The 57,671-nt window shown below is 43.8% G+C and carries 45 protein-coding genes, 2 tRNA genes and 1 other annotated feature (2 of these 48 only partly in view); of the genes, 31 read left to right on the forward strand and 16 right to left on the reverse strand.

Translation table 11 applies throughout. The features are described 5' to 3' along the window. The 7 genes from rseP to V6C21_RS08620 all read left to right on the forward strand — a co-directional run. Position 1 carries a 1-nt sliver of an RIP metalloprotease RseP gene (rseP, locus tag V6C21_RS08590; RefSeq protein ID WP_479268864.1) on the forward strand. 1,007 nt of this gene lie to the left of the window's left edge, so just 1 of its 1,008 coding nucleotides falls inside the window; the start codon falls outside the window, past its left edge; only part of the stop codon is in view: it crosses the left edge, with 1 base visible at position 1. 6 nt (positions 2-7) lie between these two features. Further along, entirely contained in the window at positions 8-1,054 is a 1,047-nt protein-coding gene (ispG, locus tag V6C21_RS08595) for a flavodoxin-dependent (E)-4-hydroxy-3-methylbut-2-enyl-diphosphate synthase (protein WP_479268807.1), read from the forward strand. A gap of 31 nt (positions 1,055-1,085) precedes the next feature. Next, positions 1,086-1,616 carry a DJ-1 family glyoxalase III gene (locus V6C21_RS08600; RefSeq protein ID WP_479268808.1) on the forward strand — a complete coding sequence of 177 codons (531 nt, stop codon included), beginning with the start codon at positions 1,086-1,088 and terminating at the stop codon, positions 1,614-1,616. A gap of 43 nt (positions 1,617-1,659) precedes the next feature. Then, positions 1,660-2,238: a 5-formyltetrahydrofolate cyclo-ligase gene (locus V6C21_RS08605; protein ID WP_034837729.1), complete on the forward strand. Its 579-nt coding sequence runs from the start codon at positions 1,660-1,662 to the stop codon at positions 2,236-2,238. Positions 2,239-2,647: 409 nt separating this feature from the next. Then, positions 2,648-3,961, forward strand: a complete 1,314-nt coding sequence (gene mltG, locus V6C21_RS08610; protein ID WP_479268809.1) for an endolytic transglycosylase MltG — start codon at positions 2,648-2,650, stop codon at positions 3,959-3,961. A gap of 42 nt (positions 3,962-4,003) precedes the next feature. Next, a complete protein-coding gene (locus V6C21_RS08615) occupies positions 4,004-5,227 on the forward strand; it encodes a peptidase U32 family protein (protein WP_034837726.1) in 1,224 nt (407 codons plus the stop codon). Between the two features lie 27 nt (positions 5,228-5,254). Next, positions 5,255-5,710 carry a nucleoside-diphosphate kinase gene (locus tag V6C21_RS08620; RefSeq protein WP_034837723.1) on the forward strand — a complete coding sequence of 152 codons (456 nt, stop codon included), beginning with the start codon at positions 5,255-5,257 and terminating at the stop codon, positions 5,708-5,710. Between the two features lie 81 nt (positions 5,711-5,791). On the opposite strand, the gene cimA is transcribed toward V6C21_RS08620, so the two are convergent. Next, on the reverse strand, positions 5,792-7,390 hold the full coding sequence (gene cimA, locus V6C21_RS08625) for a citramalate synthase (RefSeq protein ID WP_045085716.1): 1,599 nt from the start codon (positions 7,388-7,390) through the stop codon (positions 5,792-5,794). 96 nt (positions 7,391-7,486) lie between these two features. Next, positions 7,487-7,744: a binding site (T-box leader), on the reverse strand. Positions 7,745-8,163: 419 nt separating this feature from the next. Here cimA and hrcA point away from each other — a divergent pair. From hrcA to V6C21_RS08650, 5 genes are all read left to right on the forward strand, one after another. After that, a complete protein-coding gene (gene hrcA / locus V6C21_RS08630) occupies positions 8,164-9,189 on the forward strand; it encodes a heat-inducible transcriptional repressor HrcA (RefSeq protein WP_034837718.1) in 1,026 nt (341 codons plus the stop codon). Between the two features lie 11 nt (positions 9,190-9,200). After that, complete coding sequence (gene grpE, locus V6C21_RS08635; protein ID WP_479268810.1) at positions 9,201-9,983, forward strand: nucleotide exchange factor GrpE; 783 nt, start codon at positions 9,201-9,203, stop codon at positions 9,981-9,983. 58 nt (positions 9,984-10,041) lie between these two features. Next, positions 10,042-11,898 (forward strand): molecular chaperone DnaK, encoded by a 1,857-nt coding sequence (gene dnaK / locus V6C21_RS08640; RefSeq protein ID WP_034837716.1) that lies wholly within the window; start codon positions 10,042-10,044, stop codon positions 11,896-11,898. 152 nt (positions 11,899-12,050) lie between these two features. Beyond that, a complete protein-coding gene (gene dnaJ / locus V6C21_RS08645) occupies positions 12,051-13,202 on the forward strand; it encodes a molecular chaperone DnaJ (RefSeq protein WP_034837713.1) in 1,152 nt (383 codons plus the stop codon). Between the two features lie 269 nt (positions 13,203-13,471). Further along, positions 13,472-14,491 carry a LacI family DNA-binding transcriptional regulator gene (locus V6C21_RS08650; RefSeq protein ID WP_045085713.1) on the forward strand — a complete coding sequence of 340 codons (1,020 nt, stop codon included), beginning with the start codon at positions 13,472-13,474 and terminating at the stop codon, positions 14,489-14,491. Positions 14,492-14,878: 387 nt separating this feature from the next. On the opposite strand, the gene V6C21_RS08655 is transcribed toward V6C21_RS08650, so the two are convergent. Beyond that, positions 14,879-15,289, reverse strand: a complete 411-nt coding sequence (locus tag V6C21_RS08655; protein ID WP_034837708.1) for a CBS domain-containing protein — start codon at positions 15,287-15,289, stop codon at positions 14,879-14,881. A gap of 5 nt (positions 15,290-15,294) precedes the next feature. Continuing rightward, positions 15,295-16,155, reverse strand: a complete 861-nt coding sequence (locus V6C21_RS08660; RefSeq protein ID WP_479268811.1) for an epoxyqueuosine reductase — start codon at positions 16,153-16,155, stop codon at positions 15,295-15,297. Positions 16,156-16,506: 351 nt separating this feature from the next. On the opposite strand from V6C21_RS08660, the gene V6C21_RS08665 reads away from it, so the two are divergent. Together V6C21_RS08665 and V6C21_RS08670 are read left to right on the forward strand one after the other, a co-directional pair. After that, positions 16,507-16,875: an ArsR/SmtB family transcription factor gene (locus V6C21_RS08665; protein WP_034837705.1), complete on the forward strand. Its 369-nt coding sequence runs from the start codon at positions 16,507-16,509 to the stop codon at positions 16,873-16,875. A gap of 140 nt (positions 16,876-17,015) precedes the next feature. Next, entirely contained in the window at positions 17,016-19,406 is a 2,391-nt protein-coding gene (locus tag V6C21_RS08670; protein ID WP_479268812.1) for a heavy metal translocating P-type ATPase, read from the forward strand. An 83-nt stretch (positions 19,407-19,489) separates the two neighbouring features. Here V6C21_RS08670 and V6C21_RS08675 read toward each other — a convergent pair whose 3' ends face one another. The 5 genes from V6C21_RS08675 to V6C21_RS08695 form a co-directional block, all read right to left on the reverse strand. Then, positions 19,490-19,963 carry a DUF3862 domain-containing protein gene (locus tag V6C21_RS08675; RefSeq protein ID WP_479268813.1) on the reverse strand — a complete coding sequence of 158 codons (474 nt, stop codon included), beginning with the start codon at positions 19,961-19,963 and terminating at the stop codon, positions 19,490-19,492. A 47-nt stretch (positions 19,964-20,010) separates the two neighbouring features. Then, a complete protein-coding gene (locus tag V6C21_RS08680; RefSeq protein WP_052659883.1) occupies positions 20,011-20,760 on the reverse strand; it encodes a prolipoprotein diacylglyceryl transferase in 750 nt (249 codons plus the stop codon). An 18-nt stretch (positions 20,761-20,778) separates the two neighbouring features. Continuing rightward, the gene (locus tag V6C21_RS08685) at positions 20,779-21,156 is read right to left on the reverse strand and encodes a DUF4064 domain-containing protein (RefSeq protein WP_034837703.1); all 378 of its coding nucleotides are present in this window, start codon (positions 21,154-21,156) and stop codon (positions 20,779-20,781) included. Positions 21,157-21,250: 94 nt separating this feature from the next. Beyond that, positions 21,251-22,450, reverse strand: a complete 1,200-nt coding sequence (locus V6C21_RS08690; RefSeq protein ID WP_479268814.1) for a serine/threonine-protein kinase — start codon at positions 22,448-22,450, stop codon at positions 21,251-21,253. Between the two features lie 5 nt (positions 22,451-22,455). After that, positions 22,456-22,878 (reverse strand): transcriptional regulator, encoded by a 423-nt coding sequence (locus V6C21_RS08695; protein WP_034837700.1) that lies wholly within the window; start codon positions 22,876-22,878, stop codon positions 22,456-22,458. A 410-nt stretch (positions 22,879-23,288) separates the two neighbouring features. Between V6C21_RS08695 and V6C21_RS08700 the strand changes: the two genes are divergently transcribed. Continuing rightward, positions 23,289-24,923 carry a class I adenylate-forming enzyme family protein gene (locus tag V6C21_RS08700; protein ID WP_479268815.1) on the forward strand — a complete coding sequence of 545 codons (1,635 nt, stop codon included), beginning with the start codon at positions 23,289-23,291 and terminating at the stop codon, positions 24,921-24,923. Positions 24,924-25,051: 128 nt separating this feature from the next. On the opposite strand, the gene V6C21_RS08705 is transcribed toward V6C21_RS08700, so the two are convergent. From V6C21_RS08705 to V6C21_RS08725, 5 genes are all read right to left on the reverse strand, one after another. Beyond that, positions 25,052-26,878, reverse strand: a complete 1,827-nt coding sequence (locus V6C21_RS08705) for a family 43 glycosylhydrolase (RefSeq protein WP_479268816.1) — start codon at positions 26,876-26,878, stop codon at positions 25,052-25,054. 33 nt (positions 26,879-26,911) lie between these two features. Next, entirely contained in the window at positions 26,912-28,387 is a 1,476-nt protein-coding gene (locus tag V6C21_RS08710; protein ID WP_034837695.1) for a GH39 family glycosyl hydrolase, read from the reverse strand. Positions 28,388-28,400: 13 nt separating this feature from the next. After that, positions 28,401-29,255, reverse strand: coding sequence for a carbohydrate ABC transporter permease (locus tag V6C21_RS08715; RefSeq protein ID WP_479268817.1), 855 nt, complete (start codon positions 29,253-29,255; stop codon positions 28,401-28,403). A 24-nt stretch (positions 29,256-29,279) separates the two neighbouring features. After that, complete coding sequence (locus tag V6C21_RS08720; protein WP_034837691.1) at positions 29,280-30,176, reverse strand: carbohydrate ABC transporter permease; 897 nt, start codon at positions 30,174-30,176, stop codon at positions 29,280-29,282. A gap of 82 nt (positions 30,177-30,258) precedes the next feature. Further along, complete coding sequence (locus tag V6C21_RS08725; protein WP_479268818.1) at positions 30,259-31,590, reverse strand: extracellular solute-binding protein; 1,332 nt, start codon at positions 31,588-31,590, stop codon at positions 30,259-30,261. A gap of 549 nt (positions 31,591-32,139) precedes the next feature. On the opposite strand from V6C21_RS08725, the gene V6C21_RS08730 reads away from it, so the two are divergent. The 5 genes from V6C21_RS08730 (at position 32,140) to adhE (ending at position 40,015) form a co-directional block, all read left to right on the forward strand. Beyond that, a complete protein-coding gene (locus tag V6C21_RS08730; protein WP_034837687.1) occupies positions 32,140-32,817 on the forward strand; it encodes a hypothetical protein in 678 nt (225 codons plus the stop codon). A 444-nt stretch (positions 32,818-33,261) separates the two neighbouring features. After that, positions 33,262-35,196, forward strand: coding sequence for an aconitate hydratase (locus V6C21_RS08735; RefSeq protein WP_034837684.1), 1,935 nt, complete (start codon positions 33,262-33,264; stop codon positions 35,194-35,196). Between the two features lie 31 nt (positions 35,197-35,227). After that, positions 35,228-36,391: an isocitrate/isopropylmalate family dehydrogenase gene (locus tag V6C21_RS08740; protein WP_034837682.1), complete on the forward strand. Its 1,164-nt coding sequence runs from the start codon at positions 35,228-35,230 to the stop codon at positions 36,389-36,391. A 120-nt stretch (positions 36,392-36,511) separates the two neighbouring features. After that, positions 36,512-37,162, forward strand: a complete 651-nt coding sequence (locus tag V6C21_RS08745; RefSeq protein ID WP_045085705.1) for a redox-sensing transcriptional repressor Rex — start codon at positions 36,512-36,514, stop codon at positions 37,160-37,162. Positions 37,163-37,402: 240 nt separating this feature from the next. Beyond that, the gene (gene adhE / locus V6C21_RS08750; RefSeq protein ID WP_034837677.1) at positions 37,403-40,015 is read left to right on the forward strand and encodes a bifunctional acetaldehyde-CoA/alcohol dehydrogenase; all 2,613 of its coding nucleotides are present in this window, start codon (positions 37,403-37,405) and stop codon (positions 40,013-40,015) included. A 307-nt stretch (positions 40,016-40,322) separates the two neighbouring features. Here the strand turns inward: adhE and V6C21_RS08755 are convergent, their stop codons facing one another. Then, positions 40,323-41,927, reverse strand: coding sequence for a CTP synthase (locus V6C21_RS08755; protein WP_034837672.1), 1,605 nt, complete (start codon positions 41,925-41,927; stop codon positions 40,323-40,325). Positions 41,928-42,183: 256 nt separating this feature from the next. On the opposite strand from V6C21_RS08755, the gene V6C21_RS08760 reads away from it, so the two are divergent. After that, positions 42,184-42,260, forward strand: a tRNA-Arg gene (locus tag V6C21_RS08760). Positions 42,261-42,606: 346 nt separating this feature from the next. On the opposite strand, the gene V6C21_RS08765 is transcribed toward V6C21_RS08760, so the two are convergent. After that, the gene (locus tag V6C21_RS08765; protein ID WP_479268819.1) at positions 42,607-43,503 is read right to left on the reverse strand and encodes a helix-turn-helix domain-containing protein; all 897 of its coding nucleotides are present in this window, start codon (positions 43,501-43,503) and stop codon (positions 42,607-42,609) included. Between the two features lie 481 nt (positions 43,504-43,984). Between V6C21_RS08765 and V6C21_RS08770 the strand changes: the two genes are divergently transcribed. From V6C21_RS08770 to V6C21_RS08800, 7 genes are all read left to right on the forward strand, one after another. Beyond that, positions 43,985-44,953, forward strand: coding sequence for an alpha/beta hydrolase (locus tag V6C21_RS08770; RefSeq protein ID WP_034839741.1), 969 nt, complete (start codon positions 43,985-43,987; stop codon positions 44,951-44,953). Between the two features lie 208 nt (positions 44,954-45,161). Further along, the gene (locus tag V6C21_RS08775; protein ID WP_034839738.1) at positions 45,162-46,994 is read left to right on the forward strand and encodes a sensor histidine kinase; all 1,833 of its coding nucleotides are present in this window, start codon (positions 45,162-45,164) and stop codon (positions 46,992-46,994) included. Then, positions 46,981-48,564, forward strand: a complete 1,584-nt coding sequence (locus V6C21_RS08780; RefSeq protein WP_479268820.1) for a response regulator — start codon at positions 46,981-46,983, stop codon at positions 48,562-48,564. Before V6C21_RS08775 ends, V6C21_RS08780 begins: the two co-directional genes overlap by 14 nt. A gap of 97 nt (positions 48,565-48,661) precedes the next feature. After that, positions 48,662-49,978, forward strand: a complete 1,317-nt coding sequence (locus tag V6C21_RS08785) for an extracellular solute-binding protein (RefSeq protein ID WP_479268821.1) — start codon at positions 48,662-48,664, stop codon at positions 49,976-49,978. A gap of 95 nt (positions 49,979-50,073) precedes the next feature. After that, positions 50,074-50,946, forward strand: a complete 873-nt coding sequence (locus V6C21_RS08790) for a carbohydrate ABC transporter permease (protein ID WP_045085700.1) — start codon at positions 50,074-50,076, stop codon at positions 50,944-50,946. Positions 50,947-50,958: 12 nt separating this feature from the next. Continuing rightward, on the forward strand, positions 50,959-51,816 hold the full coding sequence (locus V6C21_RS08795; protein WP_034839728.1) for a carbohydrate ABC transporter permease: 858 nt from the start codon (positions 50,959-50,961) through the stop codon (positions 51,814-51,816). Between the two features lie 42 nt (positions 51,817-51,858). Next, positions 51,859-53,334 (forward strand): alpha-N-arabinofuranosidase, encoded by a 1,476-nt coding sequence (locus V6C21_RS08800; protein WP_479268822.1) that lies wholly within the window; start codon positions 51,859-51,861, stop codon positions 53,332-53,334. A gap of 557 nt (positions 53,335-53,891) precedes the next feature. Here V6C21_RS08800 and V6C21_RS08805 read toward each other — a convergent pair. Continuing rightward, positions 53,892-53,967 (reverse strand) — tRNA-Val (locus V6C21_RS08805). Between the two features lie 364 nt (positions 53,968-54,331). Here V6C21_RS08805 and miaB point away from each other — a divergent pair. The 3 genes from miaB to mutS form a co-directional block, all read left to right on the forward strand. After that, positions 54,332-55,717, forward strand: a complete 1,386-nt coding sequence (gene miaB / locus V6C21_RS08810; protein WP_479268823.1) for a tRNA (N6-isopentenyl adenosine(37)-C2)-methylthiotransferase MiaB — start codon at positions 54,332-54,334, stop codon at positions 55,715-55,717. An 82-nt stretch (positions 55,718-55,799) separates the two neighbouring features. Continuing rightward, the gene (locus V6C21_RS08815) at positions 55,800-56,195 is read left to right on the forward strand and encodes a YlbF/YmcA family competence regulator (RefSeq protein WP_045085697.1); all 396 of its coding nucleotides are present in this window, start codon (positions 55,800-55,802) and stop codon (positions 56,193-56,195) included. A 52-nt stretch (positions 56,196-56,247) separates the two neighbouring features. Beyond that, on the forward strand, positions 56,248-57,671 hold the 5' portion of the coding sequence (gene mutS, locus V6C21_RS08820) for a DNA mismatch repair protein MutS (protein ID WP_479268824.1). It continues 1,189 nt past the right edge of the window; the window shows 1,424 of its 2,613 coding nt (coding positions 1-1,424); its start codon is at positions 56,248-56,250; its stop codon lies beyond the right edge, outside the window.

Consider the following 57,671-nt stretch of genomic DNA (forward strand, 5'->3'; position numbering starts at 1 on the left):
AGATAAGATGCAGCGAAGAAAAACGAAAATGGTTATGGCAGGCGGTGTCCTCATAGGCGGCGGGAGCCCTGTTACTGTGCAGTCTATGCTGTGTGCCCCTGCCCATGACTTTGAGGCCAATCTTGCGCAGGCAAAACGCCTGCGTGACGCCGGCTGCTCTATTATCCGCGTCGCAATACCGGATAAGGAAACTGTGCCGCTTATCCCAAAGCTCAAGGAACTCGGCATGCCAGTTGTCGCGGATATACATTTTGACTACCGCTTAGCGATAGAATCTGTGGCGGCAGGCGCAGACAAGATACGTATTAACCCCGGCAATATCGGAGGCGAGGATAGGGTAAAAGCCGTCGCCGACGCATGTAAGTTGAAGGGCGTGCCGATACGCGTTGGGGTCAATTCCGGCTCAATTGAACGCGATATCCTCGCAAAATACGGAAAGCCGACACCTCAGGCAATGTGCGAAAGCGCAATGCGGCATGTCAAACTGCTTAATAAATACGACTTTGACGACATTGTCATTTCGCTGAAATCCTCAGATGTTCAGACGATGGTTGAAGCATATGAACTGTTAAGCGAAATGTGTGATTATCCCCTCCACCTCGGCGTCACAGAAGCCGGCACCGGCACTGCGGCATTGATTAAGTCGGCGGTGGGTATAGGCTCGCTGCTTATGCGCGGTATCGGCGACACAATCCGCGTTTCGCTGACCGATGATCCGGCAGAAGAGGTTAAGGCGGGCATTGAGATACTGCGCGCGGCTGGGCTTTACAACAGGGGCGTGCAGATTATTAGCTGCCCTACCTGCGGACGCACAAAGGTGGATATTATAAAACTTGCCAAGGAAGCTTCAAAACGCCTTGCAGCGGTCGACAAGCCGCTGAAGGTGGCAATTATGGGCTGCGCTGTCAACGGCCCCGGTGAAGCCCGCGAGGCGGATATCGGTTTGGCCGGAGGAGACGGTCAGTGCCTTATTTTCAAAAACGGCAAGATATTGCGCAAGGTTCCCGAAGCAGTTGCTTTGGATGAACTTATGGCTGAAATAGAAAAGATGTGATTTGATTTACATTAAAGGGAGGTTATGCAAAATGGTATATGTTTTTCTGGCCGATGGTTTTGAGGAAGTTGAAGCAATAGCGCCGGTTGATATACTGCGCCGCAGCGGGGCAGAGGTGAAAACAGTCGGCGTCAGCGGCAAGCAGGTAAAGGGCGCCCACGGAATCATCGTCACAGCCGATATAGAGCTTAGCGAAATCTCCGACAACGCCGAAATGATAGTGCTGCCGGGCGGACCGGGGACATCAAATCTGGAGAAAAGCGAAGGTGTCCAGAAGGCGATAGACCACGCGGTAAAGAGCGGTGCCACTATCGGGGCTATTTGTGCGGCGCCGTCCATTTTGGGCCATAAGGGATTGCTGAAGGGCAAAAAGGCCGTTTGCTATCCCGGCTTTGAAGCGGAGCTCTACGGAGCAGAAGTTATGGATACCCAAGTCTGTGAGGACGGGCAGTTTATCACAGCCAACGGTCCCGGGGCCGCTTTTGCTTTTGGGCTGAAACTCGCCGAGCGTCTTAACAAAAATGCTGAAAAGGTAAAATCAGGGATGAAGATTTTACTCTGACAATCAATAAATAAATTATCAGAATTGTTTTAGGATGAAATAGATGAACACATATTATCGGAAAAAAGCGCTTCGTGAGCGGATGAAAAAGATCCGTGCAGCTCTTTCCGATGAGGAAAGAGCTGAAAAAAGCGCTAAAATTTTAAGTAACTTAACAAAACTCGAAGAATATAAAAACGCGGAACTTGTACTGACATATGTTTCACTGAAATTTGAAGTCGATACATTTGCTTTCATTGAGACGGCACATAATGACGGCAAAAGGATTGCCGTTCCTCGCTGCGTTGAGGGCAAACCAAACATAGACTTTTATTATATAAATAGCATTGAAGAACTTGAAAAGGGCAGCTACGGCATACTTGAACCGCGTATAAACCCCAAAAAGCTTTGCACGAGCAGAAAAGGGTTCTGTGTCTTGCCCGGGCTCGCGTTTGACCGATACGGGACAAGACTCGGATACGGAAAAGGCTATTACGACAGGTTTTTGCAGACTTTTAAAGGAACAACAGTCGGCGTCTGCTTCTCAGATGTTCTGTCCAGAACTCCGCTGCCAAGGGGAAGATTTGATGTCCCCGCAAAGATTATTGTTACTGAAAAAGAGATTATAAGAATAAGAAAATAAAAGCCCGATATGCTGTAATTGCTGCCAGAAGGCTGACAAATTCAGTTTGTTGATGTATAATGATATCATTAGGACTTTTATGCTTTAAGCATTTTGGCGTAAATTAAAGAAAGCCCCGCGTGGGGGCTTTTCTGCGAAGCATGTAAGTCAGGTCAGCAGCAGTTGCACGGGCTCTTGCAGCAAAAATTATTGTTGCAGCAGCATAATATTATCACTAAAAGGACAAGTATCCAGAGGCTGCTGCGAAATCCGCCATAACAACACATCTTGTTCACCTCAACTACAGTATCAGCTGTTTAACCGGGCTCCTTACATCTTATGACAAGCTGTATAGCTTCGTTACTAAACTCTTGGCGACTGCCGAGGGCATGGTTAGCCCGGCCAGATTATTTTTAAGCGGAGGAACTATATGGAGCAAGACGAAAAAAAGATTAAGGCCGACAGCAGCCCTGAAGAAAAGGAACAAGCCTCAGCTTCAGCCCATGGCTTGGAAGAGGAAAAAAACGCGGCTGCAAAACCGGAAAATGAGAAACCAAAGTCTCATTACAGCGAAAAAATCTTTAATATAACGCTTCCGGCTGATAAAACCAATCAGGAAGAAGAGCAAGAAGACAGCGGATATGAAGAGACTGATGAAGAACCAAGAAAGCACCCGCTGTTAAAATCATTTATATATACTCTAAGTATTATTCTTGTGTCAATATTACTCGCAGTAGGAATATTATATGCTGCCACCGATTATTTAGGCATGTTCAGGCCGGAAAAGACCACTGAAATAACGTTAACGAAGAATGATACATCTATTGATAAGGTTGCTGATATTCTAAAAAAGAACGGCATCATACGCAGTGCGTTTATATTCAAGTTGTATGCGAAGATAAGCAACAAACAGGGCCTGCACGAAGGACAGTTTTCATTGAGCTCGTCCATGAGTTATGACGCTATAATACGGAAATTGAAGTCAACGACTCGGGCCACTGTCAAGGTCACGATTCCGGAGGGCTTTACGCTTCAGCAGATAGGTGAGCGGCTGGAGCAAAAGAAGGTTTGCACGAAACAACAGTTTTTGAGTGCGGTCGAGAAAGAGGACATTAAATTCGAATTCAGTTCGCAGATTCCTAACAATTCAGACCGCTTCTATCGGCTTGAGGGGTATCTTTTCCCTGATACTTATGAATTTTATGTCGACCAGGCACCGGACGCTGTTGTCAAAAAGATGCTGAAAAACTTTGAAACGCGCTTTGATGAATCCTTCAGAAAAGCCACTCAGGCGTCGGGCATGACAGTCGATGAAGTAATAACACTCGCGTCAATTATTCAGGCCGAGTCGAGCAATAAGGACCAGATGGCGAAGGTATCTTCCGTTTTCCACAACCGTCTTAAAAACGGTGTCAACGGGAAAAAGCTCCTTCAGTCAGACGCTACAATCTTCTATGCGACCAGAGACATTGAACCAATACTGCCGGTCAACAGCACGAATATAGCGTCTGCTTACAACACATATAAGCATGAAGGGCTGCCGCCTGGGCCTATCTGCAATCCGGGACTTGCCGCAATTGACGCCGCGTTGTCTCCCGCAGATACAAAATACTATTATTTTGTCACCGATAAAAACGGCAATTACTATTATGCCGAGACATTTGCGAAACACCTTGTCAACGTCAGAAAGGCTGAAAACACAGGCAAGGCCGGAGGCACAAATGTTACAAAAAGCGACGATTGATAAGTGGCAAAATAATATTTGTTTTTGAGGTCAGTTAAATTGATGAAAAAACCTGAACTTTTGTCCCCTGCCGGTGATTTCGAGAGCCTTGAGGCGGCGGTCGCCTTTGGCGCCGACGCGGTATATCTCGGAGGCAGGATGTTCTCAATGCGCACATCTCCACGGAATTTTGGTGAAGAAGAGCTTTGCCGCGCCGTAGAGTTTGCTCATAAAAACGGCGTGAAGATATATCTTACCTGCAATACCCTCCCCAGAAACGACGAGATAGACAAGCTCCCGCGCTTTTTTGAAGTAGCGAAAGACGCCGGTGTAGACGCTCTTATTGTCACTGACCTTGGAGTTATAGAGCTTGCCAAAAAATATGCCAAAGGTATTGAGCTCCATGCGTCGACTCAGACCGGCGTAGTAAACTATGCCTCAGCGAACGTTCTTTATTCAATGGGGGTCAAAAGGGTTGTCTTGGCGAGGGAAATGAGCCTTCGCGAAATCTCTGTATTAAGAGAACACACACCGCGCCTGCTTGAAATAGAGGCATTTGTCCACGGCGCCATGTGCGTTTCCTTTTCTGGAAGGTGTCTGCTTTCCAATTATCTTACGGGCCGTGACTCCAACAGAGGAGAGTGCGCGCAGCCCTGCCGCTGGAGCTATGCGCTCTGTGAAAGCACAAGGCCCGGCGAATATATGCCGATTTATGAGGACGATCAAGGAACTTATATACTTAATTCGCGGGATTTGTGCATGATAGAGCATATTCCGGAGCTTGTTCGCGCCGGAATAACAAGCTTTAAAATTGAAGGGCGCGCAAAATCGGCTTATTATGTCGCTGTTATTACAAACGCCTACCGCATGGCAATAGACAGGTTTATGTCAGAAGGAGAGCAATATAAATTTGACAAAAGCCTATTGGATGAAGTCAACAAGGTGAGCCACAGGGATTATTGCACTGGATTTTATTTTGGCCCGATAGAAAAGGGGCAGATATACAAGGGCGCCGCATATATAAGGAATTGGGATATAGCGGCTAAGATAATAGGCGAAAAGAATGGCCTTGCGGAGTGCCTTGAGAGGAATCCGTTCTCGCCGCTGGACACTTTTGAACTTCTCGAGCCGGGAAAGACGGGCAGACCGGTAAAGGTTAGACAGATTTATGATGAGAACGGAGAAAAAATCTCCCGCGCAGTCCATCCGGGAATGAGAGTATTCCTGGATTTAAGCGAAGCACCGTGCAAAAATGGAATATTGCGAAAAATCCCCAGTAACTTATAAAGACTTGATTAAAGGGAGGAAAAGTTAATGGGTATTACTTTTGTCATGTTAAAACCTGATGCGGTACAAAGAGGGCTTGGGTATGACATCATGCAATACTTCAAAAAAAACGGTATTTCCATCGAGTGCTTTGACGTTCAGATTGCGACGGAAGATAAGATTAGAAGGCACTATGAAGAAGTAATTGCAAAATACGGCGAAGAATTTGCTCAGCATATGCTCGACATGTTCCTTAACAAAACAGTTGTGCCGATAATCCTTTCTGGTGGCGACGATATCATAGCGCAGGTGCGCCGCATAGTTGGCGCTACAGAACCCGCAAAAGCAGAAAAAGGCACAATACGCGGTGATTTGGGCCTTGGCGACAGTTATGCCCGTTCAGTTGCCGAAGGCAGGGTAGTCAGAAATTTGATACATGCTTCCGACAGCCCCGAGGCTGTTAAACGCGAAATTTCAATTTGGCTTCCGAAATATAAAATCTAATAGAATATAAATCAAGGGCTGCATCAAAGTGCTGTGACTACACAGGACTTTGATACAGCCCTTTTTAGTTTTGACCGCAGATTACTTCACTGTATCTTTTTTGGCGGCTTTTTCATAATCCATCGTAAGTTTATATTCTATTGAATCGACGAGAGCTATCCAGGAAGCCTTTATGACGTCGCTTGAAACGCCCACACAGCTCCAATTGTTTTTGCCGTCGGTTGTCTCAATAAGAACCCTTACCTTTGAGGCGGTCGCGTCGCGCGGTTCCATTACACGAACCTTGTAATCTATAAGCCTGACATCGCTGAGTGACGGATAAAATACCGACAGAGCTTTTCGAAGGGCATTGTCAAGGGCGTGAACCGGGCCGTCTCCCTGCGCTGCTGTGATTTCACTTTTTCCGCCCACTTTTATTTTTATAACGGCAGTTGACGACATGTTATCGTCTTTCGCTGGCTGTTCGCCTATAATCTTGTAATGTTCAAGTTCAAAGAAGGGTTTGTAAAGCCCCAACACCTTCCTGATAAGAAGCTCAACGGCGGCAGGCGCACCCTCGAACTGGTAGCCGTAATGCTCGAGTTCCTTGATACGCTGCATAACCTTCCTTGTCTGCGGGGAATCCTTGCTTATCGTCGGGTCAATCTTTCTTATCTCAGAAAGGACTGTTGACCTGCCGCTGAATTCTGAGAACAAAAACTTGCGCTCATTGCCGACGGTATCAGGCGAAATGTGCTCAAAGGACTGCGGGATTTTCCTGACCCCGTCGATATGCATGCCTCCCTTGTGGGCAAAAGCACAAGAGCCGACATAAGGATGGTCGTGGGGCAGCTTTATATTGGCAATCTCTGCAATGCCGCGGGAAACCGTTGTCAGCAGTTGCATATTTTCCTCTGGAATACAGTTAATGCCCCGTTTAAGCTGCAAATTCGCAAGCAGTGTTGAAAGGTCCGCGTTACCGCACCTCTCACCGAAACCTAAAAATGTTCCCTGAACCTGTACTGCGCCGGCATCAACGGCAATCATTGAGTTGGCCACTGCAAGCCCCATATCATTGTGGCAGTGTATAGCCGTCCGTTTGCCGAATCTGTTTATCACCTTGCAGGTCAATTCAAATATCTCATTCATATATGAGGCGCCGTTGGTATCACAGAGGCAGAGGACATCCGCCCCGCCCTCGCAGGCGGCTTTAAGTGTCTCCATGGCATAGCGGCTGTTTTGCCTGTACCCGTCAAAAAAGTGCTCCGCGTCAAAAATCACCTCTTTGCCGGCGGCCTTAAAAAACGCAACCGTTTCCCTGATCATGTTCAGGTTCTCATGCAGGGTGGTGCGCAGCACCTTCGTGACGTGAAGGTCCCATGATTTCCCAAATATTGCGACTGTGTCGGTTCCAGCCATAAGCAGGGCTTTTACGCCGATGTCGTCAGATATTGATACGCCGCGGTGCCGCGTGCTGCCAAAAGCGCAGATTTTAGATTTTGATAGATGGATGTTTTTAACCCGTTTGAAATACTCAATGTCTTTTGGGTTAGAGGCCGGATTTCCCGCCTCTATGTATGTGATACCGAGACGGTCAAGCATCTTTGTAATATTTAATTTATCCTCCACAGAAAAGGCAATTCCTTCGGCCTGCGCCCCGTCGCGCAGTGTTGAATCATAAAGTTCAACCGTTTTATCCACAAAACCGCCCTCCTTTGGCAAATTAAAATAATACTGAACCCAAGCTGATTAAAATACATACAAACGGTTAACATAAAAAACAGCTTCGTCTCTTGCTTAAGAGACGAAGCTGTAATGATTCTGTTCCAATTAGCTCCGCGTTACCACTCTTATTGACGGAATATCCGCCCTCTCAACCACTGTCTTACAACAGTGTTCCCCTTAACGCGGGAAGCACGTACTGTTCTACTCGGCCCGCAGCCTTTCGGCAGTCAGCTCAAGGGTGATTTTCACAATCGTGCGCGGCTGCCTTTCACCAACCGGCAGCTCTCTGAACGCGTTTACGAATGCTGCTGTCCCTGTCATCGCTTTTTTTATTGTATTCTATCATATTACGCTTTAATTTCTTTGTCAACAAATAAATATACGTTTATTAGAAAATTTTTTAAAAAGCGACAACTTGGTAATGCCGTGAAATAATTTTATACTGATTTTAATGTGAATTTTTGAGAATTCTGCTTTGCCTAAAGAGCGCCAATTTTACTCAATAAATAAGCTGAGCCTTTTTCAATAAAAGTATTGACATTTGGATAAATTAGTGATAAATTCATTATTAGGTTTTTAGCACTCTCGATTACAGAGTGCTAACAAAGGAAAGATTATTAAAGGCGCAAGTGTCGAATTCGCACGCAGCCGCTGGTTTGTTTTGGCTGGTGCAGTTGAAAGGAGAAGCCTTTGTAGATTATTAAGATTATCGGAAGGCAGCACGGTTTGGTTTAAGGTCGGTGATTTTCATGGAGCTGTCAGAAAGGAAAAAACGCATACTAAGCGCTATCGTTGAGGAATACATTATAACCGGAGAACCGGTTGGCTCGAAATTTCTTGCAAAAGAAACGGGAATTAATTTATCTCCTGCTACGATACGCAACGAGATGGCAGAGCTGACCGACATGGGGTTTATTAGCCAGCCACATACCTCGGCCGGAAGGGTGCCGACAATTCTCGGATACCGTATGTATGTTGACCATTTGATGGGTGAATATGAACTTTCTGACTCGGAACGTGCCGCTTACGACGAGCTTTTTAATTTACAAGTCGGGGATATTGAGAGCACGCTTGAAAAAGCCTGTGATATTCTCGCAGACATAACTGGGTGTGCATCTGTATCAACTGCCCCGAATGACAAAGCGGCGACGATAAAGCGGATTGAGATATTCCCCTCAGGGCTAAGGTCCATTCTAATGGTGATACTTACATCCTCAGGGATAATAAAGAGCAGGATATGCAAAACCCTTGAGAATTTGACACCTGATATGATGAATTTCTTTTATCAGCTTGTAAACGACCGTTTCTGCGGCCTGAAGCTTGAGGATATGACCGAGGAATTTCTCGATAAAGTCAAGCATGAACTTTATGAGTATACATTTGCCCTTTCGCCGGTTGTCGATGCAATAGCGGAGGAACTTAGGTCGATAAGCAACGAGGTTTTTATTGGCGGAGCTTCCAATTTGCTTGCATACCGCGATATCGACGGAGATAAACTTATAAAGATGATGAAGCTGCTGGAGCACCGGGATGAACTTATGCGCATTATCGGCGATATGGAAAGCGGTGTCAAGGTTAAAATAGGCTGTGAAAACGGTATGCCGTTTATGGATAATTCCGCGATTATCGCTGCGCCGTATGCACTTAACGGCAGGGTATGCGGAACAGTGGGCATAATAGGGCCGGCAAGGATTAATTACCCGAAGATGGTTTCAAGTATAGAATATTTTTCTAACATGCTGAGCAAGTTTATTGAAGACAGTTTTGGCGACTGACGCGTATAAAAATGAAAACGGAAAGGGGCATGACAGTGAAGAAAAACCAGAATAAAGACAACATGGAACAGACTGCGGGAAACAGCAAGAAAACTGCTAAAGCCGAAGAAAAGGAAAAAATCGACAGCAACAAGTCCGAAGCAGAAGCTAAAGCAGAGAAGGAAAAGGCTGAAACCCAAGAAAAGCAAGAAACCAAAGAAAAGTCAGAGGCCCAAGAAAAGCCAGAAGAAAAAGATAAGAAGAATGATGGCGATGATAAAGATAAGCCATCTGATATTGATCTTTTAAAGGCCTATCTCGGTCAGACATTGGAGGAATTACAGAGGCTAAAGGAAGAGAATAATAAGCTCAAAGAAGAGAATGAAAATCTGAATGAACGGATTTCATTGTGCAAGGACAAGTTTGAGAGGCTGGTAGCGGAATATGAGAATTTCCGCCGGCGCACGGCTGTTGAGAAAGAGAACATAAGCCTTGATGTCAAATCAAAGGTTGTTCTCGCACTGCTGCCGGTGCTTGATAATCTTGAAAGGGCAATGCCATTTGCAGGTACCAATTCTGAAAGCTTTGAAAAAGGCGTTGAAATGACTCTTCGGCAGTTCTACGACGCATTTAAGTCCCTTGGCGTCGAAGAAATTGAAGCGCAGAATGCTGTTTTTAACCCTGAATACCATGAAGCTGTTATGCACGTCGAAGATGAGAATCTTGGCGAAGGTATAATTACAGAGGTATTCCAGAAAGGCTATAAAATAGGAGACAAAGTAGTCAGACATAGTGTTGTCAAAGTAGCCAACTGATATTAGCCAAAAACACTTTCAATATTGTATAAGAAATCCTTTAGGAGGTATTTAACTTATGGGCAAAATAATAGGTATAGACCTTGGTACGACTAACTCCTGCGTAGCTGTTATAGAAGGCGGCGAGCCGGTAGTTATCCCAAACTCAGACGGTGCACGTACTACTCCGTCGGTTGTCGCGTTTTCAAAAACAGGCGAGAGGATGGTAGGCCAGCTCGCAAAGCGTCAGGCGATAAAAGACCCTGAGCGTACTGTAATTTCAATAAAGAGGAAAATGGGTAGTGACTATAGAGTCAATATAGACGGCAAAAGCTTCACACCTCAGGAAATCTCTGCGATGATATTGATGAAGCTGAAAGCTGACGCAGAGAGCTACCTCGGTGCACCTGTAACCGAAGCCGTCATAACCGTTCCTGCATACTTTACCGATTCCCAGCGCCAGGCAACAAAAGACGCGGGCCGCATTGCAGGCCTTGAAGTAAAGCGTATTATCAACGAGCCGACAGCCGCGGCGCTTGCTTATGGTATAGATAAGGAAAAAGACCAGAAGATAATGGTATTTGACCTCGGCGGCGGTACATTTGATGTCTCCATCATTGAGATGGGCGACGGCGTTCAGGAAGTTCTCGCAACCGCTGGTAACAACCACCTCGGCGGTGACGATTTCGACCAGCGCATCATTGACTGGATGGTCGATAACTTTAAGAAAGAAACCGGTATTGATCTCAGGACAGATAAAGTTGCCATGCAGCGCCTTAAGGATGAGGCTGAAAAGGCTAAGATTGCGCTTTCAGGCGTAACCACTACTAATATCAATCTTCCGTTCATTACGGCGGACGCCTCTGGTCCGAAGCACCTTGACATGACACTTACCAGAGCTAAGTTCAACGAGCTGACTGCTGACCTCGTTGAAGCGACAATGGGCCCGGTACGTCAGGCTCTGTCCGATGCAAAGCTGAGTCCTTCAGACCTTGACAAGGTACTTTTGGTCGGCGGTTCAACACGTATTCCTGCTGTTCAGGAAGCTGTAAAGAATTTCACAGGCAAAGAGCCGTTCAAAGGCATCAACCCGGACGAGTGTGTCGCAATCGGCGCTGCTATCCAGGGCGGTGTTCTCGGCGGCGACGTTAAAGGCATGGTTCTTCTTGATGTCACCCCGCTGTCCCTCGGTATCGAAACACTGGGTGGTGTCTTCACAAAGATTATCGAACGCAATACTACAATTCCGACCAAGAAGAGCCAGGTATTCTCCACTGCGGCTGACGGTCAGACTTCAGTTGAGGTCCATGTCCTTCAGGGTGAGCGCCCGATGGCTAAGGATAACAAGACCCTCGGAGTCTTCCATCTTGACGGAATCCCGCCGGCACCCCGCGGCGTACCGCAGATTGAAGTTACGTTTGATATCGACGCCAACGGTATAGTCCATGTTTCCGCAAAAGACCGCGGTACTGGCAAAGAGCAGCACATTACTATCACTTCTTCCACCAACATGAGCAAGGAAGAGATAGAGAGAGCTGTAAAAGAAGCTGAAAAGTACAAGGAAGAAGATGAGAAGCGCCGTAAAGAGGTTGATACCCGCAACGCCGCTGATCAGATGATCTTCCAGACTGAAAAGACTTTGAAAGACCTTGGCGACAAGATAACAGAAGACGAGAAGAAAGCCATTGACGAAAAGCTTAATGCGGTCAGGGAAGCCCTTAAGGGTACAGATGTTGACAAGATAAAGACCGCACAGGAAGAGCTGTCCAAGCAGCTTTATGAGGTAACTTCCCGCATTTATTCACAGAACGCGCAGCAGGGAGGCCCGACAGGTGGCCCTGGTGCCGGAGCGACGGGAGGATACACAGGAGCTGCCGGAGGCCCTGATATTCACGAGGCAAATTATCGTGAGGTAAATGACGACGACAAGAAATAATTAATGCTGTGCCGCTCCCCACTATTTGGGGAGCGGCTCAAGCGTGTTTTCACAGGAAGCGCCAAAAGGGGTTGAATGCAGGTTTTAACCCTGCTGACTAAATCTAAATTGTCAAAGCGGCGGCTTCCTAATATTATGAGTGGTGATAGTGATTGGCCGAAAAACGCGACTATTACGAGGTACTTGGGGTTTCAAGAGACGCAACTGATGAAGATATAAAGAAAGCCTACCGAAAACTTGCAAAAAAATATCACCCTGACTTAAACCCCGGTGACAAAGAAGCTGAGGCCAAGTTTAAGGAGATAAATGAGGCTTACGAAACGCTCTCGGATAAAAACAAGAGGGCAAGATATGATCAATTCGGCCATGCCGGCGTAGACCCGAATTTCGGTGCCGGCGGCGGAGGCGCAGGCTTCGGTGGATTCGGCGGGGCAGGCTTTGATTTTGGCGACATCGGGGATATATTTTCAGACATATTCGGTTTTGGCAGCACAGTCCGCAGAAACGGGCCGGTACGCGGCAGCGATATACATTTACATCTTTCAATTTCCTTTGAAGAAGCAGCAATGGGCTGCAAAAAGATAATTGAATGTTCAAGGGTTCAGAAGTGCACAGCCTGTGACGGGACTGGTGCGAAAAAGGGTACTAAGCCTGAAGAATGTTCTTATTGTCACGGAACCGGCACAATCAAAATCAGTCAGCGGACCCCTATCGGTATGATTTCTACTACACGTACATGTGACCACTGCGGCGGAACCGGCAAGATTATAAAAACTCCGTGCCCAGAATGTCATGGAGTGGGGCTTGTACGCCGCCCGAGAAAGCTTGAAGTTGATATTCCTGCCGGCATTAATGACGGTCAGGTTATTACTTTGCGCGGCCAAGGCGACTATGGCAGAAACGGTGGCCCCGCAGGCGACCTTGACATATCGATATCGGTAAAGCCACACCCGATTTTTACGCGCGTGAACAATGATGTCTGGTGTGAAGTTCCTCTGACCTTTACCCAGGCCGCGTTAGGGTGTGAAATAACCGTGCCGACGCTTTACGGAAAGGTCAGCTACACAGTTCCGCCCGGAACACAGCCCGGAGAATCCTTCAGGCTCCGCGGAAAAGGCATACCGCACCTTAACCGGTACGGCAGGGGCGACCAATACGTAAAGATTAATATTGAAGTTCCGAGAAATTTAACTGAGAAGCAAAAGGAACTTTTAAGACAGTTTGATGAAACCACAAGCGACAATAAGAATTATGAAAAGCGTAAAAACTTTTTCCAAAAGCTGAAAGATGTAATGGGATTTTAAGAAAATTAATTACGCCAATAGATTGCAAAAGCATTTTTCCTCATGGAAAGGTGCTTTTTGCATTTATATAGAGAAAATTGTGCAAAAAAGGACACGAATCGCGCCGTAATTATGAAAAATTAAATAAAATGTGTAATATATTAGAAAAATTGATATTGACTCACGCCGATATTTGGTATAAACTAATGATAAAATTCATGGACTTTGTATAATAATACATTTTCCAACTCAATAAACTTCAACTCTTGTTGTTTGAATGGAGAACTACAATGGCAGTGACAATATATGATGTGGCAAAACTTGCACAGGTATCGGTGACGACGATATCAAAAATCTTAAACCATAAGGATTATGACATCAGTGATGAGACAAGACAGCGGGTGTTGGACGCCATAAAAGAAACGAAATTCACACCTAATGGTCTTGCGCGGAGCCTCGTGACTAAGAGGACCAATGTGCTGGGCCTTCTCATACCGGATATATCAAATCAGTATTTTGCCGATATGGCAAGAGGCGTTGAGGATGGTGCTAATCGCCTCGGTTATAACGTAATGCTGTGCAATACGGATGAAAACAGTAAAAAACAGCAGGAGTATCTCAACATTTTAAAAGGGCGGTGCACCGACGGGGTTATAATTGTGCCGATTGCAGGGTCCGATACAGTATTTTCTTCAGATTTCGACATGGAGAAGCCTTTTGTCGTGCTTGACAGGGTGTATAAATCGAAAAAAGGTGTATATCAGGTTAAGTTTGATAATGTCAGAGGCGGTTACCTTGCAACAAAGTACCTGCTTGAAAAGGGACATACCAGAATTGGCCTTATTTCTGGGCCGCCGGAAGAAAGAACAGTAAAAGACAGGTTAAAAGGATATAAAAAAGCACTTAAAGAATTTGGCCTGAAGTTTGACAAATCGATTGTTTTCAATGGAAATTACAAGTTTGACTCCGGTGTCGCCGGTGCGAAATTTTTGCTCAAGACGGATATCACAGCTATTTTTGCGTTTAATGATTTAATGGCATGCGGTGCTTACAAGGCCATTAGTTCAATTGGGCTAAAAATACCTGAGGATATTTCAATACTCGGCTATGACGATGTTATGCTGTCGGATGTCCTTGACCCGCCGCTGACAACAATCTCACAGCCAAAGTATGAGATGGGAAAGGTGGCGGCGACAATGCTGATAAACCAGCTTAACAATGTCGAACAGGATTACGAGCGGACATTTGAGCCGGAACTTATTGAACGGAAAAGTGTAAGATGCTTGTTCCCAAAAACACCAAAAGCATAAAATCAAAGCCTGCCCAAAATAAATTTATTCAAATGGGCAGGCTTTTTCATGCACAGATTGCTATTTGTGGGGCGGTTCTGGCAGTCATAAACGCAGAACCACCCGGCTATAAAAAAGCATAGATAATGATAAAAAAATTCCTCTTTGGTAAGTCAAAGAGGAGGTAATTTAAAATATATTTTTGAGGAGGAGTAATGAAAAGATTCTATATATATGATATAAAAGAAATATTAATAGAAAATGAATTCGCTGTAAATGAACTGTAATTAATTTAAAACTTAATAGCAAAAGCCTTCGCTTTCCATTGAACGGCGAAGGCTTTTATTGACGAATTTAATTTGCAGATTTTTTGTACTTTTAGAGGTCAAGCTGCAGCCTTTGAATTGATTATGGCATTGAGATGTCAGAGATGGCCTCTGCGATCTCCATACCGGCCTTTTCGCGGGCAATATCAGCAAAACTAAGCATGCCGACGATACGCCCGTTGTCGACGACGGGAAGCCGCCTGACCTGTTCGGTGGCCATGAGGTTGATAGCCTCTGAGACATTCTGTGACGGGCTTACAGTAACCGCACCGTGTGAACATATATCAGATACTTTCAGCGTTGAAGCGTCACGATTTTCGGCAACGCAGCGCAATACAATATCCCTGTCCGTCAGCATTCCCCGCACAGAGCCGCCGTCCACGACAGGGACAGCACCGATATTATGGCGGTTCATAAGGAGCGCGGCGTCCTTGACAGTAGATGACGGTTCGACACTGACAACACGGGTTGTCATTATTTCGCGCACCAGCATTAATATCACTCCTTTAATGTAGTACAAGTGATATTATTCGCTTTGCCGCTATGCAATATACTTACGTTGCGCTTCAAAACATTTTTGCCGCGCCACATAAACGCATAACCTTTATATTTCTTTTTAAAACCGGCATCTTCAATTTCTTTAGCGTCTAATGAGTCGACAAAATCGGTTTTGAATTCATCTATATAGGTCTCTTTGAGATTTTTATTATGGGGACATACATTTTGACAGATATCACAGCCCCAGATTGTAGAGGCCTTTTTTAGAAGTTCCTGTTCTTCTGCGGTCAATTCGCCTTTTTTCTGGCTTATATGGGATACACAGCGGCTGCAGTCGACTTTGTTATCCGCAATGCACCCTGAGGGGCACGCGTCGGCACAAAGCCCGCAGGACATGCAGCGGCCGGCAGGCTTATTGTTGGGCGGCAGGGAAAGGTCAGTCACAATCTCGCCGATAAAAACAAAGGAGCCATAGTCAGGTGTAATCAACAGCCCATTTTTGCCGAGAACGCCAAGACCCGCGAGGCAGGCGGTTTTAACCTCCGGTATCGGTGATGAATCGCAGAAAGGTTCAAAACTATTGTATTCGTAGGCGCGGCGCAGTTTTTCACATGCGTCGTTCAGCCTGCGCAACGCTACGATATGATAATCAGCCGACGCGGCATAACGTGATATTTCACCGGCGGCATGATGGGTGTAGTAGGGGAAAATGGCTGAAATAATTGATTGTGCTCCCTCGGGAAGCCGCTTTTTTGCATTACATTCCAAAAGCGCTGTTTTGACATTGTCAAAGGAGGCTATACCCCAATGGGGCATGCCGCACGACGTCATTATTTCATTTATAGTTACCAAATCATTCATATAAACCCCGATAAAAACTTGATTACATTATATTATACAACAAAGCAGCGGATTTAAATAGGTTAAAGAATTGTCATAACAGAAAGTAATAAAGTTTGAGAAGGTATACATTATGTATAACATTAGTTTGAGCATTTCATTGAGCATTAATCTATATTAGGTTATGAGTGGCTCACTCTAAATTTTACAAACAGTAATATAATAATGCAATATTACAAGTTAATAAAATGCAGTGAAAAAATCTCGAGTCATGTCAATTATTTTAATATTCCTATTGACTTCCGCAGAAAACAGTCATACAATATAGTTGAACGAATAATCAACTGTTAAACCGTTAAAGGAGGCATCTTCATGAATTCATATTTTCCTGACGATGATAGATGTGACTGCACGATAATCCATGAGGATGTCGTCAACGATGTCCGCAAGCATATGCCCTGTGAGGAAGAATTGATGGATTTGGCTGATTTCTTCAAGGTTTTTGGGGACAGCACGAGGGTCAGCATTATCTGCGCGCTTTTTAAAGCAGAAATGTGCGTTTGCGATATCGCCGCCCTGCTGGGCATGACCAAGTCGGCCATATCGCACCAACTGAGGGTGCTGAAGCAATCCAAGCTTGTCAAGTACCGCAGGGAGGGCAAAGTTGTCTATTATTCTCTCGATGATGACCATGTAAAGAATATTTTCGACCAGGGATTGTCGCATATTGAGGAAAAATAATTTTTTTGCACTAATACTTGAATAGATGTTCAACTGTTCATTGCATACAATAATAGCGTCAGGAAAGTATGATTGATTGCAGTTTTTGAATAAACAGCTAGGCATGATGAAAATATTAAAATCAGAAAAGGGGTAAAAAGATGAAGCCGGAAATCCGCAAGGAATACATCCTTGAAAACCTATGTTGTGGGAACTGTGCCGCGAAAATCGAACGTGAAGCAGGCACAATCAGCGGCGTTGTTTCTTCTAACGTCGATTTTGTGTCAAAAACGCTTACCTTAGAGCTTGAACGTCAGATAAATTCCGGCACCCTTTTCGATGAGATAGATTCCATAGTGAAAAGGCATGATTCCGCCATAGTTGTCAAAGAAAAGGAGCAGTCAGAACCGGGGAAAAAAGTCATCTACCTGTCGGGGATTGACTGTAATAGCTGCGCTGAAAAAATTGAGGAAGAAGTCAAAAAAATCAGCGGAGTTAAGTCCGCAAACCTTGATATTGCCACGCAAAGGCTGACAGTTGAAGCTGATGACAAAGGAAAGCTCCCCGTTGTTCTGCGGGCAGTTTATCAAAAAATACGTGAAATGGAGCCGAATGTGGAGATTTCGTATACACAGGATTCAAAGAAAACCGAGTCTGCCGACTTAAAAAAGCAGTTTAAGATAATTAGTTTGATTTTTGGTACTGCGTTATTCGTTATCGGGATGGTATTTACCCTCCCGGCGGCGGTTGAGTTTGTGCTGTACCTTATAGCCTATCTTGCGGTCGGCGGAGAAATCCTCTTCAAAGCATTGCGCAATATTGCAAAGGGTCAGGTATTCGATGAAAATTTCTTGATGAGCGTTGCGACCATTGGGGCGTTTGCAATCGGCGAATATCCGGAAGGCGTTGCGGTAATGCTGTTTTACCAGATAGGCGAGCTGTTACAGGACGCCGCCGTAGACCGTTCCCGCAAATCCATATCTGCGCTGATGGATATCCGTCCCGACTATGCAAATCTCAAAATCGGTGATGAGATTCGCAGAGTAGCTCCAGAAGAAGCAGCAGTGGGGGATCTTATCGTAGTGCGCCCCGGCGAACGAATCCCTCTTGACGGCAGGGTAGTGGAAGGTAAGTCATCGCTCGATATGTCCGCGCTGACAGGCGAATCCCTACCACGTGACGTTGAAGCGGGCAGCAGCGTCCTTTCCGGCTCGGTTAACAAGACAGGCCTAATCACTGTCGAAGTTACGAGCGAATACGGAGAGTCCACCGTTTCAAAGATTTTGAACCTTGTTCAGAATGCAAGCAGCAAAAAAGCGCCGACAGAGAATTTCATAACAAAATTCGCCCGTATCTATACCCCTGTTGTTGTATGCACCGCCCTTGCCCTCGCATTGATACCGCCGCTTGTAATACCCGGCGTGCACTTTGCAGAATGGATAAAACGGGGATTGATATTCCTCGTCATATCGTGCCCCTGCGCCATTGTAGTTTCAATCCCGCTGTGCTTTTTCGGAGGAATAGGCGGCGCTTCGAAAAACGGCATACTTGTCAAAGGTTCTAACTTCTTGGAAGCGCTCAATAATGTGGATACGGTTGTATTTGATAAAACCGGCACGCTTACAAAGGGTAATTTTAAGGTCGCGGAAATTAAGACTGCGAACGGGTTTACAGAAGATGAGGTTCTCAGCCTTGCCGCATATGCCGAAAACTACTCAAATCACCCGATTGCGGTTTCAATCCGGGAATCCTACGGCAAAGAGATAGACAGCAGGCGCATATCCGATTATGAGGAGCTTTCCGGCAAGGGCATACGCGTCAAGATAGACGGCAAAACGGTGCTGGCCGGAAACAGTAGCCTGATGAAAGCAGAGAATATCGCCTGCGAGAAAATTATGTCTCCCGGAACCGTCGTATATATTGCGACAGACGGGAAATTCGCCGGATATCTTGTCATTGCCGATGAAATAAGGCCGGACAGCGAAAAGGCCATACAAGAGCTGAAAGCGGCTGGAGTCAAAACAGCAATGCTGACCGGTGACAGCAAGGCTGCCGGAGAACTGGTCGGAAAGGAGTTGGGCCTCGACCAGATTTATACGGAGCTGTTGCCCCACCAAAAGGTTGAACAGTTGGAAAGGCTCTCAAAAGCGATTGACGGCAGCGGCAAGCTCGTATTTATCGGCGACGGAATCAACGATGCCCCCGTTTTAGCACAGGCTGATGTCGGCATCGCGATGGGCGGTACAGGTTCGGATGCGGCAATTGAAGCCGCCGACGTGGTATTCATGACCGACGAGCCCAAAAAGATTGTTACCGCCATAAATATTGCAAGGCGCACACACAAAATCGTTTGGCAGAATATCATCTTCGCCCTTGTCGTAAAAGCAGCATTGCTGATTTTGGGCGCGCTCGGCGTTGCAAATATGTGGGAAGCCGTTTTTGGCGACGTGGGCGTTACTTTAATAGCGGTCCTCAATGCTACAAGGACAATGCGCACCGAAAATAGAAGCGGTTTTAGTTATGTGCCCCGCAGCCACTTCGTAACAAAATAGCGAAATAAAAAGGAATCACCCCGTAATTTTACGGGGTGATTTTCTTTTTACTGGGGACTAACGTATTCAAAAGGAGCTTTGTTTTACCTAAGTCCCACCTGAGATTTGAAAATTAATTTATTATCCTGAAATTCGAGAACAGCATTGGAAATGCCGTCTTTGCCTTTCCAGTCGTAAACAGCTGTGTAATACTTTTGGCCCTTGGAGCCCACTTCGGACATTAATTCTCCGTCGCACCCGATTATCTTTTTAACTTCTTCATAGGTCATGCCATTTGAAATTTTGTCAAAATCAGCTTTTGTAATATAGTTTTTTTTCGAGGATGCTGTATTGTTTGATTGCTTTTTGTTAGACCCTGTCTTTGATGAAGTAGCATTTGATGAAGATTCTGTGGCTGATGATGTGACAGATTCTGCCGAAGATGTGATACTTGATGATTCTCCAATTGCAGAGTCGGCAGAACTCGTCCCTGCGAAGTTGCAACCGCTAATTGTCCCAGCCAAAGCAACTGTAAGGGCAGCGCTGACGATCAAAGAAAGAATTTTATGTGTTTTCATAAATCTGTCCTCCGTGACTATTTTATTTGGCAGGTACGATCCATGTCTTAGCAATGTACGGTTTTCCGACGCTTTTCAGTAATTTCCGCCTTTAAAACAAAGATTCCCGCTGTTATCAGCATTAATGAAATCCATTGAGAAGGTGAAAGAAGAATCTCGATTCCCCGGTCATCGCCGCGGAGGAACTCGATAAAGAAGCGAAAAGTTCCGTAAAAAATTAGGTATCGTCCAAAGGAATTTGCTAAGTGCCTATATGAATACAGAAATAGCAGGAACAAAAACAGGCTTTCATAGAGCTGAGTCGGATAGACGCGAACCCAAGCGCCGTTTATAGGATATGGAACGGTGAAAATAGTATTTGCTGCCTTTCCGTAACAACAGCCACCCAGAAAGCATCCGATCCTGCCGATTGCATGTCCTATCATCAGGCAGACTGACAGTATATCGAGCATAAAATAAAGCGGAAATTTTCTTTTGCAGATAACGGCGGAGCCGACAATTGCTGTCAGACCTCCGCCGAGTAATCCGCCATAGAATGTAAAACCTGAAACAAAAGCTTTCAGGCTGCTAAAATTCCAGCTGTTGTGTTCAAAGTTATTTAAAAAAATTGATGAAACAGCGGCTGAAATAATAATCAATACAAACAGCACTGGCATATTGTCTACGATTTTTGTAGGAACATTTTTCTCTTTTGAAATTCTGTAGAAGACCAGAATTCCTGCAATAAGTCCAAGTCCTGCCATAAGATTGTATGATGAAATTACTTCACCGCCGATAAAGTGGATATAGGGGTACATGACTTTTTTTGTAGAGAATTATTCAATGGTTTCTTTCTTCTGTGTGAAGGAGATAATTGCACCGATAAGGAATAGAATTACAACTGCAAGGTTCAAGAAACTGAAAGTTACAAGCGTAATACCAACAAGGACAGTTGCAACCAACATCAAAATACCAGCAGGAATAGGCATTTTCTTGGCCAGTATGCCAAATACCAAACCGAGGATACTGCCAATCAGTCCGATAATCATAAATGTGTTGCCGGCAGCATTAGTAACTTCGGTAGTGGCTCCTTCTGAAAGACTGGTAAGTCCCGCAGCGCAGGCACCAGAGCAGATTGAACCCGGGATACCGAGTACACCGCCGATGATCCCCAAAATCATTGGAGCATTTGAGGTTCCCCTTACTTTTGCCATAAAATACCTCCAGAATAAATTTTTCAATAAAAAAGCACCGCAGTTTTTAATTTTACCTGCAGTGTCAATATAGCACTAAAAAAGTCTTATTTCATTAGCTGACAGCTGAATTTGTTGATTTTATGTAAGCTGCTGTGTGATAAGACTCAAAACAACTTGACAGGATACCAGCAATCAGGATTAATACAATTACAATTACTATTTTCTTAATTTGTCTATTTTTATTGAAAAATTTTATCCTTTCGTTTAGGTTAAATAGATTAAAACCCAAGATATAAGGCGGCAGTATACATAAAAGTGCAAAATCCAAATCATTTAGGATTTTAAGAAGGTCATCCCTAAAGCCAAACCCCGTTGGTGTAGACATATCACCCCCGCAGCCGAAAATTAGGATTAAAGCCAATAAGGCATGAAACGGCATAAGTAATATTTTCACAGGATTCGGCAAATTGCAGTAAACTGGATAAATTCTTTTAGGCGGTTTTATATTTCCAAAAACATTATTGTTCTTAATGATTCTTGAAGGTATGAGACCTTTTATTGCTTTAGAGAGCTCTTTTACGCTTACATATCTGTGGTCAGGGTCAAACTCTGTTGCCTTTTTAATGATTTTGATAAGCTGAGGGGGAAATTTATTATTTGACGGTATATTGTTTTTTCCTCTTTCAGGGGCAATACCGGTGAGCATATGTGTCAGTGTCTTGCCTATGGCATATATATCCGCACGGCAGTCAGTCTGACCGAATCCGAATTGTTCAGGAGGAGCGTATCCCACTGTCCCGATCAGCACCGTATCCCTATTTTTAACGGAATTGAAATTGCGTGCCGCACCGAAATCAATTAATTTAATCTGCCCATTTGGCTGAAGAATAATGTTGTCAGGTTTTATGTCCCTGTGTATGACCGGATTGGGCTTCTGACTGTGCAGAAATTCAACAACTGAGCAAAGCTGCAGAGTAATGCCGAGTGCTGTGTAAAACGGCAGACGTCCGTTTCTGCTTATAACATCAGAGAGTCTTACACCATCTATGTATTCTTCAATAAGCACTTTCTGTCCGGCAAGCTCATAATGGTCATATACCTTTGGAAGGAGGGGGTGTGAAAGTCTTGACAGTATGCTGTATTCGTTTTCAGTCTGTCCGGAATCTTCGTAAAAGTATTTTCGGACAAATATCCATCCGTTGGCGTTCACGACCTTTTCGGTACGACCGAAATTGCCTTCCTTTAAAACTTTAATTACAGTATATAAATTGTCTCTTTGTATGTTTGCAAGCTTTTGTTCAAGCTCGTACATACCTGTCATTCCTCACAAATCGTTAGTTCTCCAAATTTGTATAGTGTGTCGTCAATTTGTTCCAATGTCATTCCTTTGGTAATGCCAAAAATGATGATTGCATCTCGCCTGTCTTTGCAGTAAAGTTCATTCACGCCGGAGATTCTGAGCAAATCTTGTGTTTCTTTGAGGTTAAGCCCCATGGCGAGGGCAAGTTGCAGTATTTTGTTCCTTGAAGCATTTCGGTCCCCGGAAAAAATCTGATATGCAAAAGTTGTGTTTAGTTTAGAACGCCTGATTACGTCGCTTTTTTTCAGATGTTTTTGAATAAGAAGTTCGTTAAGACGCTGTGGCAAACTAACTTTTCTTTGTGGTAGTTTTTCTATAAATTCTAGCGTAACAGAGTCCATCAGTTCATTTAACAGTTCCTCTGTTAGTTTTTCCCCCATCAGAGGGCACCTCCGAAATCAAGATTTTCACACATATCTGGTAAGCATATCCATTTAGCTGACAGCTAACAAAATTAATTATAATACTCAAAATTTAACATATCAATAATTTATTAATAATTAATGTTTTTTAATCATATTTTGTCGAATTAGGATATATTAGTTAAAGCTATGGATTAGGGAAAAACAATTCCCAAGCATAAGCATGAAAAACAGCCTCCGATGTAACATTTTACCTAAATTTAATAAATTTTTGATGATTTTTGGTTAATAAATTTCTGAAAAACATTTTTTTGACGGCGATTTAGTGATATAATTAGATAATGCGGTAAATTGCATAATGACTCATACATTGTGTTTAGGGTTGTGCTGCATTATCACCGTAAAGCCATTAAAGGAAGATGATGAATTTGCCGATAACAGATTTTTTGGAAAGGAACGCAAAGCTTTATCCATCGGAAGTAAGTCTTGTTGAAATCAATCCGGCAAATCAGCCGGACCGTGCCATGACGTGGAGAGAATACAATCTCATTCAGACGACGATAGCAGAGCGATACCGCCGTGAGATGACATGGAAGGAATTTGATGTAAAGGCAAACCGCTTTGCGAATTTGCTTTTAACACGGGGTATTAAAAAAGGTGACAAGGTTGCTATTCTTTTGATGAACTGCCTTGAATGGCTTCCTGTTTATTTTGGTATTTTAAAAACCGGAGCCATCGCCGTCCCTTTGAATTATAGGTATACTGCAGAAGAGATAAAGTACTGCCTGGAACTTGCCGAAGTCAAAGCGCTTATATTTGGGCCGGAGTTTATAGGGCGTATTGAGCAGATTTTTGATCACATTCATAATGTAAAGACGTTATTCTATGTCGGCGAAAATGTCCCCACTTTTGCCGACAGCTATAACAAGCTTGTCACTTATTGCTCGTCAACCGCTCCCGCTGTTGAAATAAAGGAAGATGACGACGCGGCAATATATTTTTCATCAGGCACAACTGGTTTTCCAAAGGCAATACTCCACGCGCACAGGGCTTTGACTGCATCCTGCTATACGGAACAAAAGCACCACTCTCAAACACATGAAGATGTATTTTTATGTATACCTCCCCTTTATCATACAGGCGCCAAAATGCACTGGTTCGGCAGCCTTCTAACCGGCAGCAAAGCAGTTTTGCTGCGGGGCGTGAAACCGGAATGGGTTATGCAGGCGATATCGGAGGAAAGGGCCACCATCGTTTGGCTGCTCGTGCCGTGGGTTCAGGATATCCTCGACGCAATAGATAGAGGGGAAATAAAACTTGAGGACTATCGGCTTGAACAATGGAGGCTAATGCATATAGGAGCGCAGCCTGTCCCGCCGAGCCTTATTAAGCGCTGGAAAAAGGTTTTCCCGAATCATCAGTATGACACGAATTACGGCCTTAGCGAATCATTAGGTCCGGGCTGTGTTCACCTCGGTGTAGAAAATATACATAAGGTCGGGGCCATCGGGAAAGCAGGTTATCAGTGGGAAGCAAAGATAGTCAAAGAGAACGGCGAACCCACAGAAATAGGTGAAGTCGGCGAACTTATCGTAAAAGGCCCCGGGGTTATGAAATGCTATTATAGAAATCCTGAGGCGACTGCGGAGACAATCAAGGACGGATGGCTTTATACCGGTGATATGGCTCGGATGGACGAAGATGGCTTTATCTATCTTGTAGACCGCAAGAAGGACGTTATAATTTCCGGCGGCGAAAATATCTATCCTGTGCAGATTGAAGATTTTCTGCGCGCTCATAAGGACATAAAGGATGCAGCTGTAATAGGGCTTCCTGATGACCGTCTCGGGGAAATCGCAGCAGCGATTATTGAACTTAAGGACGGTGCTAAATGCACTGAAGAGGATATAAATGAGTTCTGCCTTGACCTTCCGCGCTATAAGCGTCCGAGAAAAATAATATTTGCCAAAGTTCCCAGGAATCCAACCGGAAAAATTGAAAAGCCGCTTCTTCGCGAAAAATATCGCGTACAGCGCCTTGTAGAGGCAGAGACGACAAAATAAATTTAAATAGCGTTTATTCGCTTCCGCATAAAAAAACAGAGCATTCTGTGTAAAACAGATGCTCTGTTTTTTATCTAAAATGATAACCGAATGTAAATATCGTATAATGGCTCCCCACGCCATTATCTTTATTTAACATGCACCAATGCTTTAATTTCTGCAAAACGCGGGTCCAGTTCCCGTTCAGGTGACATATCCAAGCGCGGGTTTCCGTATGCATCCCAGTGTACTGTGCGGAAGGTCGGATAGCGGCGCATATCCGTCGGATCGCTGCGGAAATGTTTAAGAGGGATTGCGTGGATCATCAAAATATCATTTCCGTATTCATCTTTTACAAAAGAGTTGTGGCCGCCGCCAATCTGATCAGGCATACTCAGAAGATGAAGGGCCGGATAGTTTTGGGCATGCCAGGAGTCTGGATTAAGCAAATCTGTTCCTGACTTTGCCCGGAGGATACCAACACTGTAAGTGTAGTCAATCAGAGCTGCGGCATAAGTCACAAATATATCATCTCCGTGCCGAAGTACAAATGGCCCTTCGATTACTTCAGCATGGGCTCTTTCCCAACTGTAAATCGGATGTTTCAGCAAAACGGGCTCGCTGATTTGCTGCCAGGGTTTTTCTGGGTCAATTTTGGCAATATACAAATCTGAATTGCCGCATTCCATCGAATCCTGAGTCTTTTTGATTTCTCGCTGTGCCCAAATCGCGTAAACATTTCCCGCGTCCTGCAAAACGGTCATATCCAGTGTAATACCGTTTTTGTTCAGCACGTCATTGTCCTTGTTTTTGCAGCGAATGGGCTTTGACCAGTCAGCAGGATTGGTGGGATCGCTGCCAATCAATTTCATTACATGAGATTGAACTGTGAACCAATCCGGCGAACCTGCGGCAAAGAAAATATAGAGATTATCATTAATTAAGTGCAGTTCAGGTGCCCAAAGACATCCTGAAAATTCACCTGATTTGGCTGCGGTAAATATCACATGATCCTCTGCGCTCGCAATTTGGTCAATAGAATCCGCAACTCTAATTTTCAGTGCCAACTGGCCGTGCTCGTCGTCAGTAGCCATGTAATAATATTTTCCTTTATAGCGTATTGCCATCGGGTCGCCGCGCTCGCCCGTAAGGGGAAAGTCCCATTTTTTCTGCTGTAAGCGGCCAGTAACAACATAGTCGCCGGGCTTTTGTGTGTCGACTTCGTCCCACTTTACAGGCATTTTGAATGTGGAACCGTCGTTATACCGCAAAACAGCTTCAGGCAGAACAGCCTTTTCGCCTACAGGTACAGTAATTTCTATTGGATCTATTCCGACATTCTGGAGGGGCATTAAACAGTCAATAAGCTTTTGATATTCTTCTTCAGTAACATCGACTTTGCAAGCCGGAGCTGCGTCCCACAAACCAATATGAACGCGTTCAGGCTTTCCGAGGGTTTGCTGCAAACCGCCAAAGTGAGTCAAATCCGGGGACTCGCACATATAATTGCCTTTATCTGTTACCAGCGTTAAAACATACTTGTCGTCGCGCCATTCGCAGGATACATCAAAAATCTTTGTGCCTTTTGGAGCGACTTCAACCAGCCCTAATTCGGTATAGGAAATCAAATCTTTTGAGCGGAAAAGCAAAACACAGTTTTCTTTTCCTTCTTCCAAAGAGCTCCCGTACGGCTTTGTTCCTTTATCATTTGGAAGCAAACTCTGCCGCAGTGCAACAACTCCGAATGCCCCGTCGCACATACGGAACACCCAAGGATTAAACAAAATTTTTGTGGTGCCGCAAAGTCTTCCCTCTGAGAGCTCAGCTTTGGCAAACAATATGCCGCAGCCGCTGTTCAGCGCTACAAATGTTTTATCTTCCTTTTGAATTGCAAGATGCATAGAGCCGCCAAATTCATTTCTGAATAAGCCGTGATAGGCATAAATGCTACGTATATTTCTTGATGTATTTATCATAGTTTTCTTCTGCTTTCTGGTTTGGATTTGAAATTAATATATGCGAAGGTATGCAACTGCATAAGGCACCAGGTCAAAATCAATTACAGCACCGTCTGTTGTTTTGTCCACTTTCAACGGCATTGGTTTGATTTCTGATGCCTGCTTCAAAGCTTCCATCTGGTCGGAATTTGGATATTCCGGTGATCCCATACGCTTCCACTCTGCATATGCGTTTCCGTGCGTTTCATCTACATAAATAATTTCGGCGCCAGAAACTTCACGGTTTTGTATTGTCAAATGCACATGCTCGGTTTCGATCTCTTCGCCCAACACATTATGGTTATATGCAAGAATACGCAGCTCATTCTCCTGCGTTGTTGCAATCATACCAACGGAACCCTGTTCCTCTATGCGGGGCAGTTGCTGATCGCCAAGCATATGTAGAAGCTGGAAAACGCGGTAAGTTGGTTTGGGAATTCCATGCACAGTCTGCAAACCAAAGCCGCCATGAAATTCTCCGGGAAGCTGTCCGTTTTCTTCAAAAATATCAGTAAAGGTCCAGAAGGAATAAGCCTCTACCAGACCAATATTGTCAATAACAGTTTTGGCCACCAGCGATGAGCTGTATGGCAGGTCATGTACCTCGTCCGGCAACTGTGCTGAACTATTCCACTCTGTGTAATACAGAGGATAGTTGCCTGCTTCCTTTTTTGCTGTGTGAATCATTTCTGTAAGGATTCCACGCTTGTAGTAAATCTTCTTTTCTGAAGCGTCATCTTTGTTGTTCTTCATAAATTTTTGGATGGCTTCATCAAGAGACATTCCGGATTCCCAAAGTGGGTCATCCGTAGGGTAGTGATGTGTGGAAACGAAGTCGAGAGGTACTGAATTTGCTTCACAGAAATGGATTAAATCTGCAATCCAGCCGTTGCAGGCTGTTGCGGGGCCTCCTACTCGCAGAGCGGGGTTTACCTTTTTAATTGCTCTTGCAGTATGTTCATAAAGTTCAAAATAATCGTCCTGGGTTCCTTCATAGAAAAACTTGAGGTTCGGTTCATTCCAAACTTCAAAATACCAATTGCTCACTTCATTGATCCCATAACGTTCGACCAAATGTGATGCGAGCTTTTCAATCAAAGTATCCCATTGATTGTAGTCCTTTGGCTTTGACACGTTGCCCTTGTAGTGGAAACAAGTCGTGTTTGTTGAGGCGAGCACTCCCGGCATGAATCCGAGTTCAAGAAAGGGTTTCATACCGATGCTGAGCAGGAAATCACAGATAGAATCAATGTTGAAAAAATTGTAAATTAGCTTACCGTCGCGGCTGCGGAAGACGACACTCATATCGTCGTCAAGCAAGCCATGAAAGCGCACATACTGAAAACCGGCTTCCTCATGTGCCTTGCGCAGTTGTGAGCGGTAATCTTCCCGCAAAGCTGTGTATGCGTGGCAGGAGCCGACACATTTTTCCCAGTAATGCGGCAATTCAAACGTTGGTGCAGCTGCGTTGACAGTAAAGTTTTTCATTTTATACCCTCCGTTATGACTTCAAGCCGGACATCTTAATTCCTTGTACAAAATATTTCTGACAGACAAAGAATATTACAAGAACCGGCAGAAGTGTAACTAATGCAACAGCCATCATCTGTCCAATCTTTGTTGTGCCCATTGAGCTATTCAGGAACTGGAGACCAATGCTTACAGTAAATTTGGACGTGGTATTCAGGTAAATCAAAGGAGTGTAAAAGTCATTCCAGTTATAAACGAGTGACATAACTGCGACTGCCAAAGAAACAGGTTTTACTGACGGTAGAATGATGTGGAAGAAAGTCTGCCAGGAATTTGCTCCGTCTATTGTAGCAGCTTCATTAAGCTCCTTTGGCAGGGACAAAAAGAACTGCCTGTAAAGGAAAATGTTAAAAGCGCCGCCGCCCAGCCATGCAGGAACAATCATCGGCCAGTAAGTATCTACCATGCCAAGTTTATAATACAGCAGGTACTGAGGAACCAGTGTGACTTGTGTAGGCAGCATCATAGTTCCCATGAGGCACAGGAAGAGAATATTGGAACCTCTTGCCTTAAAACGTGCAAAACCGTACGCGACTACTGCCGAAGAAATGACTGTACCGACGGTGCAGACCAAAGTCAGGAAAATAGTATTTTTCGTAAACTGCACAAAGTCTGCCTTGGCAAATCCATTTTTAAAGTTGGAAAACATAGGCCTTTTAGGTATTAGTGTAGGCGGAAACGAATATGCTTCTGCAGTGGATTTCAGCGATGTACTGATCATCCAGATAAACGGGAATATGCAAATTATAGTACAGATACCCAATATAATCCCGATAATAATAAGCTCAATTCGACGTGATGTACTTTTGGAAATTGTTCTTGCCATTTTTCTTTATCCCCCCTCATTTGTTTAGTTGTCATAGAAGACCCATTTTTTCGATGATTGCTGGATAATAACGGTTATTACCATAATGACAACAAACAGGCACCATGCGACACAGGAGGCATATCCCATTCTGCTATACTGGAATGCGTTTTGGAATATTACCATGGCTACAGTTCGGGTTGCGTCTACCGGGCCGCCTTTTGTCAGAATATATGGTTGGTTGAATATCTGGAAAGCGCCGATAATACTGATAATCAGGTTGAAGTAAATTGTTGGGGTCAAAAGAGGAATAGTGATGGAAAACACCTGCCTCAGTGTGCTGGCACCGTCAATTTCGGCACTTTCATAATAAGATTTCGGGATATCCTGAATTCCAGCCAGCATAATGATAATGTTGTTACCAATGGACCAAAGGCTCATAACTACGATGCAGTAAAGTGCCGTGTGACTGTTGCCAAGCCAGTCGGGCCCTTTAATACCGATCAATGAGAGGAGGTAGTTTATAAGGCCATAGTTTCCGTTGAAAATCCAACCCCAAAGGATGGTAACGGCAACACCAGAGGTGATATACGGCAAATAGAAAACAGTCCTGAAAAAGCCAAGTCCTTTAATATTTCGGCTTAACAGCCAACCGATCAGGAAGGATATTATTAAACTCGATGGTACAAACAAAAGGACATAAACCAAGGTGTTTTTAAAGGAAATCAGGAACTGCTGATCTTCTGTGAATGCATGAATAAAATTCTGCAATCCTATAAAATCAGCTTTTTCACCCATATCAGAATTAGTGAATGACAAGTACAGCGATGCAACCATAGGATAGGCAGTTAATACGATAAAACCTATCAGCCATGGTGAGATATACGCATAGAAATTAATTGCACTGCGTAATTCGGTTTTCGTAAGTTTATTTCTTTTCATTCTTGCACCTCATTTCACTTTAAAGCATAAGTACAGAGGAAACGGTATTTAGTTTCCTCTGTACTTTAGCATGAATTGCAGCTTATTTCTTCTGATTGAATGAATAGCTTGCGAATTCTTTTGCAATCTTCGGTGCATTAGTTTTAACGACTTCTGCCGGGTCTTTGCCGTTGAGAGTTACTTCCTGAACCATAGCTGTCCAAATGTTACCGGAGGAGGCTAATGTGCCGCCCCAAGGATTCATGTGAGCTTTGGAAATGTGCTGTGTGTAATAAGTGTTGTCAAACCCGACATCACCGATTTTCGTCTGTGCGTAAATTGTATTAGCAAGGTTCTTGTTTGCCGGAATGCCAACCCGAGCGTTGATTTTACCCATTTCTTCGTTTGCAAAAGAGGATTCCTTAATGAATGTCCAAGCAGCTTCTTTGTTTTGGCAGGTCTTTGTCATAGCCCAGCCGGTTGCGTACTGTACGTTGATTTCGTTGCCGTTAGGATCACAGGGCATGCTGGTAAATGCAATATTAATTCCGTTTTCTTCTGCGTCGTTTATAACCTGGTTAGCCTCGAAGCCGCCCATTGGATACATAGCTGCTTTTCCGGAAACGAACAATGTCTCAGCCGGAATTGTCTTCTGTGCTGCATCGCTCGGCATGATTTTTTCCTGAATCAGTTTCTGATAAAGGGTCAGAGCCTGTACGATGGAATCACTGCCCATGTTGGAAGTTGACAGGTCATCCGAGTACGGAGTTCCGCCGCCGGCGTAAAGCATCAGGTTATCCATGACCCAGTGCTTTGCTATCGCGTAGGTTTCTGTTGAACCTGAGCCGCTTACAAACTTTTTGCCCCAATCTGCGAGTTCTGAGATCTTCCAGCCTTCCTTCGGATATGCAACACCGAACTTATCGAACATATCCTTGTTATATGCCATTACAAAGCAATTGGTATGAAGCGGAAGACCTTCAAGCTTCCCGTCTTCATCATAATAGCGATCAAGAAGACCAGGAGTTATAACATCTTCAAGATTGATGCCATCTTTTTTAACAAATGGGTTTAAATCTTCGTAATACTTTGTATTCATACCATAATAGTCAGGGCTCATCTGCATGACATCGCCAGCTGTACCGGCAGCCAATGCAGCAGATGCTTTCTGATCCCATACCTGATCCGCTGTCGGAATGACTGTGTAAGTTACTTTAAGTTCAGGATGCTCCTTGATAAATACTTCGATGGCGTCTTTTCTGGCCTGTGCTTCTTCATCTGCGCCCCATGCCCAAATATTGAGGTTTCCACTCAATTTGGTAGTGGAACTTGATGTGCCAGACGAGCTTGATGATTTCTGTTGTCCGCAGCCGCCTGCTGCAGCCAAAACAGAAACAGCCAACAAAACTCCAATAACCTTTTTAAATTTAGACATTTTTCACGATACTCCCTTCAGTTTTTTGGACGCTATGGTTGAACTACTTAACCATAGCATATCCTGTTTTGATTGACTCGATTGAAGCATTTGGACAATTTGCTGTAACTTTTCTGTTTTTATGTCTAAAATTCATTTGTATTATACAAATTTTAGCGAATTCTGACTACATAATTTTTTTCTTAATTATAGTCTGATTTTGTCGTATTAGTATAAAAGGATATGGTTATTTCCAGAATCAATAGTAGTTTTCCATAAATCTTTCATAAATTTTGCGATGGTAATAAAAAGGTTTAGCAATTTAAAGTCTAAATTTAATTGAGAAATATTATATTATATCTTATACAAATCCCAGCTTTCAAAAAAGAATTGTTGATAAGATCATGCCACTGGCATAGTTGATTTCATCTATAATATTTGCTGTGAGACGTGAAAATATCATTTGTTGACGAGTAACAGACTCCGTGATAAAATATTCTTAATTTGGCTTATAGTATCTACAAAAATAATCTCGTTTTTCTTAAATTATTACATAACGGGAGTGCGTATATGCTTTTTTATCAGCTTATTATAATAGCCTTTGTGGTTATTTTAATTTATATTTTGGCCTATTTACTAAAGAAAAGGCACAGAAACATTCTTGTTGTCAGTATTCTTGTCATTATAACCGCGGGCGGAATCGCACTTTACGCTATACAGTATTATTTCGGAAATCATTATTATACACAGGAAATTAGCACATCTACAATAGAAGGTATTCAGATAACCGAATCACAGTTAAAGAATTTCCATAAGATTTTCAGTGACTATAAGAGCATAAAAGATGATGAGTATATGACCGATGCGTTTAGAAAGACTTATACAATCAATGCAAACGGTGCGAAGTCGGTCATTGAAGCAAGTATTTATATTTTCTCTGAAAAAGGCGACGCTGATAAATATTTTGAAGCCAATCAGAAATTTTTTGAAAACAAAAATTACATCCCGCTTGATACGCAAAAATCCAAAAGGAAGGGTAGCGGAGAGCGGTATCTCGTTTCTTTGATAAAATCGCAGTATAAAGACTACACTGACTTTTTTTACAGCCCGTCAAAGATCACTTATTTATCAGACGTTACAATAGTATCAAACAACGTGATTATCACAATAAGCGAAACCGCCAACAAACCTGTTGCCAATAAGGGGATTGTTATAGAAGAGATTAAGAGGAAATTGGCACAGAATTAATGAAATTACGGTATCGTTAAATGTAGGCCGCAGTGGAACGCTGCGGCCCGCTTAATGCGTTTTATGCGGTTTTCAATAACGGAAAAACTGCCAAATCTCGTGAATATTGATTGCTTAACACAATATATATTTTTGCAAAATTTAATTGAATTATCCCTGTATTTTTATACATATGACTACCGCTGGATTTCCGTATAATTTCATATAATAGTGTCCGAATTCTGCTTGTTCCGACTGTTTTATCGGCCTTGTTAAAAGTTCGGCTATGGACGCCGCCGATGACCAATATTGCTTTCTCTTTTTAGGTGTATACACTTGTAAGCTTATACCCATTCTATAAATGGTTAATCGTTTGACAAAGCATGCGTCATGCTTTAAAATATATTAAAATATTATACATTTCATATAAGGTGAATTATAGAATTCAGCGAGAGGGGCTGCGCAATGGGTTATACACTTGCTCAAAAAATCATCAAATCTCATCTTGTTTCGGGCGACATGACCCCGGGAACAGAAATTGGGCTTAAAATTGACCAAACACTTACTCAAGACGCCACTGGTACAATGGCTTATCTTGAGTTTGAAGCTATGGGCATTAAGCGTGTCAAAACTGAAAAGTCGGTTGCTTATATCGACCACAACACCCTTCAAACGGGATTCGAAAACGCTGACGACCATAGATATATTCAAACAGTAGCCAAAAAACACGGTATCTATTTTTCACGTCCCGGCAACGGTATTTGCCACCAACTTCATCTTGAACGCTTCGGAAGGCCGGGCGCTACGCTGATTGGTTCCGATTCCCATACGCCGACAGCCGGAGGAATAGGCATGCTCGCTTTCGGCGCGGGCGGCCTTGACGTAGCGGTTGCCATGGGTGGCGGTACTTACTACATACCTATGCCACGCATGGTTAAAGTAACGCTGACCGGACGCCTTCGCCCGTGGGTATCCGCAAAGGATATAATTCTCGAAGTATTGCGCCGTCTCACCGTTAAGGGCGGCGTCGGCAAGATTATAGAATATGGCGGCGAGGGTATCCTCGGCCTGTCAGTTCCGCAGCGTGCAACAATAACAAATATGGGTGCGGAGCTTGGCGCGACAACCTCGATTTTCCCGTCGGATGATGTTACTCTCGAATTCCTCAAGGCACAGGGTCGGGAGTCTGACTGGATTGAATTGCTGCCGGACGGCGACGCGAAATATGACGAGGTCATTGAAATCAACCTCTCTGAGCTTGAGCCTCTGGCTGCTAAGCCCCACAGCCCTGACAACGTCGATACTGTAAAAAATATAGGGCCGATTAAGATAAATCAGGTATGCATAGGTTCCTGCACAAACTCCTCGCTTTATGATATGATGAGGGTTGCTTCAATCCTGCGCGGTAACAAGGTACATCCCGATGTTTCCTTGGCTATAGCGCCGGGTTCAAAACAGGTTTTCACAATGATAGCCCAGAACGGCGCACTTGCCGACATGATTGCAGCCGGTGCGCGCATACTCGAATGTGCCTGCGGCCCATGTATAGGCATGGGGCAGTCACCTTGCTCCGGCGGCGTATCCCTCCGGACATTCAACCGCAACTTTGAGGGACGCAGCGGCACGGCAGACGCGAAGGTCTATCTTGTAAGCCCTGAGACGGCGGCTATTTCCGCCATTACCGGCGTTCTCACCGACCCACGCACCCTCGGCACCGAACCGGAAATCAGGCTGCCGGAAACATTCCTCATCAACGACAATATGATTGAGCCTCCTGCTGATGAAAAAGAAGCCGATAACATTGAGGTTGTCCGCGGCCCGAACATCAAGCCTTTCCCGAAGACATCGCCGCTCAGCGACAATATAGAAGCTCCCTGCCTCCTCAAGGTCGGGGACAATATAACAACAGACCACATCATGCCTGCAGGCGCAAAGCTGCTGCCTTATCGTTCAAATATACCGAAACTTTCGGACTATTGCTTCACGCGCTGCGATGAGACTTTCCCGTCCCGCGCTAAAAAAGCAGGAAAGGGCATTATTGTTGGCGGCTCTAATTACGGCCAAGGGTCTTCACGCGAACACGCCGCTTTGGTGCCGCTTTATCTTGGCATTAAGGCTGTTGTCGCCAAATCCTTTGCAAGAATCCATATGGCCAACCTTGTAAATGCCGGTATTCTGCCGCTTATATTCCGCAATCCTGACGATTACGATAAGATAGCGCAGGGCGATGAACTTGAGCTCAACTCAGTCCGTGAGACACTGATTTCAGGAAAAGATCTCATATTGACCGATAAGACGAACGGCGCGAAGATCCCGGTTTACTGTGAGATTTCTGAACGCCAGAGAAAAATGCTGCTTGCCGGCGGACTGCTCAACTATACCCGTGAACAGAACCGCTGATTAATAATACTTTGTGAACGGAGATTAAGAGATGAACAGTGAAATCAAGTCTGCTGTAGAAAAATTTGAAAAGCTCATTGAGAGCCAGCTCGAGAGAGTCGAGCGCATGAAGAATCAGAAAGGTTTTATTGATTATTCAAAACTGGATAAGATTATAATCGGCGTATGCGGTGGCGACGGCATTGGCCCCGTAATTACAAACGAATCCTCCCGCATCCTCCGCGAACTGCTTGCGGATGAGGTGAAGAGCGGCCGCGTTGAGTTCCGCAATATAGAGGGGCTCACCATTGAAAACCGCGTCAAGGCCGGAAAAGCTATTCCTGACGATGTACTCGAAGAGCTTAAAAAGTGCCATGTAATCCTCAAAGGCCCGACCACAACCCCGCGTGCCGGCGACCCGTGGCCGAATATTGAAAGCGCAAATGTTGCGATGCGCAAGGAGCTTGACCTATTTGCAAACGTACGGCCTGTCCGCGTTCCGGATAAAGGCATTGACTGGACATTTTTCCGCGAAAACACCGAGGGCGCTTACACGCTCGGCAGCTGCGGCATAAATGTCACAGACGACCTCGCCTTTGATTTCACCGTTACAACAACCCAGGGCACTGAGCGTATTGCCCGGCTCGCGTATGAATACGCCAGGAAAAACGGCAAAAAGCGCGTTTCAATCATAACAAAGGCGAATGTTGTTAAGACAACCGACGGCAAGTTCCTGAAACTCTGCCAGGAAATCGGAAAAGAATATCCGGAGATTACGACTGACGACTGGTATATTGATATTACTACCGCAAAACTTATAGATGAAAAGCGCCGCAGGGATTTTTCAGTATTTATACTCCCGAACCTTTACGGCGACATAATCACAGACGAGGCCGCGGAATTCCAGGGCGGTGTCGGTACAGCGGGAAGCGCCAACATTGGCATGCGCTATGCGATGTTCGAAGCTATCCACGGTTCCGCTCCCAGAATGGTGGCAGAAGGCCGCAGCAAATACGCCGACCCCTGCTCAATGCTCAGAGCGAGCGTCATGCTGCTTTCACATATCGGATTTAATGACAAGGCGGATAAGCTTGCCCGCGCGCTTGATATCTGCATGTTTGAGGAAAAGAAACTGACGATTACCGGCCGGGATACAGGAGCTACCTGTGAAGAGTTCGGCGATTATGTACTTGAAACGATAAACAAGCTCGGCTGATACGGGGTTTGCGGTTTCTGAATGTCATATTGGGAACTGCAGCATGCAGGCTTATCAATAGGTTTAGAGTTGCTCATAATAGGTTAACCGTCAGGATTTACGGATATTGGAGGTATAACCATGCCAAGACATGAACGTGTGTCTCTTTCCGTTATAAGGCGCCTGCCGCGGTATTATCGTTTTCTCGGGGATCTTGTAAAAAACGGAGTGACGCGGATATCATCAAGGGAGCTCAGCCTTAGAATGGGTCTTACGGCGTCCCAGATACGTCAGGACTTAAACTGTTTCGGCGGTTTTGGCCAGCAGGGCTATGGATACAATACCAGCCTGCTGCGGGAGAAGATTGGTGCAATATTAGGCATTGATAGCGGTAATCCCACGATAATCATTGGCGCGGGCAATATCGGACGTGCCATCGCACTCAATATGGATTTTTCCAATATGGGGTTCAATCTGATCGGTATTTTCGATATAAGCAAAGAAATCATCGGAACTGAGATACGCGGCTTGGAGATTCTTGATATCGCCGAACTTGAAAGTTTCTGTGAAGAAAACCATCCGCGTGTAGCCGTACTTACTTTGCCGCGCGAAGCAGCACCTCAAGTTGTCGAAAGGCTCGTAAAGCTCGGTATTGAAGGATTCTGGAACTTCAGCCACTATGATTTTTCTGTGAAATACCCGAACGTAGTGATTGAAAATGTGCATCTTGGGGACAGCCTCATGACCTTAAGTTACCTCGTAAAGAATAATGATAAAAAAGAAAATAGTTAAAAATAGAGCTATTCTAAGCCTTTGCCGCTTATCTTGCTAATCATCATTTTTCCAAATCTGCTTCCGTCCTGCATGCGGAAGCAGATTTTTTGCTATATGTGTATTTTCTCTAAAAATTTTCATACCTTATTTATGTGTTATGTAGAACAAACTAAAATGGCTAATTTTTGTTGACGTAGTATAAATTTATTGCTAAAATTTAATTGATAGAAATTTAACAATCAAAAAGGGGGACTAATCATGGCAGATGAAAAGGCAAAAAAGCAAAATCAGGATCAGGCTGAGATAAATGCTGCGATAGACACCCTGGTAAACAATGCGCAAAAAGCTCTTTCAGAGTATCTCAAACTTGACCAGGAACAAGTCGACAAGATTGTTCACGCCATGGCCCTGGCAGGACTTGACCAGCACATGCAGCTTGCCAGACTTGCGGTTGAAGAAACCAAGCGTGGTGTATATGAAGATAAAATAATCAAGAATATGTTTGCGACCGAGTATATTTGGCACGATATAAAGTATCAGAAGACTGTCGGTGTTATAGATGAAAACGACATGGAAGGCTATGTTGATGTAGCCGAGCCTGTCGGCGTTGTAGCAGGTGTCACACCTGTAACGAACCCGACCTCGACAACCATGTTCAAATCACTTATCTGCGCGAAAACGCGCAATCCTATCATATTTGCATTCCATCCGTCAGCACAGAAATGCTCTGTCGCAGCGGCAAAGGTTATGCGTGACGCAGCCGTAAAAGCCGGAGCACCTGAACACTGCATTCAGTGGATTGAGAATCCGTCCATTCAAGCGACAACAACTCTTATGCATCATCCCGGCGTTTCACTTATTCTTGCTACCGGCGGAACAGGCATGGTAACGTCAGCTTATACTTCGGGAAAACCGGCTCTCGGCGTCGGCCCCGGCAACGTCCCCTGCTATATCGAAAAATCGGCTAATTTAAGACGCGCCTGCCATGACCTTATCCTTTCAAAGACATTTGACAACGGTATGATCTGCGCATCGGAACAGGCTGTAATAGTCGATAAAGAAATAGCAGCAGAATTTGAAAAGATTATGACCGAAAACGGTTGCTATTTCCTCAACAAGGAAGAAACCGAAAAGGTATCGAAATTTGCTATAAACAATGAGACAATGATGGTCAACCCGAAGATTGTCGGTCAGTCTGCGGTATGGATTGCCGAACAGGCTGGCGTCAAGGTACCGGCTGACACCAAGATCATCATTGCAAAGCTCGATAAGATTGATTACGATGTCCCGCTGGCACATGAAAAGCTGTCGCCAGTTCTCGCATACTTTATAGCTGACAGCAAGGAAACTGCCTTTAAAGCGGCTCTCCGTATGCTTGAGATAGGCGGTTTGGGCCATTCGGCGGTTATCCATTCTTCAAATGAAGACATCATCAGAGAATTCGGCGACGTCATGAAGGTCGGACGCGTAATCGCCAACTCGCCGTCTTCGCAGGGCGCTATCGGCGACATCTACAATACGAATACTCCTTCTCTTACGCTTGGCTGCGGTTCTTACGGCCGTAACTCCACTTCTTCAAATGTATCCTCCGTCAATCTTATCAATAAAAAGCGCCTTGCCAAGAGGAGGGTTAATATGCAGTGGTTTAAAGTCCCGCCGAAGATTTATTTTGAATACGATTCGGTTCAGTACCTTGAAAAGATGCCCAATATCAGCCGCGCTTTCATTGTAACTGACCCGATGATGGTTAAGCTCGGCAACATAGATAAAGTTCTTTTCTACCTGAGAAGACGTGAGCAGTACTGCCACAGCGAAATTTTTGCTGAAGTTGAGCCAGACCCGTCGTTTGATACCGTCATGCGCGGCGTCGAGGCCATGAAGAAATTCCAGCCTGACGTCATAATTGCAGTCGGCGGCGGTTCGGCGATGGACGCTGCGAAGGGCATGTGGCTCTTGTATGAGCATCCGGACATAGACTTCAAGGGCATGAGACTTAAATTCATGGATATCCGCAAACGTGCTTTCCAATTCCCGGAGCTTGGCAAAAAGTGCAAGATGGTCTGCATACCGACAACCTCTGGTACAGGCAGTGAGGTCACAGCTTTCGCAGTTATCACCGATAAGACAAACAACATCAAATATCCTCTCACCGACTACTCCCTGACACCGGATGTCGCTATTGTTGACCCGCAGTTTGTTCTCACAATGCCGAAGTCAACTACGGCGGATACCGGTATGGACGTTCTGACACATGCTATTGAAGCCTATGTTTCCGTCCTCGCATCCGATTATACAGACGGCCTTGCGCTGCGTGCCATTGAGCTGGTATTTGAGTACCTGCCCAAGGCCTATGACAACGGAGCTGACCGCAAGGCCCGCGAAAAGATGCACAACGCTTCCTGCATAGCTGGTATGGCGTTTACCAACGCATTCCTCGGGCTGAACCACTCCATGGCTCACAAGCTGGGCGGCGAGTATCATATTCCTCACGGAAGGGCAAACGCTATCCTCCTGCCGTATGTAATCGAATACAACGCGTCAAAACCGACGAAATACACAAGCTGGCCGAAATATGAGTATTATGTAGCACCTGAGCGCTATGCTGAAATTGCAAAGCATGTAGGTCTGCCGGCCAGAACTACAGAAGAGGGCGTCGCTTCTCTTATCAAAGCAATCCGCGATATGATGCGCCATATGAACATGCCGATGTCCATAAAAGAGTGCGGCGTTGATGAAAAATCGTTCATGGCCAACGTCGATGCCCTTGCCGACAAGGCTTTCGCCGACCAGTGCACAACCGCTAACCCGCGTCTGCCGCTCGTCAGCGAAATTGCAGAAATCTACAAGAAAGCCTATTACGGCAAAGAGTAATAAACCTGTGTTTTATAAAACAGTCCCACGATTCACGTGATCGTGGGACTGTTTGTTTCAAAATAATTAATTTGTACCGAAGGGAGCTTAAAAAGAGCAGGAATCCTTGCAGACGGATTTATAAGAAACAGTTTGGCAAAGGTACTCTTTATTATTTCAAAATAAAAAGGGACAAAAAAATAAGACGGCGGCTGCTTTGGCAGCCGCCGCATTGTTTCAAATTCATATATTATGTCTTAGGGGAATACCATATATGTCTGATTATTTTTGTTATCTGCGGTTTCCCGCAAATTGCCGGTAAATATAATTACTTTTTATGCTCTTTCGCAGCTTTGACAAAAGAAGCAAACAACGGGTGGGGCCTGTTGGGACGTGATTTAAACTCAGGATGGAACTGAACGCCAATGAACCACGGATGATCCGGCAGCTCGATAATCTCAACCAGCTTTGAGTCCGGAGATATGCCGGCTATTTTAAGTCCAGCCTTTACAAAATCGTCGCGGTAGGCATTGTTGAACTCATATCTATGCCTGTGGCGCTCATATATAAGCTCATCATTGTAGATTTCGCGGCAGCGAGAGCCTTCCACCAGCTTGCAGGGATACAATCCAAGCCTCATTGTGCCGCCTTTATTGGTTATTTCTTTCTGCTCCGGCATAAGGTCAATTACCGGATACTCGCACTCATCGTCGAATTCGCCGGAATTGGCGCCCTTGAACTTCAGCACTGAGCGGGCATACTCGATGACCGCCATCTGCATACCGAGGCAGATTCCGAAATACGGCACCTTGTTCTCGCGGGCATATTTTGCTGACAATATCATGCCTTCGATGCCTCTGTCGCCAAAACCTCCCGGAACGAGGATACCGTCGCAGTCCCCGAGAAGTGAAGAAACAGTCTCAGGCGTGATATCCTCACTGCTTATCCATTTTATCTCTACTTTAGCGTTGTTATAGATACCCGCGTGGCACAGTGATTCGGCAACAGACAGATAAGCGTCATGCAGCTCCACGTATTTTCCGACAAGAGCTATTTTGACTTTATCTTGTGCCTTCTTATATCTTGTGACCATGTCTGTCCAATCCGCAAGGTCAGGCTTGCGGTTTTCAAGGTCGAGATGATAGCAGACAGATTCCGCAAGCCCCTCTTTTTCAAGCATAAGAGGAACTTCGTAAAGCACTGGTGCATTGAGATTCTGGATAACATCCTGCGGGCGGACATTGCAGAACAGGCTCAGCTTTTCGCGCATTTCCTCCGGAATAGGCTGATTGCTGCGGCAAACGATTACGTTTGGCTGAATACCGAGGGACAGCATCTCCTTTACACTGTGCTGAGTCGGTTTTGATTTGAGTTCGCCTGAACCATAAATATAAGGCACAAGTGTGACGTGTATGAACATCGCATTTTTGTGCCCTACTTCTTTGGCTGCCTGCCTTATTGCTTCCAAAAAGGGGAGCGATTCAATATCGCCGACTGTGCCGCCGATTTCAGTGATAACGATATCAGTACCGCCGCTCTTTCCGACTCTGTAGATCCTTTCCTTAATTTCATTTGTAATGTGCGGAATAACTTGAACAGTTCCGCCAAGATAGTCGCCGCGGCGCTCCTTTGTGATAACACTCCAATATATTTTACCAGTCGTTACGTTGCTGTTGACTGAAAGGTTTTCGTCGACAAAACGCTCATAGTGTCCAAGGTCAAGGTCCGTTTCAGCCCCATCGTCAGTGACGAATACTTCACCGTGCTGATAAGGGCTCATTGTACCCGGGTCAACATTTATATATGGATCAAATTTCTGTATAGTAACGCGGTAGCCTCTTGCTTTGAGCAAGCGTCCGAGCGAAGCAGCAGTGATTCCTTTGCCCAGTCCTGAAACAACACCGCCTGTGACAAAAATATATTTTACCGGCATTTCGGTACCCCCTCCGAAACTCTGTTAAATGAAATAATCATACTTAACTATTTTAGCCGTTTTATAATGTCAGGTCAAGTAAAATTAACTCGCTTTTTGCTTCAATTGCGAACTTTTTAAATTTCCCTGACCGTAATATGTACCATTAGAAAACGCAGTATCGGACTTTACAACTAGTATTGCATTTGTTATAATATAACGTACCGCTTTATAAAAGCATTTTAAAATCGTTTTGATTTTTGGTTTAATTTAATATGCGCTCGTAGCTCAGTTGGATAGAGCATCAGACTCCGACTCTGAAGGCCGCAGGTTCAATTCCTGTCGAGCGCACCACCGGCTAGCGCCGGGGCAGGACGCGCACTTTACTTTTGTGAAGTGCGTTTTCTTTATTTGCCCGCGGTTATGCCTCTTATCTAAACGGCACCCTATTTGGTAACGGCTGGCGCCGGGGCAGGACGCGCTTTTACCTTTGCCCGCGGTTTTACATATTATCTAAACTATACCTTATTTCGCACTGGCTGGCGCCGGGTATTCCGAGGCAATACCAGTTGCTCAAAAAAGTGTACTGAAGAATGAAATAACAAAGTTTTTTAAGGGAGCAGAATTAATACAGTTCACAGGTCGAATGACTTGGCGGACTGCGTTTTTTGCATCTTTCCGCATCTATTTAAATATAGTATTAATTAATTTTGTTTTTATATTGCGTAGGTGTGCTGCCGTTGTACTGTTTAAAAATGCGGTTAAAGTAACTTACTGAGCCAAATCCCAGACTGTTTGCAATGTCAGTTACAGAAAACTTTTGAGATTTCAGCAGTTCTTCCGCACGATGAATTTTAATTGCATTGCAGAAATCAACAAAGGATTGTCCAATTGTTTTTTTGAAAGTTCGGCTGAAATAAGCGTAACTCATGCCTGCCATTTTAGCTGCATCCTTCATACTTAGTTTTTCCTCTGGATTCTTAACGATTCTGTTTAAGACATTTTGGAGCTGCAACACATCAGTGAAGTCGCAGCCATCTTCAACAATGGCTAAATATTTATTTTCCAACAAATAAACCAACAGACTAAGTGTCAATGAATTTAGTTTCCATTCATATTCCGGTGAATATTCGATTTTCCTATTTTCATCTTCTAATGGTGTAACGAAAACTGGGACTATTTTTACGATTTCCAACAATAAGCGCTCTAACTCGCTATTTTTTTCTACTATAAGGATGCAGTTATGCTCCAATTTATTTGTGGGGAATAAAAGTGAGTTTTTTTTCAGTGTAAACGCATTTTTGTTCAGAAAGTTATAGCCAAATTGAACTACTAAATTTTTGCTTTGGCCATTGCCGTATGAACCGTGCACACACAGCGGCGGTTTAACCAGCAGACAATTGTTAGGGGTTTCTATTTTTTCGCTGTTTATTTGGTAAATGCCACTGCCTTCGAACAAATATTCAATTTCAAAAAAAGAATGGCAATGGTTTGGAAATCCACTAGCTTCTTCACGTATCCCGTTAGCATAGACACAACCGCTTACATTGATCTCAGCGGGATTCTCACCGCTTTGAAGTGTTTCTTGATAAATCATATGTGGTTGCTCCCCTTTAATAGGATTTGTATGAAGTGCTTTTCACAGTTCATCTACCTGTACGAAATTATATATCAAACTGTTTTTATACTCAATAAATACAAAACTATATATGAGCGCCGTGTAATATTGGCGCGAAAGTTTTTAAATATATTTATACATTCCATAATAGATAAACTGTTCATTAGCACCCAACTACACCAATTAATAATAACATGTTCGTATTTTGAAAGTGAATGTTTATTTTTTGAATTGATTTGAGGAAATTTAATTATTATAATACAATAAAAAATAATAAATATGTTCAAAAGAAGGACAATTTATTTAGAAAATTTGACAAAGGACTTCGAAATAATCATTCAAATGGGAGGTGTCTTACGCTAATGCGTAGGTCACCTTTTTATTAAATTTAAATGGCCTTATTGTGATTACATTATATAAATAAGCAGCAAATACAATGGGGAATATAGGAGCGTTTAATATGAAAGTATTCAGTTGCAATTTGTGGGAAGCCGGAGAATATGAGTATCCTATGGCGTGCGGGTTTATTCCGACCATACACGGTTACCTTCACGAAGAAAATACAGCGGTCAGGCCTTGCATGCTGGTAGTGCCGGGCGGGGGGTATTTTTTGGTTTCTCCAACCGAGGCAGAAATAGTTGCTTTAAGGTTTTATAAAGAGGGGTACAATGCTTTTGTCTGCACATACACCACCAATCCGCTAAATGCTGTGCCATTAAAAAAACAGCCCATGAAAGATTTATCCAGAGCGATTCGCTATATACGCAAAAATGCCTCAGAATTTCATATTGACCCCAATAAGGTCATAGTGTGCGGCTTTTCCGCAGGGGGCCATCTTTGCGGGAGTGTTTGTGTGCACTATGATGACATTGAGGATCCGAATCCTATATATTCCGCGATATCAAATCGCCCGGACGCGGCTATTCTTTCCTATCCCGTTATTACGTCGGGGGAAAAAGCGCATAGGGATTCTTTTTGTTTCCTGCTTGGCGCTGATGCGACACAGGCCGAACTAAATTATATGTCGCTTGAAAAGCATGTAACAAAGAATACACCGCCATGTTTTATATGGCATACGGCCACGGATGAACTGGTTCCAGTGGAAAACAGTTTTTTGTTTGCAGAGTCCTGCAAAGACAACGGCGTTCCATTTGCGCTCCATATTTTCTCGGACGGACCACATGGATTATCGCTGTCAAACCGCGATTGGGCGGCTGGGAAATTCGGAGAACACTATACATTTGCACAAATGAAAAAAACGGTTGAGAAGATTCAAGATAACGAAATTTCTGTACCAGATTCGGTAAGAGATCATTTGATTGACGTACTTTCAGATGTTGTCCCCAAAATAAAGCCATATCAGGAAGTGGCAATCTGGCCGGAACTTGCTTGTAACTGGCTGAATGAGATATTCCAAAAAAGAGTGTAAAAAGACTGCCCTTATACACTTTAATATGGGACCCGCATGAATGTATTTGTGCAGAATTCATGCGGTTTTTTGTTCTTATGCAAAAATAAATATAATTTTTTTAAATGCGGTGCCGTTTTATTTTAATATAAAAAATGATATGATTAATCTTAAGTTGTCCTTATGAACCGATGGAAGAAACGCGCGTTGATTTTTGGGGAGGGGCAAAATGAAATCGATAAAGAAACCGAAGAGAATCAAATTACCGAATAAACTATCGATTAAAATTCCGTTGGCCTATTTCATTGTCATCATTGTTACGGTTGCCTTTAGCTCCGCAGTTCTAAATAAGATAAATTCTGATTCTGCACAAAAAAAGGTCAGTGAGGCATCCTTTAAAACAATTACTTCCATTAAGACAAACGTGGACTTAATGATTGAGAATGTTGATAACTATTCCAAAATGATGCTTTCAGACAGCAACTTGCAGAGCCTGCTTAAGGAGGGGAATGTATACTCCAATTTGCAGACACAGGCTAAAGTGAGCAAATATATTTATAATCTCATTATGGCGGAACCGGTTATCGACTCGGTCTACATTTTCGATAACAATGGAAGTTCAGGAAACTGCTTTTATGTGGGCCAACAAGCCCCTCCGACGCTTGTAAAAAGTAGTATAAAAGATGCGTCATGGTATACAGAAGCGATAAAAAACAATGGGAAATACATATTGCGGATAAATGGCGGCGGAATTTTTTCAAACAGCAGAGGAAATTATGTTTCTTTCATCCGCCTTATCCGCGATGTGAATACAGCAAGTAATTTGGGTATGATGATAATCAATATACCTGAAAGTGCATTTGTCCAGTCTTACGAAGAAGTTGTAGAAGAGAATTCTTTACAAGTGGTTATCTTGGATGAACAAAACAATATTATTGCTCCCAATATATCTGATAAAACATCAGATAATAAAAGTATGGATTTTTTTAAGAACGTGCTTTCAAAAAATATTGATAACATGCAGCAGAAGCTTTCGCATGACAGCATCGATTATATGAAAATTAGTGACAATTCTCAAAAATACATAATTTCATATCTGACAGACGAGAACACCGGTTGGAAATATATTTCGATTATTCCGCATAATGCTATAAAAACCGAGAATAATTCAATGTTTTTTCTTACAGTGCTTTTCATACTTATTAACGGTGTAATTTTCTTTGTCAGTTCTTTTTTGATTTCAAAGAGCACTATAACGCCAATTCACCAACTCTTGCACTCCATGAAAAAAGTCAATGAAGGCAATTTCTGTGAAATCACAATCAAGCCGAACAATGACGAGTTCCAGCAACTGTTTGACGGTTACAATGCCATGATTAGACAAATAAACCAACTACTTGAACGGGTTATAGAGGAGCAGAAAACTATACGAAAAGCTGAACTGTATACCCTTCAAGCGCAAATAAAACCGCACTTTTTATATAATATACTGGATTCTATTGCTTCTCTTGCTATTTCTGGGGAGACTGAACAGGTATGTAATCTCGTCGAATCTCTTGGAAATTATTATCGCATCAGTGTCAGCAAGGGCAAAGAAGTTATTACAGTTGGCGAAGAAATCGAGATGGTGCGGAATTACCTAAATATACAGAAAATCCGCTATCAGGATCTCTTTGAAGTGGAATATCACGTTGACGAATCTTGCTTGGAGTACCCGATTTTAAAGCTTGTTTTGCAGCCGCTTGTAGAAAATTCGCTCTATCATGGTATCCGCCAAAAGGGAACGCCCGGTATTATCATCATTACAGTGCGGGAAGTAGAAAATAAGATTTGTTTGTCAGTTGAAGACGACGGTGTTGGCATGACAAAAGAGCAAATAGATATGATTATGACTGACGGAACAAACGATCAAGGCAAGAGCTTTGGACTGCGCGGAACAATAAAACGTCTTCAGATTTTTTATGGAGACGAAAATTGTATAAAAATCGAAAGTGAGCCGAATAAAGGGACAAAAATTACACTGATGATTCCAAGGGGGAGCATAAACCGTGGAGAATCTTAAGGTATTGATTGTGGATGATGAGTATTTAATACGCAATCTTCTGAAAAAGCGTATTAATTGGGAAGAATATGGAATGACCATTGTCGGCGAAGCCTCCAATGCACATCAAGCTTTGGATATGGTGGATGAATTAGTACCAGACATTATCTTTACAGACATCTGTATGCCTTTTATCGATGGAATCGAATTCAGCAGAATGGTGATTGAGAAGTATCCTGAAATCAAAATTGTTATCGTTACCGGATATGACGAATTTGAATTTGCAAGAAAAAGCGTAAAGCTCGGCATTGCTGATTTTATCTTAAAACCAATCAGAGTCTCGGAACTTATTAACGTTATAAACAGGCTGAAGAAGAAAATTTATGAAGAACGTGACCGAAACAAGGAGTTCGAAAAACTAAAACAAGAATTTAAGCAGAGCCTGCCTTTCTTGAGAGAGAAATTTTTAAACCGGTTGATTTTGCAGCCTCTTCCAGAGCAGGAAATCTCGGATAAATGCGCGTATTATAACATTCCGCTTGCTGACGGAAAGGGAAATTATCAAGTCGCGGTTATTGAAATTATGCTCCCGAAGGAAGAACAGACAGAAGAACAGTCCATATTGCTGACAATGGAATGCAGAAAAAAGGTGGAAACGTTTTTTCATGATACAGAAAACGCTATTTTTACAGATGGAAAGAATCGGATAGTTATAATAACTAATGATGATAGCAAGAATTTCCCTGATAGCTGTGAATTACTAAAAACCAATTTAATCAATTCCTATAAATGCTTTGTTTGCATCGGAATTGGCAGCAAACATAAAAAGCTCAGCGACATTTACCTTGGTTACAAAGAAGCGTGTCATGCGCTGAATTATAAAGTGATTGTAGGCAAAAATCAGGTCGTATGCTATGAGGATGTCATTGAGTTAGGAAAGCAACGTTATTACCCAAATGAAGATTTACTGGAGAAATTGCATTTTTATATCTGCGCAGGTTCTGCGGAGCATGCCGGGGATGTGTTAAACAAAATTTTAAGCAGGCCTTTCTCCAATATCAGTCAGCTCCGCCTGGCAGCTATGGATATAATTATGCAGTGCCAGTATGCGGCCATTGAGCAAAGGGCAGACGAAGACAATACCATTAATAAAGAGACTTTGGCTGCAATATTGCTCTCTGATAATCTTCCGGATCTCAAAAAAAATCTTGAGGAATTTGTCATCAACTTATCTAATTCCATCAATCATAAGAATAATGTCAAAGCAGGTAATTTAGTCGCACAGGTTAAAGATTACATAGAAAAGAATTTGTCCGATCCCAATTTGGGGCTTGCCAGCACTGCTTCCGCCTTCTATGTCAGTCCGGGTCATTTGGGAAGGCTGATGAAAAAAGAAACCGGACAGACATTTGTGGAGTATCTGACGAATATCCGGTTAAAAAAGGCAGAGATGCTTTTAAAAACAACAGAGTTAAAAGGATACCAAATCGGCGAGATGGTGGGCATCAGCGATCCGCATTATTTTAGTATTCTGTTTAAAAAGAATTTAGGCAAATCAATCAATGAATACCGGAATGGTAATAAATTATGATGTTTGAATTGTGAAATAATTATGTTTTTTTTGTGAATGTATTATGAATTCTATTTAACTTACAATAAAGGTACAAAATCTCAAGGAGGTTCGAATCATGAAAAAGGTTCTCAAAGGCACAGCATGCGTTCTTTTAGCGCTGAGCTTAATGGCCAGTGTAACAGCATGCTCCAAGGGTTCCAATTCATCAACGACTTCCGGTACTTCCGGTGGCAAAATCACGTTGACCCTCTGGGACCAGTCAGTTGGTGAAACGGATCCTGCTGCAAAACTTTTGCCAGAGATCGTAAAGGAATGGAATGAAAAACATCCGAATGTTCAGGTAACACGTAACGGGACGTCGGGTGAGCAGTATAAGACAAAGATTAAAACCGCTTTGGCTGCAAATGAAGCTCCCGATGTTTTCTACGGTTTTGGCGGCGGCAGCTTTATGCAGCCATACATAGTGGGCGGCAACTGCCTTGTTTTGGATGATTATCTCTCACAAGATACCTTAAGTAAACTGCGCCCCGGTATGATAGAGCGCTGCAAAGTAAACGGCAAGATTTACACACTTCCTGGCGTCACACATATTGCAAACCTTTATGTAAACACATATTTGTTCGATAAGGCAGGAGCAAAAGTTCCTACCAACTATGAAGAACTTCTTGATGCAGTTAAGAAGCTCAAGGCTGCTGGCATTACACCTGCGGTACTTGGCGAAAAAGACCGTTGGCCGGGCATGTATTGGTTTGATATCATTGCAATGCGCCAGGCTGGTAATGCTGCTTGCATCGAAGCCTTCAAAGATCCGAAGAAGTTTGACTCACCTGACTTTATCGAAGCTGCGAGAAAACTTCAGGAACTGGCAAAAGCCGGTCTCTTTAACAGCAGCATGTTCAGCATGAGCTATGATGAAATGCTTAATGCGTACAATAACGAGCAAGGCGCTATGATGTTCCAGGCTAACTGGGTAAATGCCGGTATTGAAGACAGCTCTTCCAAGACAAAAGGCCATGTCAAAGTTGTAGTCTTCCCGGTATTTTCTGACGGTAAAGGTAAAGCATCCGAGTTCTTTGGCGGCACCGTAGATGGCTACTATGTCAGCGCTAACACAAAGAGCCCGAAAGATGCAGTTGAATTCCTCACATATTTGAGCGAACAGCTCGGTAAAAGAGGCTATCTTGCAGGTGGCGGACTCCCGTGCTGGGATACAACTGGACTGGATACCTCCTCACTGTCTGAGCTGGATAGGACAGATGCAAAACTGCTTGATACTGGGACATCCTTCATTACTTGGTGGGACAATATTTTCCCTGCTGAGTCTGCTGAGACACACAAGAATTTGATTGCTGAACTTTTGGCAAACAAGATCACTCCTCAAGATTTCTGCAAGCAAATGGCTCAGCTCAAACCAACTGAATTGGCATTCTGATAATTGCCAAAACTTTAAAGCTTATAAGATTATAAACTGTAGGGATGTGGTCATGGTTTTTTACCAGGACCACATCTTTTATAGGAGAGCTATTTATGAATTCCGTTTTTTCTAATAAAAAGGCAATCTGTATCTTTATGATTCCAACCATGCTTATATTCGTCGTAATTGTTTTCGTTCCGATTTTGATTTCCAGTTACTACAGCCTATTGGATTGGAACGGAGTAGGCGCTGGTAAATTTATTGGACTTCAGAACTATGTTGAAATGTTTACCAGTCCTCGTGCACTGAATTCTATTAAAAACTCTTGCCTCTTTGCGCTTGTGTCTATCTTTATACAGCTGCCGATTTCACTTTTCCTTGCTTTGATATTGGCAAACGGCGTTAAAGGAGAAGGGTTTTACCGTACTGTATACTTCATTCCTGTTCTTATTTCTACAGTTGTTATTGCCCAGCTGTGGTCAAAAATCTACAACGCAGATTATGGCCTTTTAAATCAACTGCTTAAGGCTATTGGCTTAGGTTCACTTGCACAGGACTGGCTTGGTCAGACGGAAACTGCCCTTGGTGCATCTTTTGTGCCGACTTTGTGGCAGTATGTGGGCTATCACATGCTTCTGATGTATGCAAGTGCAAAGTCGATATCAAAGGATGTTATCGAAGCGGCAAGGATTGACGGCGCCACTTCAACGCGTATTGCATTTTCTATCATGATTCCGCTGATGAAGCCCATGTTGAAAGTATGCTTGATTTTCTCTCTGATCGGCTCATTTAAAGTCTTTGACCTTGTTTATGTATTAACTAAAGGCGGACCGTTCTTCACGACAGAAGTACCAAGTACACTCATGTATACGACGATATTTGATACTTATCGCTATGGCTACGGCAGTGCGATATCAGTATTTATTATCGTCGAATGTTTGGTATTTACTTTGTTAATAAATAAATTCTTTAAAACTGAAGATTAAGGTGATATAATAATGAGTGTACATGCGAAAAAAACTAAATCAACAAAAAGGATGATAGGGAAGGTCATATTGCAGATATTCCTTATCATCGTGGCGGTTATCCAAATATATCCGATAATCTGGCTTGCATTTTTCTCATTAAAGGATAACAGTGAAATTTTTGGTGGTAATATTGCTGGGTTTCCAAGGCATTGGCTTTGGAGCAATTACAACTTTGCTTTAACAAATGGAAAGGTTCTAACATACTTCATCAACAGCGTTTTAGTAACTGCTGCTACTATTTTATTGGTGCTAATCCTTTCAACTATGTCCGCCTATGCTATAACCAGGATGAAATGGAAGCTGAGCAAAGCATCCTTGAATCTAATTTTGCTCGGTTTGATGGTGCCGATTCACGCCGCTTTGCTTCCTTTGTTTGTGGTGTTAAGAAACTTGAAAATGCTCAACAGCTATTGGGCATTGATAATTCCTTATGTCGCATTTGGTATCCCATTTGCGGTTCTTATTCTTACAAGTTTCTTCAGCACTATACCAAGAGAATTGGAAGAGGCTGCTGTTATTGACGGCTGCGGAATCTACAGGACCTATTTCCTAATCATCCTTCCTCAGGTTCGTTCAGGAATTGCAACGGTGGCTATTTTCACATATCTTTCGTCGTGGAATGAACTTATGTTCGCGGTCACATTCATCAACAATCAAGAGTTCCAGACACTTACAGTCGGCATGATGTCCATGGTAGGTACCTACATTACACAATGGGGCGTTGTCGGCGCAGGTTTGATGATCGCTACTATCCCGACGTTGATAATTTATCTGTTATTCAGTAGGCAAGTCCAGGAAAGCATGATTGCTGGCGCAATCAAAGGATAAACGCCCATTTTATTATTAAAAAATCAAAAGGGGGATCCTCTCATGAGCCGCATCATTGTACAATCCCAGAAAAAGCTTAGCAAAATCAACAGAAACATCTATGGACATTTCTCCGAACATCTTGGCCACTGCATTTATGGCGGTATTTATGTCGGAGAAAACTCAAAAATTCCCAATATTGACGGTATACGTACCGACGTAGTAGAAGCACTGAAACACATTAAAATTCCTGTGTTGAGATGGCCAGGCGGTTGTTTTGCGGATGAATACCATTGGAAAGACGGTATTGGTCCCAAAGAGAACCGTAAAAAGATGGTTAATACCAACTGGGGCGGAGTTGTTGAGGATAACTCCTTTGGAACACATGAATTCATGGAACTTTGCCAATTGCTTGGCTGCGAGCCGTATATAAACGGCAATTTGGGTTCCGGAACTGTTCAGGAAATGAGTGAATGGGTAGAGTATCTGACTTTTCCGGGCCAATCTCCTATGGCTGACCTGCGTCGCAAAAACGGTAGAGACGAACCGTGGAAAGTTAAGTATTTCGCCGTTGGCAACGAAAACTGGGGCGGCGGCGGAAATATGACGCCGGAGTATTATGCCAATTTGTATCGCCATTACCAAACGTTCCTTAAAAATTACGGAGACAATAAACTATATAAAATCGCCTGTGGCCCAGGTGAAGACGATTATGCATGGACCGATACGGTAATGAGATTGGCGGGCAAGTATATGAATGCCATCTCCTTGCACTATTATACCGTACCCGGCATTTTCGATATCAAAAAAGGCAGTGCGCTCGAATTTGACGAAAAAGAGTACTATATAACTCTGAAAAAGGCATTAAGAATCGACGAGTTAATAACAAAGCACCTGCAGATTATGGATAGATATGACCCAGAGCACAAAGTTGACCTTATAGTTGACGAATGGGGCACATGGTACGATGTTGAACCCGGTACAAACCCAGGCTTCCTGTATCAGCAAAACACGATGCGCGATGCGCTTGTGGCAGCCCTGACGTTGAATATCTTTAATCATCACAGTGACCGTATCACAATGGCAAATATTGCACAGACAGTTAATGTACTGCAGGCTGTCATTCTTACAAACGGCGAGAAAATGATTTTGACGCCTACCTATCATGTATTTGACATGTATAAATCCCATCAGGATGCTATGCTGGTCGAATCCAGTGTTCAGACAAACTATATTGGTGTCGATGAAGTAAAAATTCCTCAAATCAGTGTTTCCGCATCTGTTGATGACAATAATCATCTGAATATAACAGTTGCTAATACTTCCATGGACAAAACAGATTCAACAGAGTGCTTTATATTTGATAAGGAAATTACTGCTGTTTCCGCATCGATCTTAACTGGCAAAATGAATGCTCATAATACTTTTGAACAGCCTGACAATGTTCATATACAAAAGTTCGATGATATTACAATTTGCGACGGAAAACTGAAATTTGAAATGCCGCCTTGCAGTGTCGTTAAAATTGAGGTTCAGTAAAAATAACGCCTTCAGCGTTTTGCAAGGCCCTACACTTGAGCGGACACTTAATATACTGTGCATAGCACAATATTTCATTCTATATTTACCCTCTCTTTTATATCATTAGCGCGAATGTGGCCGGGGTATTTACATTCGCGCAAAAGGGAAAAAGAGGGCCTGCCACCGGATTTTCGGTGGCAGGCCCTCTTGCTTTTTGGTAGAAAAATTGCATAAAAGATGACCCCGTCAACTCTAAATTGAATTGACGGGGATAATTATTTTGATGTTTTGCGATGGAGTTTTCGCATTGTCTCGTCGCTTTTTCGCTTTCATCTAATGGTTTGCGGGACTTTTTATTTGGTTGCTGCTCATGAACTCATCCGCGCATATATTTATACACATACCGCCCAGCCCATATATGATTAACGTATTGAAAAATTTTGAGGTCATATTTTTTAAAATCCGGTAGGTCTACTATAGATCTACTTTTCACTTTTTGAACAAGAATGAAATATTTAAAATGTAATAAAAATCCCGCAAAGCTAATAAAATCTTGCTTTGCGGGGTTTCTAATTTGGTGGGCGCTAAGGAACTCGAATCCCTGACCCTTCGCACGTCAAGCGAATGCTCTACCAGCTGAGCTAAGCGCCCATATCTTTTGTTTTTGCTGCCGTGTCAGACAGCTTCTATATTATACAATGCTTTTTTTAAAAAAGCAATAGTTAAGTGCAATTTTTAAAAAATTTTTTTACCGTAATTTTTTGGGGCACTATTTGCCCGTCCGCTCCGTATTACATTGCGTTTGAGCGGTTTATGCCGGATTAAACTTTAAAGACAACGATGACGGAAATTTGCCGGCATGCAGCGTATAATATTTGTATAGCAGCAGGTTGCTATATACGGCACATTTATTTTGATGAATTATTGCAACGTCCTTTTTTATTTGACATAGTCCTTGTCTTAACGCTAAAATAATAAGAAGGGCAAAATTAATATTTTTATGCGGAGGAACATAGTGAACGAACATGATAGCATTGATTACACTTTAAAAGTCAAGGAACTAAACGACAATAGATCTGCAAAAAACGGCAGGAAACCGCTTGCCTTTATCCATACCTACGGATGCCAGCAGAATGTGAGCGACAGCGAGCATATCGCGGGATTGCTTTCCCAGATGGGCTTTGAGTTTACCGACGATGTAAAAAAAGCCGACCTTGCGCTTTATAACACCTGCGCAGTGAGGGAACACGCCGAGCAAAGGGTATTCGGCAATATCGGCGCGCTGAAAGGCATAAAAGACCGCAATCCGGATATGATTATCGCCGTCTGCGGCTGCATGACGCAGCAGAAGCAGGTTGCGGAGAAGTTTAAGCGCAGTTACCCATATGTGGACCTTGTTTTCGGAACCCATGCGCTGCCAAAGCTTCCAGAGATGCTGTATAACGTAATGACAAAGGGACGGGTTTTTGAGCTCGGTGGCGAGGACGTTGTCACTGAAGGCATTCCTGTCCGCCGTGACAGCAAGTTCAAGGCATGGCTTCCCGTAATGTACGGGTGCAACAATTTTTGCACCTACTGTATAGTCCCATATGTCCGGGGGCGCGAGCGCAGCAGGACTACTGAAGCCATTATGGATGAAGCAAAAAAACTGGTTGCGGACGGAGCGCGGGAAATTACGCTGCTCGGTCAGAACGTCAATTCATATGGGAAAGACTTGGGAGGCACCATTAATTTTTCGCAACTGCTCCGGAAAATAAATGCCATTGAAGGCGATTTTTTAATAAGGTTTATGACGTCTCACCCTAAGGACGCTACTTCGGAGCTGTTTGACACGATGGCGGAATGTGAAAAAGTGGCGAAGCACCTTCACTTGCCGTTCCAATCGGGCAGCAACCGTATTCTCAAGCTGATGAACAGACGTTACACAAAGGAAAAATACCTTAGTCTTATACAAGAAGTAAAAGAAAAAGTCCCGGGAATATCGCTGACCAGCGATGTTATTGTAGGTTTCCCAGGGGAAACATATGAAGATTTTTGCGAAACCCTTGATGTTGTGCGCCAAGTGGAATTTGACAATCTGTTTACTTTTATTTATTCGAAAAGGGAAGGTACGCCTGCCGCGAAGATGGAGGACCCGGTTACCCATGAGGAAAAGACGAAATGGATGGCGGAACTTCTTGCGGTTCAGGAAGAGATTTCGGCGCGCAATATGGCGAAGCGTGTCGGGAGAACCGAGCGGGTACTCTGCGAAAATGTCAAGGACGGCACGGTTTTCGGGCGCACAAATGAGAATCTCGTCGTCAGGTTTGACGGTGACGAAAGCCTGCTGGGCAAGTTTGTAAACGTCAAGATAACGCGGTCTGACCGTTCAGCCTTATTTGGCGAACTGCAGAACATTTAAAGAATTTTGCGGAACTGTCGCCAAAAAGGATTATAATAAAAGAGTATGATTTGATACAAACGATATTTACGGAGGAAATACAATGGGAGTAATAGAGAAAGCACGCGAACTTGGAGAAGCACTTTTGGCCGATGAAAGGTGCATACGTCTCCAGAATGCCAAGGCGGCCAACGATGCAGACCCGGAGCTGCAAAATCTTATCGGTGAATTTAATCTTAAGAAATTTCAGCTCAACAATGAGTTTAATAAAAAACCGGAAGAGCAAAGCAAGGAAAAGATTGAGCAATATCAGAAAGAGCTAAAGGATATTTACGGCAAAATAATGGCAACAGAAGGCATGAAGGAATATGCTGCTGCCAAAAAGGATGTTGACGAGCTTTTAAGCCACATCAACAGCATTATCCAAATGAGCATAACGGGCGAAGTGGATGGCGGCGGCTGCGGCGGCAACTGTTCTGCCTGCGGAGGCTGTCACTGATTTTAGGTTTTGCGCAGTCATTTAAAACATTCTGAAAGGACTGGTTGTGAGAATGTCTGAGATGACGCCGATGATGCGTCAGTATTTGAAAATAAAGGAAAAGCATAAGGATGAAATCCTGTTTTTCCGTCTCGGCGATTTCTACGAGATGTTTTTCGACGACGCTGACATAGCCGCAAGGGAACTTGAATTGACGCTGACAGGGAAGGACTGCGGCCTTGAAGAACGCGCGCCTATGTGCGGTATACCCTATCACAGTTGCGAGAGCTATATAGCAAGGCTGCTTGCAAAAGGATATAAAGTTGCCATCTGCGAACAGACGGAAGACCCGGCATTGGCGAAAGGCCTTGTCCGGCGTGAAATCGTCAGGGTAATTACGCCCGGCACTGTCATTGAAGGCAGCATGCTTGATGAAGCGAAGAACAACTTCCTTGCGAGCATTTATGTGAGCGGCAATAAAGCAGGAATCTGTTTTGCTGATGTTTCAACCGGTGAGGCATATGTGACGCTGGTCGAATCAGACGACATTGCAACCCGTATCAACAATGAAAACGGGCGGTATATGCCGAGCGAAGCAATCATAAACAATGAGTGCGCTGCGCTCAAGGGTGCCACCGCCTTTTTGAAAGAAAAAATCAACTGCACCGTCAACGTGTTTGATGACGACAGATACGACAGTTCTCCTGAGCCGCTGCTTAAGCAGTTTAATAAGGAAACCCTTGAGGAAATAGGCCTTGAGGGCAAGCCCGAGACGGTCATGGCGATGAACGCCTTGCTCAGTTATCTCAAGGATACCCAGATTAACGGGCTTGAGCGGCTCGACACGATTTATTACTACAGCGAAGAACAGTATATGCGCCTCGATTTGTCAACGAGGCGCAATCTTGAGCTGTGTGAAACCATGCGCGGCAGGGAGAAGCGCGGTACGCTGCTGTGGGTGCTCGACAAGACAAAAACAGCTATGGGGAAAAGGCTTCTGCGCACATGGATAGAGCAGCCGCTTTTAAACTGCGCAGAGATTGTACGGCGCCATAACGCTGTGGGTGAGCTTGTCAGCGATTCTATTATGCGGGCTGACCTTGCCGACGGGCTTACAGGTGTTTATGACCTCGAGCGCCTGATGACGCGCATAGTTTACGGTTCCGCAAACGCGAGAGAGTTGAGGAGCCTCGCCCAGACGGCGGAAAAGCTGCCGTCGATAAAAGAGAGGATGGCAGGCGTCAATTCTCAGCTTCTGAAAGAGATTTATGCTGGAATTGACCCGCTTCAGGATGTTTTCAAGCTTATCGACGATTCAATCGTGGAAGACCCGCCGGCTCTGCTCAAAGAGGGCGGCATAATCAAGGACGGGTATAACGCCGAGGTGGACGAGCTTAGGGAAGCAATGACGAACGGCCATGGCTTCTTAGCAAAAATAGAGGCCGCCGAACGCGAAAAGACCGGTATTAAAAACCTAAGAATTGGCTATAACCGTGT

The sequence above is a fragment of the [Clostridium] cellulosi genome (assembly GCF_036762875.1).
In the GTDB taxonomy this organism is placed as follows: domain Bacteria; phylum Bacillota; class Clostridia; order Oscillospirales; family Ethanoligenentaceae; genus Ruminiclostridium_D; species Ruminiclostridium_D cellulosi.

What these genes read in the sequence shown, in the direction of transcription:
- ispG (WP_479268807.1), top strand. Translation starts at nt 8, where the DNA reads ATGCAGCGAAGAAAAACGAAAATGGTTATGGCAGGCGGTGTCCTCATA.
- V6C21_RS08600 (WP_479268808.1), top strand. Translation starts at nt 1,086, where the DNA reads ATGGTATATGTTTTTCTGGCCGATGGTTTTGAGGAAGTTGAAGCAATA.
- V6C21_RS08605 (WP_034837729.1), top strand. Translation starts at nt 1,660, where the DNA reads ATGAACACATATTATCGGAAAAAAGCGCTTCGTGAGCGGATGAAAAAG.
- mltG (WP_479268809.1), top strand. Translation starts at nt 2,648, where the DNA reads ATGGAGCAAGACGAAAAAAAGATTAAGGCCGACAGCAGCCCTGAAGAA.
- V6C21_RS08615 (WP_034837726.1), top strand. Translation starts at nt 4,004, where the DNA reads ATGAAAAAACCTGAACTTTTGTCCCCTGCCGGTGATTTCGAGAGCCTT.
- V6C21_RS08620 (WP_034837723.1), top strand. Translation starts at nt 5,255, where the DNA reads ATGGGTATTACTTTTGTCATGTTAAAACCTGATGCGGTACAAAGAGGG.
- hrcA (WP_034837718.1), top strand. Translation starts at nt 8,164, where the DNA reads ATGGAGCTGTCAGAAAGGAAAAAACGCATACTAAGCGCTATCGTTGAG.
- grpE (WP_479268810.1), top strand. Translation starts at nt 9,201, where the DNA reads ATGAAAACGGAAAGGGGCATGACAGTGAAGAAAAACCAGAATAAAGAC.
- dnaK (WP_034837716.1), top strand. Translation starts at nt 10,042, where the DNA reads ATGGGCAAAATAATAGGTATAGACCTTGGTACGACTAACTCCTGCGTA.
- V6C21_RS08650 (WP_045085713.1), top strand. Translation starts at nt 13,472, where the DNA reads ATGGCAGTGACAATATATGATGTGGCAAAACTTGCACAGGTATCGGTG.
- V6C21_RS08655 (WP_034837708.1), bottom strand. Translation starts at nt 15,289, where the DNA reads ATGCTGGTGCGCGAAATAATGACAACCCGTGTTGTCAGTGTCGAACCG.
- V6C21_RS08660 (WP_479268811.1), bottom strand. Translation starts at nt 16,155, where the DNA reads ATGAATGATTTGGTAACTATAAATGAAATAATGACGTCGTGCGGCATG.
- V6C21_RS08665 (WP_034837705.1), top strand. Translation starts at nt 16,507, where the DNA reads ATGAATTCATATTTTCCTGACGATGATAGATGTGACTGCACGATAATC.
- V6C21_RS08670 (WP_479268812.1), top strand. Translation starts at nt 17,016, where the DNA reads ATGAAGCCGGAAATCCGCAAGGAATACATCCTTGAAAACCTATGTTGT.
- V6C21_RS08675 (WP_479268813.1), bottom strand. Translation starts at nt 19,963, where the DNA reads ATGAAAACACATAAAATTCTTTCTTTGATCGTCAGCGCTGCCCTTACA.
- V6C21_RS08680 (WP_052659883.1), bottom strand. Translation starts at nt 20,760, where the DNA reads ATGTACCCCTATATCCACTTTATCGGCGGTGAAGTAATTTCATCATAC.
- V6C21_RS08685 (WP_034837703.1), bottom strand. Translation starts at nt 21,156, where the DNA reads ATGGCAAAAGTAAGGGGAACCTCAAATGCTCCAATGATTTTGGGGATC.
- V6C21_RS08690 (WP_479268814.1), bottom strand. Translation starts at nt 22,450, where the DNA reads ATGTACGAGCTTGAACAAAAGCTTGCAAACATACAAAGAGACAATTTA.
- V6C21_RS08695 (WP_034837700.1), bottom strand. Translation starts at nt 22,878, where the DNA reads ATGGGGGAAAAACTAACAGAGGAACTGTTAAATGAACTGATGGACTCT.
- V6C21_RS08705 (WP_479268816.1), bottom strand. Translation starts at nt 26,878, where the DNA reads ATGATAAATACATCAAGAAATATACGTAGCATTTATGCCTATCACGGC.
- V6C21_RS08710 (WP_034837695.1), bottom strand. Translation starts at nt 28,387, where the DNA reads ATGAAAAACTTTACTGTCAACGCAGCTGCACCAACGTTTGAATTGCCG.
- V6C21_RS08715 (WP_479268817.1), bottom strand. Translation starts at nt 29,255, where the DNA reads ATGGCAAGAACAATTTCCAAAAGTACATCACGTCGAATTGAGCTTATT.
- V6C21_RS08720 (WP_034837691.1), bottom strand. Translation starts at nt 30,176, where the DNA reads ATGAAAAGAAATAAACTTACGAAAACCGAATTACGCAGTGCAATTAAT.
- V6C21_RS08725 (WP_479268818.1), bottom strand. Translation starts at nt 31,590, where the DNA reads ATGTCTAAATTTAAAAAGGTTATTGGAGTTTTGTTGGCTGTTTCTGTT.
- V6C21_RS08730 (WP_034837687.1), top strand. Translation starts at nt 32,140, where the DNA reads ATGCTTTTTTATCAGCTTATTATAATAGCCTTTGTGGTTATTTTAATT.
- V6C21_RS08735 (WP_034837684.1), top strand. Translation starts at nt 33,262, where the DNA reads ATGGGTTATACACTTGCTCAAAAAATCATCAAATCTCATCTTGTTTCG.
- V6C21_RS08740 (WP_034837682.1), top strand. Translation starts at nt 35,228, where the DNA reads ATGAACAGTGAAATCAAGTCTGCTGTAGAAAAATTTGAAAAGCTCATT.
- V6C21_RS08745 (WP_045085705.1), top strand. Translation starts at nt 36,512, where the DNA reads ATGCCAAGACATGAACGTGTGTCTCTTTCCGTTATAAGGCGCCTGCCG.
- adhE (WP_034837677.1), top strand. Translation starts at nt 37,403, where the DNA reads ATGGCAGATGAAAAGGCAAAAAAGCAAAATCAGGATCAGGCTGAGATA.
- V6C21_RS08755 (WP_034837672.1), bottom strand. Translation starts at nt 41,927, where the DNA reads ATGCCGGTAAAATATATTTTTGTCACAGGCGGTGTTGTTTCAGGACTG.
- V6C21_RS08765 (WP_479268819.1), bottom strand. Translation starts at nt 43,503, where the DNA reads ATGATTTATCAAGAAACACTTCAAAGCGGTGAGAATCCCGCTGAGATC.
- V6C21_RS08770 (WP_034839741.1), top strand. Translation starts at nt 43,985, where the DNA reads ATGAAAGTATTCAGTTGCAATTTGTGGGAAGCCGGAGAATATGAGTAT.
- V6C21_RS08775 (WP_034839738.1), top strand. Translation starts at nt 45,162, where the DNA reads ATGAAATCGATAAAGAAACCGAAGAGAATCAAATTACCGAATAAACTA.
- V6C21_RS08785 (WP_479268821.1), top strand. Translation starts at nt 48,662, where the DNA reads ATGAAAAAGGTTCTCAAAGGCACAGCATGCGTTCTTTTAGCGCTGAGC.
- V6C21_RS08790 (WP_045085700.1), top strand. Translation starts at nt 50,074, where the DNA reads ATGAATTCCGTTTTTTCTAATAAAAAGGCAATCTGTATCTTTATGATT.
- V6C21_RS08795 (WP_034839728.1), top strand. Translation starts at nt 50,959, where the DNA reads ATGAGTGTACATGCGAAAAAAACTAAATCAACAAAAAGGATGATAGGG.
- V6C21_RS08800 (WP_479268822.1), top strand. Translation starts at nt 51,859, where the DNA reads ATGAGCCGCATCATTGTACAATCCCAGAAAAAGCTTAGCAAAATCAAC.
- V6C21_RS08815 (WP_045085697.1), top strand. Translation starts at nt 55,800, where the DNA reads ATGGGAGTAATAGAGAAAGCACGCGAACTTGGAGAAGCACTTTTGGCC.